Below are 57,671 nucleotides of genomic sequence, written 5' to 3'. Positions count from 1 at the left end.
AATTCCGGGGGGGATACTACTGTGGGTATATCCTCTCTAGCGACCTGCTGAGGCGGTGTGGGGATAGATGGCAATGTTGCTGTTTTCCGCCACTGCCAAAATCGATTAATTTCAATAGCTGCGGCGGCAATGGTATCGGGGTTTAGCCCAAATTGAACAATACCATTAATGCCAATCAGATTACCGCGAGAGTCTAAAACCGGACCGCCACTCATACCACTGCGGACTAGATTGGTATATACTAGGCTGTAACCTTGTTGGCGATTTTGGCGGTGGGTAACTTCTCCTTGGCTACTGAAAAAAAGCCTTTGTCCTAAACTACTACCCGATCGCGGCCATCCTGCTACATGGACGGTATCTCCCACATTGACGCTATCAGGGTTAGCCATAGTTGCGATCTGATAGCGTTGGGAGCTACTGAAGGGGGCGATCGCTAAGTCTAGTCCGGGTATCCGTTGAATTAGGCTATAGTAGACTGAGTGACGACGACCGTCTGGGGTGATGATTTCATAGTCCCCAATTTGGTTGACTACGTGCCAGTTAGTTAGCACATAGTAGGTGTTATCCTGTTTTTCGACAATCACCCCAGAACCGCCTTTGGGACCTTCAATGCGGACGGTGATCTCGGCGGCGATCGCATTAACTTCTGTGGCTGTTAGTTCATTAGTATTAGCACTACTTACGGTGATTGCCTCTGTGGCGATCGCCCACCCTAGCCAGGGAAAAACTACCCCTAGAATACCTAAACTTGAGGCAGTCAGACTAATTAATAATAATTGCCAATTTCTAATCTTAGTCATCTGACACACCTATATATAGCAGAGCAGGTGCGTCAGTTGGTCGGACGCACCTAGTCGCCATTTACATATCTTTTTTAAACTCTTCCAAAACCTTCATTAAATCGGCAATTACCTGGTTAGGAATTAGATCCGCCAGGGAAAGGGTTGTTTTACCACCCCCCAACTTAACAGGGGTATCTTTCAGAATGTTAATGACTATTTCTTCGTCTAAGTCGGCGCCATCTTCTAATATGGGATAGAGTTTTTCGGCAACGGGGGTGTGTAAATTGGCATCACCCAGGTATAAATTCCACTTGGTGATATCCATATAGACGTTTTCGCCAATTTCGGCGGCGAGTTTTTCGATCGCTTGGGTATTGCCAGAATTAGACATTTAGGAAACTCCGGTGATTTGCAAAAGGTGTTGGGTTCCGCTACGCTTCTCCCAACCTACTCTGTTGGGTTCCGCTACGCTTCTCCCAACCTACTTGGGTGTTGGGTTTCGCTACGCTTCTCCCAAACTGCTCTGTTGGGTTTCGCTGCGCTTCTCCCAACCTACTCTCCCAACCTACTTGGGTGTTGGGTTTCGCTGCGCTTCTCCCAACCTACTCTCCCAACCTACTTGGGTGTTGGGTTTCGCTGCGCTTCTCCCAACCTACTCTGTTGGGTTTCGCTGCGCTTCTCCCAACCTACTCTCCCAACCTGCTCTGTTGGGTTTCGCTGCGCTTCTCCCAACCTACTCTCCCAACCTGCTCTGTTGGGTTTCGCTGCGCTTCTCCCAACCTACTCTCCCAAACTGCTCTGTTGGGTTTCGCTGCGCTTCTCCCAACCTACTCTCCCAACCTACTTGCTACTCTGTTAGTTTTTGGTGGCGCTGGTGGAGGTGTAGTTAGCAATGGCAAAAATATAGATCATGTGCGCTAATAATATTGACAGCCAACCACCTGTTACCCAAACAGCCCAAGACCATGAGGCTTGGGATAGGTTGTTGAAAAACCACAGTCCTGAGTTGCAGGCGGCGAAAATAGCTACATGGACGGCGAAATTCATGCGATCGTCTAGGCGACGGTAGTCGGGATCTTGGCGATCGGGTTCACGGGGCCAACGGGGAGGCATGGAGTTTACATCCTTAGCATTTGCATTTACCTATTGTAGAGGAAAATGGCTGTTTTGACATTTAATCATGGTACGCTCCCCCCCCCTCTGACTCTCGGAGAGGTCTGGGGAAAGGGGAAGAGGCGGTTTAATGGTTTTTGGGGACTGCTAGGGGCGGTAATTTTTGGTGATAACGGCGTTAGAACTGGGGCGAATTTGGTTCCCATATCTCCTTGACCATATTTTAGTAAGTTCTGCCCCTAATAGAAAAATTTGACAGGAATAGAATATCCACAACAGAAGGACGACGAAGGAACTGGCGGCACCGTAAGCGGAAGCCACAGTAGCGCGTCCTAAATAAAAGCTAATGAAGGTGCGACCGATAATAAATAAAATAGCGGTAATACCTGAACCTACGGCTACGTCTGACCAGGCAATTTTGACATCTGGTAAAATCCGATAAATTTGACCAAATAAGATGGTGATTAAAATAAAAGAAACGCCGTTATCAATGAGCGATCGCAATAGGCGAGGAATGGATACTACCTTATCTAACCAATCACTCATCCCCGCCAAAAAAGAGCTAATTGCCAGGGAACTTAACAGCAATAAGCCGACAATTAAAACCATGATGATGGATAAAATTCGACTGCGGATAAATTCCCATATTCCTTGCCCGGGTCTGACTTCAACGTGCCAAATGATGTTGAGGGATTCTTTTAATTGAGCAAATATTGTGGTAGCGGCAAATAGGAGAGTCACCACACCAATGATGGTGGTGATTATGCTAGAACTAGGCTGAAATTGAGATTGGATAGCATTAGCAATAACTGAGGCTCCTTGTTCACCCATCAAAGTTTCTAGTTGGTCAATAACTTCTTTTTGGGCTACGGCTTCCCCGACAATGGAACCAGCTACAGCAATGACAATCATTAACAAAGGGGCTAGGGAAAATACCATATAATAGGCTAGGGCGGCGGCGAGAATGGGAACTTTGTCTTTTTGCCATTCGGTGATGGTTTCTTTAAACAGACTTTTGGCAGTAGCTAGATTCACGGCGCTAATATCCTATTATATGAATAAACAGAAACTACAATCCTATAGCATTAATTATCTGTCAATGGTAGCATAGGTGTTTGGTTGGCTTTGGTGAAAGTTGTTGAGATACTGTCAAACTTTGGAAAAGCATTGGCTTTCCCGCTTACAGAATGATTATCCTCAAGCTAATCCTGATACTTGGTCCAGTGTCGTGGTTTGGCTGTTGGGAGAAAATCCCGATCGCTGGGATAGTTTAGAACCCGATCGCCGTCAAGCCTTGGAAGCTGGGTTAAATTTTCGTTATCGGATTCTGAAAGAACGTTATTGGGGGGTTTCCTCAAATCAAGCCTATCGGAATTTGATGCAACGTCTGGGGGGTTTGGTTATCCTGCGCCAGAAAATTCAAACCTGGGTGGCTACGAGTCGCGATCGCCAACGTCAGGTGGTGGATGTCCTACAAGAGGTGATCCAAAATATGTTGGATCGCGATCACTATCTTAAACAGCAAATTCAGTGGATCGCTCAATGTACCGATGATCCGCGACTGCGTAATAGTTTGTTATTGACCACAGTTGAGGAATATTGTCTGCGTCCCATTCGCAATCAACCCCTACTGGTCTATCGGTTTGTTAACTATCTTTATCGGTCCCAACGAGGGGGACTGACTCAGGTCCCGACAGGAGAGTGGGTTAAACAGATCTCTGAGGAAATTGTGTTGGGAGATAAGGATGAACCGATCAGCCTATTGGATGATTCGGCGATCGCTCAATATCAGGAATCTCAGTATTTGGAGGAACAAAAAGCCCAGCGGGTATTCATCCAAAAACAGTTTCAAGCCTATCTGCAGGAAAATGTCGATCCGATCGCCGCCCAATGGCTAGAATTATACCTGCGCGGCTACAGTCAAGAGGCGATCGCCCAAAAGTTGCAGCTACCCATCAAACAGGTATATCGAATGCGGGAAAAGGTCGGTTATCATGCGACGCGCAACTTTGCTGTGAAAATCGCCCCAGAATTGGTTATGGACTGGCTGGGAATTTCCCTGGTTAACCATCGCCTCGGTCTGACTCCCTCTCAGTGGGAAAAGTTCTATCAGGATTTGACCCCCACTCAACGTCGGCTTATTGATCTCCTCAAAGCTAACAATTCTATTGATGCGATCGCCAAAACCCTCAATACCAAGGTTTCCCGGGTACACAGTGAATGGTCAAAAATTTACCTCGCCTCCCAGGTTATTCGCAATAATGACAACCCGCCATCAGCCTAAGTGTATCCTAATCCCCTTTGGGTTAATAAATAAACCGCAAAACTCCCCAACCAATGACTTCCGGCGTAATCACACAGAGAAACGGGTTCTAACCCTACTCGACGATGTACCGCCGCCACGGCTTGTAAACTGCTAATGCGTGGATCATCAGGGGGAAGTCCCGCGATAATTCCCTCTAACATCCAAGCGCGACTTAGGTTGAGACCATCAAAATGGGATTGTTGATAGTCGGTGGGGTTGCTGGGAATTACTGGAGATAACCAGTCTATTTCAGGGGTTTCTGGGATGTTTGGGAGAAATTCCCCCAGCCAATTAGCGAAGTTTTCGGCATCTAAAAAACGCCTCATTAAATCGGCTTCGGCTAAGGTCGGAGAGAGGAAATCACAGCCTAGGGGCTCTATATGTAAGGGATAGTTGCGATCGCCATGATAAAACATCTTAGCTCGTTCTTTGACTAAACCAGCCAGATCTTGATTATCGGTAGCTTTCGCCCAATCCCAAATTAAACCCATAGCAAAGGCGGTTTGAATATGGGTCCCACTGCGGTTAGGACAGGCTAAATCTAACAGCCATTGTCGCAGGTTATTAACTGCTACTTCTTCTAAGGGTTGCAGTATTTCCCCCCACTGTTTTCCTTGGCTATCATTCCAGCCCCGCAATTCGGCGGTTAATTGTAATAACCACCCTAAACCATAGGGACACTCAAACTCTGGTCTATCTTTCAGATAATCGGCTTCTTGGGCGATCGCTTCTGTGGTCAAGTTTTGGCTGACTTTTTCCCTGGCTTCTTCGCTCAATTCCACTTCCGGAAAACACCGCATCACCCGCACTAACAGCCAATGATTGTGAACCGCAGAATGCCAGTCTAAACAACCATAAAAGGCTGGGTTGAGTTGACGATGAGGTACTAAATCATTTTCCTCAGATAAACCATAGAAATGCACATGGGGATATTCCCTATGTATACATCCTAAAGCACATCTAACAAAAGGCAAGACTACTGTGGGATTTACCTGGTCAGTTTTCACAAATATTTATCGGGTTTTAGCAGTGAACATTCCGGGGTTTTAACCAGTGGGGATATATTCCCTACACCAGATAGTTAAATTGGGGTGTCCTCTGGCTAAGGCGAATAAGCGATCGCCCCTCAATCTACACCTTATATAATCCCGTAACTTAGCCGTTTTGTTGACATTCAACACCTGCCAAATTCTGGATTTTTTTCTTATCCATAAACCCGCAAAAATAGCGGCATTTTTTACATAAATATAATCGGATTTTCGGCTGAATTTTAGCCGTCTATTGCCGGTGGGACAGGTTGAATATTGATTAATAATAATTGTCTCAGTGGCTGCTAGGTCGCGTTCCTGTTGTAGAGTTAATTGATAGGTAGTGTTTCCATAGAGTGCCGCTATTTCTAGGACATAAACACCTGCGGGTAAATTAAAGGCGATCGCTGACCCCTCATTAGGCTGCACTAATTGGCGACTTACTAGGCGACCCCTAGCCGTTTTTAGTCGCAATTCTACCCCAGCACTAAAGCCTTCCACAGAACAGTTTAACCATCCCTTAACCGGATGATTAAAGGTGTAGATGTCTATGGCATCTCTCCCCATAAACCCTACATAAACGCCATGATTAGCTAAATTTCCCAGTGCAAAAGTGATGGCAGCAGCCATAATTACAGCCCCAAGTTTTTCGTCAAACTTCCTATGGAATTATACCACAGTTTACACATTATATAGCATTCCACAGCAAATTAATTATTTTTCTCTAGCTACAGCAGGTTAATCGTCCCCCAGACCCTAGGCTGAGATTTTTAATCATTTTTCAACTATTGTCGCGCTAACTTGGTGCTAAAATTCTCTACAATGATAATCATTCTCACCCACGGAGTCCCACACCCAAATCAAAAGCCATTATTCCCGTGGAGTGAAAAGCATGATCAGCAGTTAGTAGGAGGTTTTGATGATTTCCGGATCTCGATTATTTGGACGTTTAACAGTATTGGTCGCTTCCACAGTCGCCCTAGGTTTAGGGGGTTGTGGCCCTACAGCTACCACTAGCGAGACAGAAACACCAGAGACTCAAGCTACAACTGTAGCCACAGAAGCACAGTTACATGTGGTGACCACATTCACACCCATGACACAGTTTACCAGGGCTGTGGTAGGCGATCGCGCCACAGTAGTGCAACTAATGCCGACTAATGTCGGACCCCATGATTTTCAGGCGAGACCAGGAGATATACAGGCGATCGTCAACGCTGATGTCTTGGTGAAAAACGGCCTCGAAATGGAGTTTTTCCTAGATAGTTTGATTGAGAATGCCCGCAATGATAACCTAGTAATTATTGACTCTAGTAAAGGCATCCCTACCGTTGCTAATGAAGATCACGGTCACGGTCACGGTCACGGTCACGGACATGATCACGGTCACGGWCAYGAWCAYGRTCACGGACATGATCATCACCATCATGGAGAATTTAACCCCCATATTTGGCTAGACCCTAAACGCGCAATTCAACAAGTCCAAAATATTCGAGATGGCTTAATAGCCGCTGACCCAGAAGGGGCCGAAAAATACACAGCCAATGCGGCTGCATTTATCGAAAAACTGCAACAACTTGATGCTGAGATTACCCAAAAACTAGCACCTTTTTCTGGACAAACTTTTGTAGTATTCCATGATTTTGCCCCCTACTTTGCCGAAAGCTACAACCTTCAAGTTGAATCTTTTGTGGGTATCCCCGAACAAAATCCATCCCCCCAAGATGTGCAAAGAGTTATGAATACCGTTGCCGAATCAGGACTACAAACTATCCTCACTGAACCCCAAGTAGATCAGGATATGTTTTCTACGATCGCCCGAGATATGGGAATTAGTGTCGGTGTATTTAACCCTATGGAAACCGGAGGACCTGAATCCATTGAACCCGAATATTACCTGCGTGTTATGCGGGAAAATGCTCAAAATTTATTAGATGCTTTCGGCGGACAAACACAGTCATGGCTACCTTTATCAACCCCTAAATCTGTCGCAGTTATCCCCCAACCTGTCGGCTTACGCTTCTAGGTTATCCCCTCTGATATTTCCGGGGTATTTACCCTGGAAAATCATCATTAAATTGCACCCTCTTAAAGGAGAATAAAATTGAAAAATCCCGTGTTAATGGTGGATAGATTAACAGTTTATCATGATACCTATTTGGCTGTTGACAATGTTTCTTTTAGCTTAGAAGAAGGAACCGATATGGCGATTATTGGACCTAATGGGGCTGGGAAAAGTACATTAATTCAGTCAATTTTAGGTATTTTACCGCGCCAAAATGGTGATGTATTTATCCTAGGACAGTCTTTGAGTCGCTCAGGATATTTGCCTAATTATGTCCGCCAAGAAATTGCCTATTTACCCCAAAATTTTATGTTCGATCGCCGCATTCCTATTACCGTTGAGGAATTAGTCGGTTTGGGATGGGATAAATTAGGTCTAAAACTGCCTTGGGTGGGTTCCAGAAGCCGTTATCAGGCTATTAGACAAGCCTTAATTAAGGTGGATGCTTGGAAGCTGCGCCATAACTTGATTGGCGGTCTTTCTGGTGGTGAAATGAAGCGAGTTTTATTAGCTTATTGTGTGGTGCGCCCCCGCCGATTGTTAATACTTGATGAGGCTTTGGCTGGCTTAGATTTTCAGGGAGAGTTGGATTTTTACCAATTATTATATCAACTCAAAAAAGAAGAAGGTTGGGCAATTTTGCAGATTTCCCACGACCTCGATCAGGTGAGAAAACACTGCGATCGTGTACTCTGTTTAAATCGCATGGTCTTATCAGAAGGAACCCCAGAAACTATCCTCTCCCCCGAAAATATATCCGTCGCTTATAGTTCTCAATTACGATTAATCAGTAATAACAATACGCCCTATAAAATTACTGGTTAACCACCCACAATTCATGGCTTTATTAATGTTCTAAATAGACCAAATAGAAGGAGATTAACCCTTGACAATTCCAGCCGAATTAACTCGTATTATTCAACTTTTTCAACTTCCTTTTATGCAGCGAGCCCTCATGGGTGGCATTCTCACCGGGTTGATGGGGGGAATGTTAGGCAGTTTCACCATTTTAAGGCAGCTTTCATTTTTCAGTGATGCTCTCGGACATTCGGCATTATTAGGCATTAGTATTAGCCTATTATTAAGGCTTGATCCGTCTTGGGCTATACTACCTTTTGCCGTAGTATTTGCCCTTGGTGTCACCTATTTTATGGAACGTACTCAACTCTGGACTGATGCTTTATTAAATATAATTTACTCTTCATCTCTGGCTATTGGCATTATTATCCTGAGTTTTAGAGACAATTACCGAGGGGGAATTAATAATATTTTATTTGGTGATATTTTGGGGATTCGGGAATCAGATTTAATCTTGTCTGGTTTGTTACTATTAATCTGCATTGCATTTATTACCCTCACTTTGCGATCGCAGATGTTACTAACCTTAAACGAACCTTTAGCCATTGCGCGCGGCGTGGCTGTCACACCCCATCGCACTTTCTTTATAGTCTTATTATCCCTACTGGTGGGAATATCCATAAAGGCGATCGGTGTATTACTAATTAGTGCTTTTGTGGTAATTCCCGCCTGTGCCGCTAGGTTACTAACCCGCAATTTTATCAGTTACATAATAGTATCATCCGCTTTAGGTGGATTTAGTGCGGTTTTAGGCATGATATTATCAGCATTATTAAATTTGCCCTCCGGTCCCAGTATTGTCACCATGCAGTTAGCCATTTTTCTGCTGGCTATTCTCATTCCCAATCTGAAACTGTTAGTATCCTAATATCTGCCATAGATACCATTAAAGGTCTGTTAATGTAGCGATCGCCGCCAGTTAAAAAACTTATTTAATAAACTTTGCTGCCATTTACTTTCAGCAAATTTCCGCTTTTTCAATAATAAAGCCGCCTTACTATTCACCTCCGAAAGAGTCGGGTAAACGTGAATACCTGTTAACGCCGAAACCTTCAAATTGTTAGCCATTGCCAAAACCACCTCATGGATTAATTCCCCCGCCGCCGGTCCGACAATATGAGCCCCAAGAATCTCCCCATTTCCGCGCACAATAATCTTCCCAAACCCCGCAGTTTCTCCCTCGGCTTGGGCGCGATCCACATCAGAAAACTGTTGTTTAAGAATATAAACATCATCCCCATAATGACCCCTCGCCTGTGCTTCTGTCAACCCCACCCGCGCCAATTCTGGGTCAGTAAATGTCGCCCAAGGAATTACCCGATAATTGACCTTACTTACTGGGAAAAATAGGGCATTAGTCAACACCACGACGGCTTCATAACCCGCCACATGGGTAAACTGATAACCCCCAATGACATCCCCACAGGCATAAATTCGAGAATTGGTAGTTTGCAGCTTTTCATTTACCTTAATTCCCCCTTTATCTACCAGTACCCCCGCCGCCTCTAAATTCAGGGATTCCACATTAGGCGATCGCCCTGAAGATACCAAAATCTCATCAACAATAACCGTATTATCCCCCGATTTAATCAGTTTTTTATCCTGTGCAATTTCCACAGCTTCCGCGCGGGATTTCGGCAAAATTCGGATACCTTCCGCCTCAAATTGCTGTTCAACTACCCTAGCTGCTTCCGGGTCTTCTTTCGGTAAAATATGATCGCGACTGGAAATAATTGTCACCTCCGAACCCAACCGAGAAAAAGCCTGTCCTAACTCACAACCAATAGGACCCGCCCCAATGATAGCCAGAGATTTAGGGCATTTTTCCAAGGAAAATACCTGCTCATTAGTGAGAAAACCAGCCTCTGTTAAACCTGGTATATTGGGAATAGCCGCACGGGAACCCGTAGCAATCACAAACGCCCTAGCTTTTAACTGTTTCCCATTGACTGCAAAGGTTTGATAATCAATAAATTGACCATCCCCAAAAATCACCTCAACCCCTAATCCCTCAAAACGTTCTGGGGAGTCATGGGGTTCTATATTTTTAATGACTTGTTGAACATGAGCGATCGCTTCCGCAAAATTAATCGTTGGTGAGGTTGTATGTACACCAAATCTAGCCGCATTTTTGACTTGATAAGCCATGCGAGAAGCATGGATGAAAGACTTGCTAGGAACACAACCAAACCAGAGACAATCACCCCCTAAGCGATCGCGTTCCACTAGGGCCACTTTAGCCTTTAATTGGGCGGCGGCACTAGCCACAACCAAACCCCCGGAACCCCCACCAATTACGATAATATCATAATCCACAGCCATAATTTTTTACCTAATTCAATCACATCAATTTGCTACCCTCAGAATATGATAAACTCATCAATCTGAAGGTAGCCTGAACCTTAACCGAGTAATAACTAAAAATTACCCCAACTTCTGATTAACTCACAGATGGATCTGTGGTAGTTTCTGACCCGCCACCCGCGAAAAATTGGCGAGTTACAGCAGCAGTAATAATGTGGGAAAGTAAACCCATGGGACCCGCAAATAAACATAAAATCAGAGAATGAATTGTCCAAACCCCGGTTTTTTGTCCTTCCCAATATATCCAACGTCCCACAAACAGATCTAAGATTAAAAAGTGAACCCACCCCGCCGCTGCGATCGTTTCATCTCCGAAAAACTTAGCGATATCTGCTAATTGGGGGTTAGATAAAGCCGCTGCACTTTCCGGGTTTATGCTACCCGCAAACAGATACAGATATGTTAACGCCAACAGGATAAAGGGAATATATGATTCCATCACTTTTCTGGTAACTCCCCAATTGGGAAGAAACACCATTAGACTCCAAAAAGGAAGTACAAATATGTTGGCGACATTAAAAATTTGGTCAACTGGTAAATTCAACATGGCTGACTTGTGAACAGTATTAAGTAACTATAACAAATTTTGGGGAGTTTGTTAATCATCAGGCTGTCTATAATGTGCCTAGATTAATTCCGGTGAGTTAATTAAATAAACTCTGATGCTCAATAGTTAAAATTGTGACGGGATTTACCGGCGCAAATTTGGTCAAATTACCGATGGAAAATGAACGGGAAATCTGCACTTGTAAAAGATGATAATTCCAGCTTTTTTCAGATTGGATCTTGTATTTGACCCACTCTAAGGCTAAATTTAGATGTTCTAAGGTTCTCAGGACTACCACTATCCTACCTCCCGGAGAAAGTCTAATGCTACAGGTTCCTAAAATCTCCGGTAAATTGTTGTCACTATTTCCCATAAAAATGCGATCGGGGGTTCTTAAATGATGCAATATGGCGGGGACTTCCCCATTGATTGATATGACATTTTTTATCTGAAATCGGCGACAATTCTGCTCTATTAAAGACGTTCCATATGCCGTTTTTTCGATGGCGTAAATTGTGGAGTTGGGAAATAATCTCGCCATTTCTACTGATACTGAACCCGGACTGGCTTGCATATCCCAAATGACTTGATTTGGCTGTAACCCTAGTTCGCCTAATGCTAATATACGCAGTTCCCGTGGGGTGCTTAATTCGGGTTCGTTGGTATTACCAAAAAATAGGTTATCTGGGATTCCTAAGCTGGGAATATTCGCTAAATTGACCTCATTTATAACCTCTGGTAAATCGGGTAATAATATTACCAGGTTTAAGGGTGAAAATTGATGACGATTGATACTCTGGATAGAGTAGGGTTGGACTCGTTCATTTTCGCCCCCTAAATTTTCGGCAACCCAGAATTGATAAACTCTGGGTAAATCTAGGGATAAGATTAATTGGGCGATCGCTTGAGGGGGATAATCTACACTTGTGAAAATGCCTATCTTTGTCACCCCGTCTTTTAAAGCCTGAGTTAAACTATCTACTGACCGATTATTAAGGGTAATTAATCTCGCATCTTCCCAAGGAATTTGCAGGCGATTAAAAGCCAACTGCATTGAACTAATATGGGGATGAAAAATTAACTGATCTGGCGGAAATTGAGCTGCTAATACTCCCCCGATATCAAATAATAACGGGTCGCCAGATACTAAAAATATCACTTCTGGGTTGGTCTGATAATTTCTTTCCCAATTGGTTAGCCATTGTTTGAGTTCCGACAGGGTTTCCACCAGGTCATTTAGCAGCAATTTCGGAATAGTCTCATGGCTAAAATAACCCAAATTACGAGAGTTACCGACTAACAGATTACCCCGTTTAACTACCTGGCGCACAGACTCCGACAGTCCCGCCAATCCATCTAAGCCAATGCCAATAATATTTATTGTCAATTATCTATTTTCGGTAAAATTTGCCAGTTCCCAGTTGAGGAATTGTTAACTGTTTAGGAATAAGGTTTATGGGTAGATAACCCACTAAATATGGTTCTCTTAAATGGGATAATTGGTTAGTGCGTCATTAGCCAATTTTGCTCTAATTGAGATTCAAAAAGTAACTGGATATGACGCACTCCGAAAATCTTAAAAAATAAACCTTGGCCAGTGAGGTTCTCGTTGATAAGCCATCATGTCTTCAAACTTCCTAAAATCGGCTTTTTTGATGAAGATTTCTTGGGAATTATCCAGCCATTGATGGTTAAATTCAAAAAGTTGTTGACTCAAAGTTTCTCGGTCTAAATCATTAGGGATAGAGCCAAAATAACCCAAAGTTACATGAGCCACCAAGTGATATTGCTGCTCAATTCCCAAAGCCATTAAATTAGGGTTCTGATAAATAGACCTGCGGAATTGAATCAACAAATTATAAGCCTCCTCATCCCTAGGAACCAGACAAACAACGATCGCTCTAGTCATTACCATCAAACCCAAAACCTGCCAAGCAAAAGGCTTGGAGATTTTCTGAGATTCAAAAATGGTAAAAGATTCGGCGATCGCCTCTTGAACTTTACTTTCAAAATCTGGTATTTCCCGAGAAGCCTCTCGATATAAATCATCCCAAATCAAATCAGCCAAAGTAAAATGAAGGCTATCTGGGGGAATCTTCACAAAAAAATCAGGGTCTAAAATTTGTGCCAGTTGCTGTTGACAATCCGTCAAATTTTGATAAAAATCGGCATTATCAACATCTTCCCCCGCCGGAGGCGTAATCACACTGTAACCAGGAAAAGGAACCGGCTTCCTCTGACCTTGAGCATCGAGGGTAAACTTAGGGGATTCCTGAATGTGTTCCAGTTGTGATAGATAAGCCGGCCCTAAAGTCATCCTGGCCACACGATTGACATAGGTTTGATAGTTATCGTCCAACTCTGTTTTCCTCGTTATTAAAAGACAATTTGTTATGCCAATTTACCTGTACTGGGGGGACGACGACTTCTCCCTGAGCAAAGCAGTAGACACCTTGCGGGAATCTGTCGTTGATCCCAATTGGTCTAGTTTCAATTTTGACAAAATTCTGCCCGATACACCAGATTCGGTCATTTCTGGACTAAATCAAGCTATGACTCCACCATTCGGCTTGGGACATCGTTTGGTATGGCTAGTTAATACACCCCTGACTCAGCATTGTTCTCCAGAAATTCTACAGGAGTTAGACCGAACCTTACCCGCTATTCCCGAAACCACCACCTTATTATTTAGCAGCCCCAATAAACCCGATGGCCGCCTCAAATCCACCAAACTCCTACAAAAATATGCCCAAGTTAAGGATTTTTCGGCAATACCACCCTGGAAAACTGACCAATTGGAACAGCGGGTCCGAGAAGTAGCCCAACAATTGGGAGTCAAACTTAAACCAGAATCAGTGGAATTTTTAGCCGAAGCGGTCGGAAATGATACCCGCCAACTCTATGGCGAAATGGAAAAACTCAAACTATATGCTGATACCATAGACCGTCCCCTAGACATCAAAACTATTACTCCCCTAATCCACAGCAATACTCAGAATAGTCTAAAACTGGCGATCGCCATTAGAGAAGGCAAAACTAGCCAAGCCCTAGGGTTAATTGCCGATTTAATCGCCCACAATGAACCCGCCCTCAAAATCCTAGCTACCCTAGTCGGACAATTCCGCACCTGGCTATGGGTCAAATTGATGATCGAAACCGGAACCAGAGATGATCAAGAAATCGCCCGCCTAGCCGAAGTCGGGAACCCCAAGCGCATATACTTCCTTAAAAAAGAAGTGCAACCCCTTTCCTTACAGCAACTTCAACAAACCTTACCCAAACTGCTGCAATTGGAAATTAGCCTTAAACGTGGCGCAGATGAACAGTCAACACTACAAACACAGATAATCGAACTTTGTCGCTTATTTCAACGTTAGTGTATGATACATTATCATGGAGTGGCACAGTTCGCCGTTTCAGTCTGGGTCTGGTATCTTTACACCCGGGTAATATCCGGTGTAAGGGMAGGTTAAAAGMCCCAATCCCGACCCCCCCCCGTTTTTGATCTGTGTCATGTCGCAAATATCACCGAAAATTTTCCCCCAAGGTTCTCGTGAGGGTTAGCCATGCCAAACCAAAGCCAAATGGAACTAGCCAAGCAGGGCGATCCCCAGGCGATTGCCAATGTGATTAACAATTCCCTAAAAGCTAAAAACATTAATGCCGATGTCTGTGGGGAAGATAACTCCCTACACATCATGCTAGAAGGGGATGCGGTTCCTAACAATCAACAATCATTGGTGAATTTTGTTCGCAATGGGATGACTAAGTTAGATGTCCCCTCTATCTATACTGTCAAAATCTATGGACGACAATTGGGGGATGATCTGGCTTGGGAAGAAGAGATCGTTTTGAAGGAGCCACCGCAAACGGCGATCGACCCGGAAGATGATATGATTCCCCCTGATGTGGTTGATATCGAGGACGATTTCAGCGAACAAGATACCCTCCTCGATCAGGATGATCATATTGATGATTATGTTGTCGATGATGATGACATCGACCCTGACGACATCGACCCTGACCAAGAAATTGACGATGATGACGAGTATCGCTACATTCCCGAAGAAGATGATGATCCTGATGAGGATGATGAGGACAAAACCCAAGAAGTACAACCTTCTCAGCCGAAAAGCAATAAATTCCTGTTACTGATTCCGATTATATTATTGGTGGCGATCGCTGCTGTGGCAGGATTGCATTTTGCTGGTATCTTCCCTCTACCCTTCCTCCCCGGTGGTAGTTCAGAAATCACCGCCGACCCAGCCGACCCAGCMRAMYSMRCCGACCCAGCCGACCCAGAAACTCCCCAAGCGGCCGACCCAGCCGACCCAGAAACTCCCCAAACGGCCGAACCCGCAGCTACCCCCACGGTGGCGACTGACCCTTGGCGTGAAGGCATTAATGCGGCCATGAATGCGGCGACCCTAGCCCAGAGCGCCCAATCTCAAGCTGAATGGAATGCGGTAGCCAGTGAGTGGCAAAAAGCCAGTGAACTCATGAGCCAGGTTCCACAGGACAGCGAAAACTATCAGGCTGCTCAAGAGAGGGTTAGCCAGTATGCTGAGAATCAGCGGATAGCCGAACAACGTGCAGCCACTGCGCCCTAGGGAAGATAGGAGGGTATACCCGTGACTAATAAACAAGCCAGATCACAGAGATATCATCGCAGCGGCCCCAAACCATGGCCGGGCAGTATCCAACCGACTCATTATACCCTGTTGGGCTTGCATCCCTCGGCATCGTCTATGGAAATTCGGCGGGCTTACCGAGAACTGAGTAAACGCTATCATCCAGATACAACAGATTTATCAGAAGATGATGCTAAAGCTAAATTCCAAAAGTTGAATGAAGCATATAGCATTCTGAGTAATCCCGATCGCCGTCAAATGTATGATCAAACCATTAGTACAAACAGGGTGATCACTCCCCCCACGGAGATTAATTATCGGAACCATTCGAGACCCCCAAAATCGAGGCATTCCAGCGCCACAGAAGCGATCGCCGCTGAAAATCGGCCTTTATCTCCCGGAGAACTATTTGCTCTGTTAATGATGGCAGTCAGTTTGATAAGCTGTTTAGGATTAGCAATAGCGATCGCCCTGTTTCGTTCAGATATAACCCTTTAAGCGAGTCCCTAGAAAAMTTTTCAACAGCAATCAATTATGACCTTACCAAGTCCCAATACCCCCCTATATAACCATCCCCTACCAGAAATAGAAGACTGGTTACGCTCCCTGGGCGGTGAACAAGACCTCCAGGAACTCCATTKTTGGCAAGTAGAAAAGCCCACATGGAAAGCCGACCTATGGTTGGATATTGACCAAATAACAGTACGTTACATTGGCGCAGGTACAGACGGCCAAGATATTCAACGCTCCTTTAAATACTCCCTCAGTCGTCAAGATATCGAACAAGCGGTTTTTTCCGGTCCCTAATTCAATCACGAGTACCCACCTTACCAAATCGACGCTCTCGCTGCTGATAAGAACACAGGGCCTGGTGAAACTCATGGCTGTTAAAATCCGGCCAGAGAGTGTCAGTCACATAAATCTCAGCATAGGCAATTTGCCAGAGCAAAAAATTACTAATCCGTAATTCCCCACTGGTGCGAATCAATAAATCCGGGTCACAAGTTCCGGCTGTATACAAATACTTTTCAAATAAAGCCCCATCAATGGCTTCCGGTTCGAGAGTACCCTGTTTAACCTGATTGGCGATCGCCTGACAAGCCCTAACAATCTCCTCCCGTCCCCCGTAATTAGTAGCCACAGTAAACAAAATCCCCTCATTATTGCGGGTAGTCTCCATTGACTTCTCAATGCACTCCCTCAGAGAAGCAGGAAGCCGATGCAAATTACCCACAAACCTAATCCTAACCTCCTCCTCCATCATCTCCTCAAGTTCCCGCATGAGAACCCGCTCAAACAAAGCCATCAAAAAATCTACTTCTTCTAGGGGTCGCCCCCAATTTTCGGTGGAAAACGCATAAACCGTTAAAGCATTAATTCCCCAATCACGACAGTAACGGAGTAAATTCTTGAGAGCATCAATCCCTCGCCGATGCCCCATAGTGCGTGGTAGTCCCCGACGTTTCGCCCAGCGACCATTACCATCCATGATCACCGCGACATGGTTTGGGAGGCGATTTCGGTCAAGGTCAGCAGGTAACTCATGTATAACCCTTGGCTTTCGATTCATTTTTTCTCCCGAGAAGCTGACGAACGAAAACGGAACACCTTGGAAATGAACGACAACCTCTTTAATCCTATCCGCCGTTTAAGGGTATCTATGGAAATAGGAGGCTTAGTTTTATCATCCCCCGCTAGAAAAGACCGAGCTTCTAATAACTCCTTGAGTTTACTACTGGTTAGGGGTCGGTTCAGTACACCCTTATCAGCCAGAGAAATTGACCCAGTTTCCTCGGAAACCACAATACATACACACTTAGCAACCCTTTCTGTAATGCCCATAGCTGCTCGATGGCGGGTTCCCAACTGTCGCGAGGCTATCCGTTCAGACAGGGGCAAAATCACCCCTGCAGCAGCCACCCTAGAGGCTCTAATCAGCACCGCACCATCATGGAGTAGAGTTTTAGGCTGAAAAATCGTCTGTAGCAGTTCCCTGGAAACTTCCGCATTTAAACGCACACCCGGAACGGAAAAATCACGCTCATCAATGGGACTGCCTATTTCAATTATAATCAAAGCCCCAGTACGGTTTTGAGAAAGTTCTTTGACCGCCTCGACAATTTGATCAATGACTCCATCGGATTCAGGGATACCTTTTCGGCTGGCAGCAAACAGTTGCAGCACCTCCCCTCGCCCTAATTTTTCCAGAAATTGTCTAAACTCTGACTGCAAAATTACAGCCATAGCCACTGCGGAACCAGTTACCAAACTATTTAGGGCAATATAAAGCAGTCTCAGATTAGCCCAATTACTGATGGCCGTTGCCAACATTAACACAATGAAACCTCGAACCATCCACAAGGTTCGACGCTCTCCAATAATCACAAGGACGATATAGGCGACGGCAAAAACCAGTCCAATATCGATGCTGTTAACCAACCAGGACTCAAGCCAGGCAGGGTCTTGACTTTGACCCGAACTCATTGAACGCGATATGAGGTTAAAACTATTGACATCTTCCCGAACTCCCAACTTATCGATAATGAATTAATTATCTATATTGCTGGGGACTCGATTCCTCATCCTCAAATGGGGACAGGCATGATGCGGGGCGATGTCTAACCCCGCGTTAGTTACTTAAATTAAGGCATCAAGGGCGATCGCCAAGCCTTTCGGGTAAACGATCCTGACGAATCAGATCTGAATAGGTCTCCCGTTGAATAATGATCGTACTTATTCCCTCATTCACCAGAACCGCTGCCGGACGAGGCAGACGATTATAGTTAGAAGCCATACTATAATTGTAGGCTCCCGTTGCCATTACCACCAAGATATCACCAGTTTGACAATCTCCGGGGAGATGGGCTTGTTGGATTAAGATGTCCCCAGATTCGCAATGTTTGCCAGCTACTGTTATGGTTTCGGTTAATGGTGCCGACATCCGATTAGCAATTACCACTCTGTAGACAGATTGATAAGTAATCGGACGGGGATTATCTGACATTCCCCCATCCACTGCTATATAAGTTCGCATATCTGGAATCTCTTTGCGCGAACCAATCGTGTAAGCAGTGATCGCCGCCGGACCAATAATCGATCGCCCTGGCTCACACAACAGCTTAGGTAAAGGGATCTGGCGTTGTTCACAGGCGGCGACGACCGATGAGGCGATCGCACTCACCCAACTTTCAATACTGGGGGGGTCATCATCTTCTGTATACCGAATCCCTAAACCTCCCCCCACATTAWCTTCCGTAATATTTAAACCATACTGACTGCCTTTAGTGACCGCATCCATTAGCACCCCAGCCAAGTCTTGATGGGGTTGCAGTTCAAAAATCTGAGAGCCAATATGAGCGTGAATTCCCTCGCAGCATAGGGATGGATTGCTACTGACAAATTTAAACACCTCATCGAGTTGATTAGGATCAAACCCGAATTTACTATCAAGATGTCCCGTCCGAATATACTCATGGGTGTGGCACTCAATACCCGGCGTAAATCTGATCATCACCCGCACGGGAGATGTTACCGACATTTGATCTGCCAACTCCACCAGGTTGGTCAGGTCTAGCCAGTTGTCAGCCACCACAGTACAGCCAGTGCTAATGGCTAACTCCAGTTCTGATCGCGATTTGTTGTTACCATGTAGGTAAATCTTATCGGGACTCACCCCCGCCATGTTTGCCGTGTATAGTTCCCCACCGGAAACCACATCAGTCCCCAAACCTTCCGAGGCAACTATTGCACAAACCGCTAAACAATTCCATGCCTTAGAAGCATAAAGAATCAGCGATTCTCCCGGGTAGTATTTTTCCCAAGCCTCCCGATATTGACGGCAAGCAGTACGGACCGTCACTTCGTCTAATATATACAGAGGGGAACCAAACTGACTGACCATTTCCGCCACATCACAACCGCCAATTTCTAGGTGATCTTGGTGGTTGACCGTAGCCGTGAGGGGTAACAGTTGTTGGTTAGGCGATATCGAGGTTGTGCCTTTTTCCGAGTTGAGTAGGTACTGAAGTCCAGAATTTTCCACAGTTTTAGTATCAATAGTTAGTTTATTTATCGGCGCGTGTATCTGCGATCGTACCAAATTTCTGTCACCATTGTTAATCTTAATCTATCTATTAGCTTTCACCCCAGCCTCTGTGACCATCCTACAACTCAAACTTCTCACCCCCGACTTATTACCCGCAGTAGTAGAACTCGATCGCCTCTGCTTAGGTGGATTATGGAATCAATCTGGATATCAAAGGGAATTAAATAGCGCCAATAGCGATCTGGTCATCTGGACACATCCAACCTACGGACAACCCTTGTCCGGTTTACAGACAATTTCCGTAGAAGTCCCCCAAACGCCACCCCCACCCGTCATAGGCATCGGTTGTCTCTGGGCTATTGTAGACGAAGCCCATATCACTTTACTAGCCATTCATCCCGATTATCGGCGCTTAGGTCTAGGGTCAAATTTACTGCGGGCTTTACTGCAACTCGCCCAACAGCGAGGATTATCCCATGCGACCTTAGAAGTTAAGGCTTCCAATGATATCGCCCTATCTCTATATCAAAAATTCGGCTTCCAAATCGCGGGAAGGCGCAACAAATACTATGCCGACACCGGAGAAGATGCCCTAATACTTTGGCTTTCTGGTCTCCCAAGTCTTATTTGAGATTGTGCTAGAATCCGGGATCAGAGACAGACAACCACGATACAGAATCACTGATTCGATTTCGGGTACCTTGTCCCTATTCGGCAGATTCTGTAGCCATTGGGGACTACTCAATAGCCAAAGATGAGCCGATCGCCAACCCAAATACCTGATCCCCTAGATACAATTAAAAATGAGTCAATCCCATAAGTGAAACTTGTTGAGCAACTTTCAGCATAGTTTTACCCGATCATTGAAAATATCACGCTAAAATTAGCATACGAGCCAGCAGCAGGTGATAAAAACTAGCCATGTTTGAACGCTTCACAGAAAAAGCCATTAAGGTGATCATGTTAGCCCAGGAGGAAGCACGCCGCCTGGGACATAACTTCGTAGGAACAGAACAGATCCTCCTGGGTCTGATTGGCGAAGGGACTGGCGTAGCAGCCAAAGTCCTGAAATCGATGGGGGTCAACCTCAAAGATGCTCGGATCGAGGTCGAAAAAATCATCGGCCGCGGCTCCGGGTTTGTCGCCGTTGAAATTCCTTTCACTCCGCGCGCCAAAAGGGTTTTAGAACTCTCCTTAGAAGAGGCTCGTCAACTCGGACATAATTATATCGGGACAGAACATTTGCTTCTGGGTCTGATCCGAGAAGGAGAAGGAGTAGCCGCTCGTGTCCTGGAAAATTTGGGGGTTGACCTGTCGAAGGTTCGCACCCAGGTAATTCGGATGTTGGGTGAAACCGCCGAAGTCGCCGCCGGGGGCAGTAGTGGTCGCACTAAGACCCCAACCCTCGATGAGTTTGGCTCGAATTTGACCCAAATGGCCTCCGAGGGCAAACTTGACCCGGTAGTGGGACGACAAAAGGAAATTGAGCGGGTGATCCAAATTTTGGGTCGTCGTACTAAAAATAATCCGGTGCTAATTGGAGAACCCGGTGTCGGTAAAACCGCGATCGCCGAAGGTCTCGCCCAGCGCATTGCTCAAAATGACATTCCCGATATCCTGGAAGATAAACGAGTTGTTACCCTCGATATCGGCCTCTTGGTGGCTGGTACTAAGTATCGGGGTGAGTTTGAGGAACGACTCAAAAAGATTATGGATGAAATCCGCTCTTGCGGTAATGTCATCCTGGTAATTGATGAGGTTCACACCCTCATTGGTGCAGGTGCTGCGGAAGGGGCTATCGATGCAGCTAATATCCTCAAGCCAGCTTTGGCGCGGGGTGAGTTGCAGTGTATCGGTGCTACTACCCTCGATGAGTACCGCAAGCATATTGAACGGGATGCCGCCCTGGAACGTCGGTTCCAACCAGTGATGGTGGGTGAGCCTTCGGTACCCGAAACCATTGAGATTCTTTATGGACTGCGGGAACGCTATGAGCAGCACCACAAGCTGAAAATCATTGATGAAGCTATCGAAGCGGCAGCGAAATTGTCCGATCGCTATATTAGCGATCGCTATCTCCCCGATAAGGCGATCGATTTGATTGATGAAGCCGGATCGCGGGTGCGCCTGATTAACTCCCAACTTCCCCCAGCCGCCAAAGAACTCGACAAGGAATTGCGACAAGTCCTCAAAGAGAAAGATGACGCGGTGCGCTCCCAGGACTTTGACCGAGCCGGAGAATTGCGCGATCGCGAAATGGAAATTAAGTCCCAAATTCGGGCGATCGCTCAAAACAAAAAATCCGAAACTCGCACCGACGAGGACGATTCCCCCATGGTAACAGAAGAGGATATCGCCCAAATCGTCGCCAGTTGGACCGGGATTCCCGTTAACAAACTCACCGAGTCCGAGTCCGAGAAACTCCTGCACATGGAAGACACCCTCCACCAGCGTCTTATTGGTCAGGAAGAGGCTGTCAAAGCCGTTTCTCGCGCTATCCGTCGCGCCCGTGTCGGACTCAAGAACCCCAACCGACCCATCGCTAGTTTCATCTTCTCTGGACCCACAGGGGTAGGTAAAACCGAGTTGACTAAATCCCTCGCCGCCTACTTCTTCGGCTCAGAAGAAGCCATGATCCGCCTGGATATGTCGGAATTTATGGAGCGGCACACCGTTTCTAAACTCATCGGTTCCCCTCCCGGCTATGTGGGTTACAACGAAGGTGGACAACTCACCGAAGCGGTGCGCCGTCGTCCTTATACCGTGGTGCTGTTCGACGAAATCGAAAAAGCTCACCCCGATGTCTTCAATATGTTATTGCAGATTTTGGAAGATGGGCGCTTGACCGATGCTAAAGGTCGCACCGTGGACTTTAAAAACACCCTGATCATCATGACGAGCAACATTGGATCTAAGGTGATCGAAAAAGGTGGCGGCGGTCTTGGGTTCGAGTTTGAAGAAAATCAAGCTGATGCTCAATATAACCGCATTCGCAACCTGGTTAATGAAGAACTCAAGCAATACTTCCGTCCGGAGTTCCTCAACCGTCTGGATGAGATTATCGTCTTCCGTCAACTCAATAAAGATGAGGTCAAGGAAATCGCGGTAATTATGCTTAACGAGGTGTTCGGTCGCCTGACGGAAAAAGGCATTCGCCTGGAAATTACCGATCGCTTTAAAGAAAGACTGGTAGAAGAAGGTTATAACCCCAGCTACGGTGCGCGTCCCCTGCGTCGCGCCATTATGCGTTTGCTGGAAGATAGCCTCGCTGAGGAAATCCTCTCTGGTCGCGTCAAAGAAGGCGATACGGCGATCGTTGATGTCAATGAAGACGGTCAAGTTCAAGTCTTACAAGGCGAGAAACGGGAACTGCTTCCCCAAGCCGCTGACTAATTGCTAGGCGTAGGTTTTTAAGCCTATTGTTATTGCATCGATAATATATGTAGGGATAATTGGTGAATTGTCCCTACTTTTTTTTTAGAATGATGTAGTAGCGTTTTCACAAAAATCATGAATAATAAAAACTCAGGGCGGTTGGTTTGGAACCACTCTACCCACCTTCAGGGCTTGATCCCTGTTTTAGATAGATTAACCAAGTATCAGGGAATTCATACGATTACCCCAGGAGTAATCACTAGGGCTAAGGCTCATTGTCCGCACATGAAGTTAAGAGTATCTGTTCCTATTCGTGGCGGCTTTAAGGTGTTGGCTAGGGCGGGAAAAACCGTTCAGGAAGTCTTTTTTGTGACTAGCCTCTCCCAAAGCGAATTAGAAGGGGCGATCGCTAATGCTTTAAGAAAATGAGTTAATATCCTAAATTTTTATCAAAAATCATGGGTCTAAAACCCCGCCCTTCTAGGGCGGCTTTCACTTAGCCAAGCATTTTGTGCTATCGTAAACACCATAACAGTCTGTTCGAGCCATGCTTGTTCTCGAGTTCAAAGTTAAAGGGAAGTCCCACCAATACGCAGCGATTGACGAAGCGATCCGAACCGCACAATTCGTTCGTAACAAAGCACTACGCTATTGGATGGACAACCGAGGTGTTAACAAATACGACCTTAACAAATACTGTCGAGTCCTCGCTCGAGAGTATGACTGGGCTCGAGAACTCAACAGCACGGCTCGTCAAGCTTCGATGGTGGCCTACGAAGATTTGAGGATTAAGAATATTGTGAGAAACCACTGTCTTGCCAAGTCCATTCACGATGCTCTTTGGTATCAGTTCAGGAAATGGTTGGAGTATTTTGGGGTAAAATTTGGCAAGATTACCGTAGCGGTAAACCCTGCTTATACCTCTCAAAAATGCTCGAGCTGCGGCACGATTGTCAAGAAAAGTCTCTCAACTCGAACCCATATTTGTCAGTGTGGGTGTGAGTTAGACCGAGACTATAACGCAGCCATCAACATTCTGAAGGCTGCCTTAAGTACCGTAGGGCATACGGAAACTTAACGCTTCTGGAGATTTGACCGCTACTTTGGTTGGTGCAAACCTGTCAGAGCAAGTCGAGTCGTTGAAGGAAGAATCCCCACGCCTTTAGGCTGGGGAGTGTCAATGGTAAGGGTTCCTATCCCAAAAGGAGTTACGGAACCCGTTACACCAGTTACACCAGGTAACAGTTTCAGAAACCCGGTTTCTCAGTCCTCCCTCTAGCCTCCAGCTACAGCCGGAACAATACTGACTTCATCACCATCAGCTAAGGCGGTATTCGTACCATCTAGGAAGCGAATATCCTCACTGTTGACGTAGAAATTCAAAAAGCGCCTCGGTTTTCCTTCATCATCACAGAGACTTTTCTTGATACCTGGACAATTAGCTTCCAGGGAATCAATTAATTCCATAATGTTCGTCCCCTCACACTCAAGGGTAGCTTGGTTGTCAGTGAACTTTTGCAGGGGAGTGGGAATTAAAACTTTAACAGCCATTGTTGATTAATTGAATAGAAAATTGCCGTCAAAAGGAGAAGGCTTGCACCTTCCCCAAGATTTCAGATCTTACCGGATTTTGGCTAATCTTAAACCAAAACCTGTTGCCATTCTAGGCGATCGAGAGTCCGTGCGCGTTCGATCGCCACTTCAAAGCTATCTAGTTTCGGGTCAATGGTCAGAGGTTCGCCAACGTAGCCCTGAACCGCCTCCTGAGTTTTTAACCCATTTCCAGTAATGTAAACAACAGTAGTTTCATCCGGGTCAATTTTACCCGCTTCCACCAGTTTTTTCAACACCGCAATGGTAGTTCCGCCAGCGGTCTCGGTAAAGATACCTTCAGTTTCCGCCAGTAATTTGATACCCTCGATAATTTCAGCATCATTAACTGACTCCACATGACCGCCAGACTTTTTGGCTAATTCTACTGCATACACTCCATCAGCCGGGTTACCAATAGCGATAGATTTAGCGATCGTATTAGGTTTAACGGGGGTAATAAAGTCGCGATCTTCTTTGAAAGCATGGGCTACAGGAGAGCAACCTTCCGCTTGTGCGCCACTAAAACGCACGGGTTTATCTTCCACTAAACCCACCTTAACAAACTCTTGGAAACCTTTATGAATCTTGGTGTATAAAGAACCAGAAGCGATCGGCGCTACTACATGATCTGGCAGTCGCCAACCCAACTGTTCTGCCACTTCAAAGCCCAGAGTTTTAGAACCTTCGGAATAATAGGGACGCAGGTTGATATTAACAAAACCCCAGCCGTAGGTATTAGCTACTTCTGAACAGAGGCGATTAACTTGGTCATAATTGCCTCTAACTGCCATCAGAATCGGATTATAAATTAATGTTCCTAACACCTTCCCCGCTTCTAAATCGGAGGGAATAAATACACAACAATCTAATCCAGCCTTAGCAGCGATCGCCGCCGTAGAATTCGCTAAATTTCCCGTACTCGCACAGGAAACCGTCGAAAAACCTAACTCTCTAGCGCGGCTGAGAGCCACAGATACCACCCTATCCTTAAAGCTAAGGGTAGGCATATTAACAGCATCATTTTTAATATAAAGATTTTTAAGACCTAGGCGGCGGGCTAACCGTTCCGACTTAACCAAGGGAGTCATCCCAGTTCCCACATCAATAACATTATCTGTAGCTACAGGTAAAAAGTGACGATAACGCCAGATAGAATTTGGGCCAGCTTCAATAGTTTCGCGAGTTACCAGCTTACGCAGGTTGTCATAGTTATAGTGAACTTCCAGGGGACCAAAACACACCTCGCAAACGTGCTTGGCTTCCAGAGCATATTCCGCACCGCACTCTTTACATTTGAGTTTATCAAAAGTAGCTCCGGTGGTGGGGGTGGTGGTGTGGTTATGGGTGGCCTGGGTCATGACACTTACCTCTGCTTTTTTCTGCTGTTCTAACTGTTGGATGAAGACTATCACAGTTGTCAAATTCTCGTCAACAATACCCGACTTTTTTAGTCGGGATTAACAAAAATCCCTGTAAATCATGGGTTTTTGCCCATACTGTCCGGGGAGAAGGGTCAGAAAAATTTGGGGGAAATAATTTCCGCCCTCACGATAGGATTAAGGAAGATTGCCCAAGTCGTACTTTAAAGGCATTGAGATATAAGACATGGAATTTAGAGCCACAGATACTAACCTCCTAGACTGGAGTGGAGATGTATTAGCTATAGGTCTGTTTAAAGGACAAGTCGAACTGACTGGGGATTTMGCAGAACTTAATCAAAAACTGGGTGGGACCCTACAAGAACTTATCGAAGAATCAGACTTTCAGGGAAAAGCTGATAGTAGTGCTTCTGGTCGTGTGGGTGGCAATAGTCCCATTCGTAAGGTGGTTTTAGTGGGGTTGGGGTCTGCTGAGGACTACACCCTAGAAGCTATCCGACGTGGGGCGGCTGCGTCGGGACAGGCGGCGAAAGCACTCAAAGGTAAAACCCTGGCTATCAGTTTCCCGGTGGGGAATGCCTCGGAGACGGTGGGGGCTATTGTAGAAGGATTAGAGTTAGTTCTGTATCAGGATAATCGCTTTAAGTCGGAAACTAAGGACAAAGAAATTCAAGTCGAGTCTGTAGAACTACTAGGGTTTCCGGGTACAGAAGCAGCGATTGCTCTGGCTCAACAGATCTGTTCTGGGGTATTCTTGGCGCGGGAGTTGGTGGCGGCTCCGGCTAATGAAGTTAACCCCATAACTATGGCAGAATTGGCTCAATCTCTGGCTGCTGAGTATGGGTTGCAACTGGAAATTTTGGAACGGGAAGATTGCGAAAAGTTGGGGATGGGAGCATTTTTAGGGGTGGCTCAAGCCTCGGATTTGCCTCCTAAGTTTATCCATCTCACCTATAAACCCCAGGGAACACCTACCCGGAAACTAGCTATTGTGGGTAAGGGTTTGACTTTTGATTCGGGTGGTTTGAACCTGAAACCCACGGGTAGCGGCATCGAAATGATGAAAATGGATATGGCTGGGGCGGCGGCGACTTTTGGGGCGGCTAAGGCGATCGCCACCTTAAAACCCACAGTTGAGGTACATTTTATCAGTGCGGTAACTGAAAACATGATTAGCGGCCGTGCTATGCGCCCTGGAGACTTCCTACGCGCTTCTAATGGCAAAACTATTGAAGTCAATAATACGGACGCTGAAGGGCGTTTAACTTTGGCTGATGCTTTGGTTTTTGCTGACCGCCTAGGGGTTGATGCTATTGTGGATTTAGCAACTCTTACCGGAGCGTGTATCGTGGCTTTGGGAGATGATATAGCTGGGTTATGGAGTTCTGATGATCAACTGGTGCAACAGTTACAATCTGCTTCCGAAAAAGCGGGGGAGAAATTCTGGCGGATGCCAATTGAGGAAAAATACTTTGAGGGACTCAAGGCGATTCATGCTGACATGAAAAATACCGGACCCCGCGCTGGGGGGTCGATTACCGCTACTCTGTTCCTGAAACAGTTTGTTAAGGATACCCCTTGGGCTCATTTGGATATTGCTGGCCCGGTGTGGACAGATAAAGATAAGGGATATAATAAAACTGGCGCGACCGGATTTCCTGTGCGAACCCTTGTCAATTGGGTTCTGGCTAATTCCTAATTAGGATGCCAATTCCCCTGGGGGGTTCGGAGGCGATCGCCTGGGGGATTGCTCCCATTTTTTCCCTTTTCTGGTTATGGCAATCAATACTGCATTTCCCCGCTTACCGCCAACCCCTTGGTTGGTGACTAGATGCCTCCCATTCGGGTATCTTCTCGAATGCAGTTGTATTAACTTTCGCCTATTATCACCTAATTTATAGACATCTCAATATTGGGCAACTAATTTGCTAGGTTAATTATGCTTTTCCATGGGGATAACCACCGAATTATGGGTGCTTATAGATAGGTTTTCCCCTAGTGGACAAATATATGATCTCTCTGTTGAGGGGAGGCGAACCCAAAACAATAATCTAACAAATGCTAGAATTGCTGGTATATGTTTTGATCAACTTATTAAGTTATGAGCCTCATCGATTAATGGTCAGGGGCCATGGATTTTTGCCAAAAGCACTATCAAACTGGCTACATTTGTGGTTAACTGCTGCGATCGCATTGGTTAGTTACTGTGGGGCGACTATGCTCAACAATAGCTTATCAATCTATGGCGATCGCTGTCAATTTTCAACCCCAAATCAACCCTTTTGGCGCGGCGGTGGTAATTTCATCGGTAACTCTGGGTTACTCAGCTTGGGGTTAGTCATGGCGGGAAATTTTCAGATCCTGGACACAGAAATTCCCTGGTATCCCGTCGGGGGAATATTTGTAGTGGCTATCTTAGCCATTTTAGGATTACTCGCCACTAGCTTAATATTATTTTGGCTGTGGTGGTTTCAGATACCTATGTTAGGGTTTATTCGCCGCCATAATTTGGCATCTAGCCTAGATAATTCAGCTACCAATAACTCCCCCAACTCCATTAATAACAATCCATTAACTATCAAAGTAAATGCCAATATCAATAACTGGTCTGCGGAAGATACCCTATCCCTCACCCAATTTTCTATTGATAAAGCCGCCGATGCGATTTTTTGGATTGGGATAGAAGGACAAATTATTTATGTGAATGAGTCAGCTTCTCGCCTGTTGGGTTATTCCCCCAAGGAGTTATTGTTATTGACGATTCATGATATTAACCCGGATTTTCCGCGAGATTCTTGGCATTTGCATTGGCAAATCCTGCGGCGCTGTGGGTCTTTAAAAATTGAGGCTCGTTATCGGACTAAACATAGTCGCCTAATTCCCGTGGAAATGATGATTAATCATCTCAACTTTAAAGGTGAAGAATATCAATGTGTGTTTATCCGAGATATTAGCGATCGCAAACAAGTTGAGAGAATGCTGCGGGAACGTCAGGGAGAATTTCGCACCCTGGTTTCTAATATTCCTGGTGCAGTTTATCGGTCTAATTTAGACATCGATCGCACCATGACTTTTATGAGTCCGGGGGTGGAATCTATCACTGGTTATAGCCCTAATGATTTGATTTTAAACCGGCAGATTAGCTTTGCAAGTCTGATTCATCCTGATGATAAACAAAGGGTTATAGACGCGATTCACACATCTGTAGAAAAACGAAATCCCTATATTTTAGAGTATCGGTTACTGCGAGCCGATGGTTCCCAAAGATGGGTTTATGATAAGGGTCAAGGTATCTTTGATGATGACCAACAAGTTTTATGTTTGGCGGGGGCAATTTTTGATATTACCAAACAAAAACAAGCCTCGGAGGCTCTGCGGATTAATGAGGAAAGGTTACAATTAGCATTAACCGGAACTAATCAGGGTTTATGGGATTGGAATTTAGCCACTGATGAGGTCTATTTTAGCCCTCAATGGGGTCAAATGCTCGGTTATGACATGGAGCATATAAACACCCATGCTCGCTCTTGGTTGAAGTTGGTGCATCCTCAAGACCGCCATCAGGTAATTTATTGTTTAAAACAACACTGGCACAATCTCACGACTTTTTGTGAGGTTGAACACCGAATGTTTACCCACAATGGGGGTTGGAAATGGGTGCTTAATCATGGTCAAGTGGTGAGTCGAGATGAGCAAGGTAAACCCCTACGCATGACCGGGACAGTTAGAGATATTAGCGATCGCAAACAGGCTGAAGATGCTTTGCGACAGTCGGAAGCTAGGGAACGCGCCAGAGCCTTACAGTTGGAACTAACCCTCAAAAAACTCCGACAAGCTCAATCACAATTAATTCAAAATGAAAAGCTGTCCAGTTTGGGTCAAATGGTGGCAGGAATTGCCCATGAAATTAATAACCCAGTTACCTTTATTTATGGTAATATTAGTTATGCGTCTCAATATGTGCAAGACTTGTTAGCACTGATTCGATTATATCAGCGATATTATCCACAGCCAGCTGCGGAAATTAGCGATCGCATTGAAGAAGTAGAACTGGGTTTTATTATAGAGGATTTACCCAGAATTTTAGAGTCTATGGAGGTCGGCGCAAATCGGATTAGGCAGATTGTTCTGTCTCTCCGTAATTTTGCCAGACTTGATGAGGCGGAAATGAAACCCGTCAATATTCATGAGGGAATTGAGAGTACATTATTAATCCTACAACATCGGCTAAAAGGACGACTTCCCACCTTAGAAAAACATGAGTTTCCCGAAATTAAAGTAGTTCGCAATTATGGGGATTTGCCGAAAGTAGAATGTTATGCGGGTCAACTTAATCAGGTTTTTTTGAGCATTTTAAGTAATGCAATTGATGCGATTTTAGAGGTGGAAAAACTAGAAAATGGCTTGGTTGACTTCGAGCCTACTATTGAGATTAGCACCGCATTAATTAGCTCCGATTGGGTGTCAATTAAAATTTCTGATAATGGTTTGGGTATGGAAGAAGAAGTCCGACAGCGGTTATTTGAACCATTTTTTACTACTAAACCCGTGGGTCGTGGGACTGGATTAGGATTAGCCATGAGTTATCAAATTGTGGCTAAACATGGGGGAAATTTAACCTGTCGGTCTGTACGAAATAAGGGCTCAGAATTTGCGATCGAAATTCCCCGGCGACCTTCTGGGTTAAGTAAAACCGGACGATATTATCTCCCAAGTGAACATTATTCTAAGACAGAATATGAACGGGACTCTCTTCAGAGTTGAGGAGAGCCAAATTAACTATAGCATCCCCTTGATTAACTAAGGGATTTTGCTGATTTCCGATAACTAATCCATCAGCAGGAGACCTGACTTTGACGCTAGTATCACCAAAAGCATCAGATATAACACCTAGTAGTTGGCGCTTATATACCCGTTCCCCCAACTCAATAGATAGTTGTAATATCCCACTACGAGAAGCACGCACCCATTGAGTATTTTGCACTTCTATAGGTTCGAGGGGAAAGTTATCAAATTTGAACTCATACATATCTAAGGTTTCCATCACCCGTAGGATACCTTGAACGCCAATATAAATAGCATGGGAATTAAATCGTAGTGCTTCGCCTCCTTCATAAAGAAGAACCGGAATCCCTTTTTGAGTGGCGGCTTGACGTAGGGAACCATCCCTAAGTTGGGAGTGAATAATCACAGAGGTTCCAAAAGCGCGCGCACATTGGTAGGTGACAGGATCATCTAAGTTGGCTCGAATTTGTGGTAAATTATTACGGTGAGCTGAGGCTGTATGTAGGTCAATCCCATGGGTGGAGTGATTGACGATTTCTTGGACGAATAAATTAGCTAGACGGGAGGCGAGGCTTCCTCTTTTGGAACCGGGAAATGAGCGGTTTAAGTCTCGGCGGTCTGGTAAATATCGAGATTGTTCGATAAATCCAAAGACATTGACAATGGGAACAGCAATTACAGTCCCACGCAACCGCTTAGGGGAAATTTTTTGCATAACTTGATGAATGATTTCAACGCCGTTAATTTCGTCCCCGTGAATAGCCGCACTGAGCCAGAGTATTGGTCCGTCTGTATAGCCATTGATGACGATAACGGGTAGGGAGAGCATGGTTTGAGTGGGAAGACGAGCCACGGGAATTTCAATGCGCTTAGTGCGTGCGGGGGGAATTGGGGTGCGGCAAATTTCAATCATTAACGGACGATCGCTGGTGAGAAATCGGAACTATAAGAATAAACTTAATACCATAATTATAGCAGATAATAGCTCACTCATTACTGAGTTTTTTGCCTCTGGAGATATTCCCAGGCTAAAAAGATGGCGGCAATGGTTCCGGCTACTTGAATCTTGTGGCTGGCGATCGCATCTATAACTTCAGCCACTGGTATCAGAACCACTTGGATATCTTCGGTGGGGTCCAGTTGCTTCTCGTGTTGTAACTGGACATTTTCCGCCAAAAATAGATGAATAGAATTAGTGTCCTTGACGGGATTATCGTATAKGGTAGCTAGGGGAATTAAAGACGAGGCGACATAACCTGTTTCTTCCCTAAGTTCCCGTAAGGCGGCGACGGTAGGGGTTTCGGTAGCGGGGTCAAAACCGCCAGCGGGGAGTTCTAATAAAATCTGCTCGACTCCATGTCGGTATTGGCGAACAAAAATCACCTGCTGGTCTTCGGTGACAGCAAAAACTAAGGCGACATCAGGCCGAATATTGATAAAAAAATCATCTATAATGTTTCCATCGGGAAGGGCGATCGCATCTTGGCGCACCCGACACCAGGGATGGTCTATGATCATTTGCGATCGCAWTCTTTGCCACTTTTGCATGAGTTTCAGAATCTAGGAGTTAGGCTTGCATTCTCACCCAAAACATGATAGTAACTCCAGAGATGAGCTATAGTAACGATCAGCTTTTCTCAGAACACTTTTTTTGATGTGGCGATCATGCAAAACAAGTATAGACCGTTTCCAGTGTCACTTGGTTTTTCCAGTGCCGCGCCAACCCAACCACTCCCCACCGGGAAATTGACACGGCGGCGGTTCCCTAGTCTTTTTAAATTAGGTCTAACTACAGCGATCGCCACTTTCATAGTAGCTACAGAGGCGATCGTCAACACAGTTGTAGCCGTTACCGTTCCCCAGTGGACCCTCAACCCCAATAACGGAACTGTTCAAGTCCAACTACCAGAAGGAGTTAGACCCCGACTAGCCGTCATCCAACAACCCAGCCGCATTATTATCGACCTACCAGATACAGATTTAGGCGTTAATGTCACCGAACTCTACGAGTCCGGCTTAGTGCGTCGGGTCAGCGTTAGCCAACTGGAACCCACCGTAGCGCGAATGACAGTTGATTTCGCCCCCGGCTTCATTCTTGATGACAGAGAAATTGACCTGAGACGAGTTGGCGTAGAAAATCAGTGGGTATTGCGTCCCGTGTTGTTAGCCCGTCGTCAACCCCCCGCAGAAAATAACTTAACCACAACCACAGCAGCCCCGACAACTCCCATAAGCCAGTCTCCCACCTCCGCCAATATTTCCCCCCAATTCACCTCCCAACCACGCCCCATCAGCGCCTTACCCAATCCTCAACCCGAAACTTTCCCAGATGTTGAGTTTCTGCGAGTTCCCCTAAATCGCCCCACCCAAACCAACTTGGTGAGACCAGATACATTCAGTCAACCAGTCGGAACTCAAATTCTCCCCATGTCCACCACCACTGCGGCTATCCCCTATGGTCAACCTCTACCCACAGAATTACCACCACCTAGCCAAAGTTTTCGACCCCTACCCCTACCAGAAACCCAACGCCCCGACCGTCGTATCCTATTACCCGTCGGCACAACTATCACCCTCCAATATCCTGGAATTGACGATGTGCGCCTGAAATCCCAATTTAACCGCCAAGATGTTTTACTGCTCCAAGGGGGAATTGTAGACGCAGCAGGTAATTTTGTCGTACCTCCAGATACCCCCGTAGTGGGAAGGTTTGAAACCACTAATCAGGGAACCCGTTTTGTCGCCCAAGCCATTAACTTAGAAGGTCGTAGCATTCCCTTTGTGGCTGAATCAACTTGGATTCCAGGTGCCAGACCAATTAAGCCGGAAAATGTGGCTATTGGGTCAGGAATTGGCGGTTTGGGAGGATTCCTCATTAGTGGTTTTGATGGATTAGGATTCCTAGCTGGGGCTGCTGTTGGGGGTGCTGTTGGGGCTATTAGCTCCCCTCAACAGCATATTCTTGAACCGGGTCAGGTTGTCCAAGTCCGATTGGTTCAGGAATTAGCCCAAAATGACTTTTTGCTGGGAATTACCCCAGCTTTGCCCACTGGCCCACGATTTTAAAGGATTTTAAAAGCGATCGGACTCCGGTCTAGGACGGTTCGGGATTAGACCTGATTGATTTAGAAAATCGTTCTGGGCGCTATTGTTTTGGTAGATACAGCTTACCTCTGCATCATCGTTCAGGTCTCCCGTATAGCCAAAGGTGTTCATTCGGTGTTTACAGTCTCTTTCCTCTTCCACGGTGATCAGGTTCCGCTGTCTCAGTAGAGCCCAGTTACTGGTCCGCAAAACGCATCCCGGTTGCATCCGAGGTTGAGCGACGAAAACACTAAACGGGTTCAGGGTCACAAATACCCGTAAATCTGTCACCATGGCACTGGCTCCGAATTTAACACAGATTTCTGGGTTGGGAGCGCTGCGATCAATGAATTCGCTGGATGCTACATTCTGGGGGGTTAGGGTGGCGGTGGAACTTATCGCCATACCTATACCAATTCCCAACACCAGAACGCCTGCTATCACGGCCATAGCGGTATAGTTAAAGGCGGAAGCTATGGGAGATGTGGGCTTAGTTCTACGTTTCATGAGCTTTTGGAATACCGTGATCAATTTTTATTCTCTACCGAGAGCTGCATTTTAACGCTCTGCCTCCTATTGTAGACATGACGATCGCTCTTTGGTATTTGGCGGCGATAATTTCAGCGGTTAGGGTTTTTCAGCGCTAAACTTTTCTACACACCGCACAAACATTTCTACCCCCATACTTAGGGCGGTTTCGTCAAAGTCAAACCGAGGATGATGGTGCGGATAAGCTAAATTGCGATCGCTATTAGCAGACCCCATGAAAAAATAACACCCCGGTACTTCTTGCAGGAAAAATGACATATCCTCACCTCCCATAGTCTGACATTTTGGCACTATCCCCGCTGGTGTTTCTACCACACATTCTGCTACACTTCTGACCAAATTGGCTACAGATGGATCGTTAATTACTGGGGGATAAGTTCGTTGATAATTTAACTCATATCTCGCCCCATGACTTTGACAAATTCCCGCCACAATTGACTCGATTCGGTTGCTAAAATAGTCATGTAATTGACGATTAAAATAGCGGACTGTCCCCTTTATTGTCGCTTGGTCAGCAATCACATTATGAGCATCTCCAGCATGGAAATAACCCACAGTAACCACAGCAGACTCTAAGGGGTCAACATTCCTGGCTACAATAGTTTGCAGGGTATTAACAATTTGGGAACCTAACAAGATTGCATCTATGGTTTGATGCGGCATCCCTCCATGTCCCCCCTTCCCAAATATGCGACATTCAAAAATATCTACTGCCGCCATTAACGCACCAGCGCGCACCCCCACCGTCCCCAATGGCAAATTATTCCACAAATGCAACCCCACAATTGCCTCAACATCAGGATTTTTTAACACCCCGGCTTTAATCATGGGTAATGCGCCGCCAGGCCCTTCTTCAGCAGGTTGGAATATGACTTTTATTGTACCACAAAAATCCTGTTTGTGTTGGGATAAATAATAGGCGGTTCCTAGGGCGATCGCTGTATGTCCGTCATGACCGCAAGCGTGCATAATTCCATCATGACAAGATTTATAACTTACCTCATTTTGTTCTTGAATAGGTAAAGCATCAAAATCCGCCCTAATTGCTAAAACTGGCCCCGGTTGACGACCTTCAATAATGGCTACAATTCCGGTTTCGGCAATTTGAGTTTGATGATTAATTCCCCACTCCCCTAGTTTTTCGGCAATAAACTTAGCCGTTAATTTTTCTTGAAATGCTAACTCTGGGTATTGGTGAATATGTCGCCGCCAGCTAACTAACTGAGGCTGTAGTGCTTGAATTTCCGGGCGAATTTTCTCGGTGATCACCCGGTGGGGAGTGGAGACAGTTGCAGTCATAGATGATTGATAATGGCAGTGGGTGTACTAATTTAATGATAATTTTAGCAGATGATCAGCCCTAGGGGAATTTTGCCTGTTTTTGGCTTCGGGCGATCAAAACCGACAGCGATCGCGATAAAATTGGAGTGGTGCTATCCTGGGCAATTATTAGCCAGGCTAACCACCATCACCATTATATGTCAGATTAGACCTATGTTAAATTATTCGCGGATTTTCTTAATCTCAGCATTAGGACTGGGAGCCTTCTTCCCCAACCCAGCTATATCAGTTCCCCATATAGTTACTGGATCTCCATTGCTATTAGCCCAAAATCAGCCATTCCAAATTAGTGGCATCCAAATAGTTAAAAATGAAACCCTAACAGCGGGAAGTTATACCGTAGAAGGGCGACTGATTAATTATAGTTCTGACGTAATGCGATCGCTACAAGTAGTTTATCGTTTATACCGCCAGGAAGGTGATATTTTAGTAGAAGTCGAAAGCCACGAAGCTACCGTTATTCCCGGGGAGTTACAACCCGGAGAAACTGGGAAATTTGGCTGGGCTTTTTCCGAGGTTCCCCAAGTGTTTTTCATAGAAGCGATCGTCTCCGAAAACGGAACCACAGAAGTTAATCAGTGCTATGCTGACGGTTTAGCTAGGCGAGAAATGTGCAGACTTCAGCTTAATTCTCAAGCCGTTTATCCCCTCACCATCAAACACTAATTGCCAACCTTCTGATAACTCGAAAATGAACCAACTTTACCCTCCTATAGAACCCTACGCCGAAGGAAAACTACAAGTTAGTTCCTTGCATACCATTTATTTTGAACAGTCCGGGAACCCAAAAGGTAAACCCGTTGTCATCCTTCATGGCGGACCCGGCGGCGGATGCTTACCAGAATATCGTCAATATTTTGACCCGGAAAAGTGGCGAATTATCATGTTTGACCAACGGGGATGCGGTCAAAGTATCCCCCATGCAGAATTAGAAGAAAATACCACTTGGCATTTAGTAGAAGATATCGATCGCCTGCGAAATCACCTAAATATTAACAGTTGGGTGGTGTTTGGTGGTAGTTGGGGAAGCACCCTATCCCTAGCCTATAGTCAGACTTACCCCCAGCATTGTCGGGGGTTAATTTTGCGGGGTATTTTCATGTTAAGAAAAGCCGAACTACAATGGTTTTATCAGGAGGGCGCAAGCTATATTTTTCCAGATGCTTGGGAGGAATATATTAAACCTATTCCCCCAGAAGAACGTCACGATTTAATCTCGGCTTATTATCGTCGTTTAACCAGTGATGACCCCCAGATACAATTGGCGGCGGCTAAGGCTTGGTCAATTTGGGAAGCGGGCACCAGTAAATTATTACCAGATCAGCATTTAATCGAAAGATTTGGTGATGGCAATTTTGCCACGGCTTTCGCTAGAATTGAATGCCACTATTTTGTCAATCAAGGTTTTTTTGAATCGGAAGACCAACTATTAGTTAATGTTGAGAGTATCCGTCATATTCCAGGGGCGATAGTTCAGGGTCGTTATGATGTAGTTTGTCCCATGAAAACCGCCTGGGAATTGCATCAGGCTTGGCCAGAAGCGGAGTTAATTATTATTCCTGATGCTGGACATTCCATGAGTGAACCAGGCATTCAAAAAGCCCTAATTGACATATCAGATAAATTTGCCACTTTATAGGTTAACTGCCCTCTCCCAGTGTAGGAGAGGGGTTAGGATGGATATAACGGGGGTATGATGCACCGGAGGGGGGATTAATTCAGGTTTTCGAGTTTGATGCGAGGGTCTACTGATTTTAACAATAAATCCGCCAAAAGATTACCCAGAATCAGCATAACAGCACCCATCATTAAACTAGCCATAACTAGATAAAGGTCCTGTTGTCTAACTGCTTCTAAAGTTAACCTTCCTAGTCCCGGCCAGTTAAAAAAGGTTTCGGCAATAAAAGCGCCACCTAACAAACTAGCGAATTCAAATCCTAATAAGGTAATTAAAGGATTGATGGCATTTCGGAGAGCGTGAACATAAATAACTCGGTTTTCTGGGAGACCTTTAGCGCGCGCAGTTTGGATATAGTCTTGACGTAAAACATCGAGTAATTGACCGCGCATGAGTCGCTGTAGACCGGCGAAACTGGTGATACTTAAAGCCAAAGTTGGTAAAATCATGTGCCAAGCAATATCACCGATTTTCCCCAGGAGAGACAAATCAGGATAGTCTATGCTGGTCATACCTCCAACGGGAAAGAGGGGGGAGGTTTTTTGTGCTAAAAACAGTAACAGTAAGGCGGTGATGAAACTGGGGAATCCTTGGCCAGTGTAGCTGATCACTTGTAAGGTGCGATCGACTCGGCGGTTTTGATTAACTGCGGCTAAAATTCCTAGGGGAAGTGCGATCGCCCAAGTTATAATTAGGGAAGAAATAGCTAACAACAAGGTAGCGGGGACTCTTTCCCAGAGTAAATCAGTGACCGATCGCTGATTTTCAAAACTATAGCCAAAGTTCCCCCTAGTGACAATTTGGGTAAGCCAATTCCAATATTGGATAATAGGAGGTTGGTCTAATCCGAATTGTTCTCTAAACTGATTGAGAGTTTCCTGGGAAATTTGGGGATTATTGATATATTTATCAAGATAATCACCCGGAGCCAGTTGGACGATGACAAAACACAGTACAGAAGCCAATAGCAGAGTAATCAGCGCCTGAAAAAGTCGTTTCGCCACATACAAGAAGTTATCATAGTCAATGCTCATATTTCAGTCATAATCAATTAAAGTGACAATAGGGACATCAGGTAATTGATTTCGTCCCCCCAAAGCCTTTAACTCGATGATAAAAGCAAAACCCACCAAATGACACTGAGCCTCTTGTACCAATTGAGCCGTCGCCGCTGCCGTCCCCCCGGTAGCTATCAGATCATCAACAATCAGAACCCTGCTACCTGGTGGCATGGCATCAATGTGCATTTCCAGGCGATCGCTCCCATATTCTAACTGGTATTGTGCAGCGATGACCTGTCCTGGTAACTTGCCAGGTTTTCGCACGGGGATAAACCCACAACCCAACTGATAAGCCAGGGGAACCCCAAACAGAAACCCACGAGACTCCATACCCACGACATAATCCGGGGAGAGGCGATCGCACTTATCCTTCAAAGTATCAATGGTATAGCGCAAGCCCTGAGAGTCCCTTAACAGGGTAGTAATATCTCTAAAGACAATACCGGGCTTAGGAAAATCTGGGATATCGCGAATAAAAGATTTAAGATCCATCAGGGTAATGTAAATATTAGGAGATTTGCTAACCAGTCTTTAACTATATATTGTCTTGGAATCGATGTTGCTGTGAGCATAATGCAAGTACAACCCTACCAAACTAATTTAAACCCAGTCATATTAGACAGTTTGCCGGATATACCCATCTCCGACAAAGGATGTCCCCGTCGGGCGCGATTACAAATCGACCTGATGTTACTAGCCATTGAAGCCCTGGCCCTAGGGAGTTCGGAACGAATGCTGGTCAAGATATCGGAGTTAGAATTGCAAGGAATTATCCCCAATCGAGTCGTTTTATGGCGACTGCGTAGCACCAACCCCCTGCGACGCTACAGCCAACGACAACCCCTGACTCTGAAAGAAGCTAAAGCCTTAGTGGTGATTATTGCTATGATGAGTCGAGAGTTAACAGTGAGAATCCGCCAGTTGCTGATTGACTTTGAGCAAATGCAGCGCAAGCAAATCCCCATAGAACAGCATTTGCAATTGTATAGCTATCTGGAAAGGTTCCAGGCTCACTTCCGTAGTCGGATGAATCCGAGGCGCGCGGGTGTAATTGCTTACAACTCCCCAGAGAAAGTAAATGATTTGGCGATCGCTTTGCTGGGAAAATTGCTATTCTGTACAGGCACTGCAGGGATGCAACGGTTTTGGATCAGTCTGTTTGATGGAGAGATAGCATGACGATTATACGTCAGTACAGTTTGCCTAACTGCAAGCTGATTTTGCATGGGTTGAGTAGTCCCACAGATAATACCTCAGAAACTCGGCCCCGTTTATCGCTATTGATGAATGCGGAGTGCCATTTTGTCGGTTATCCTCAGCCTATTGTGGGGGGGAAAGAGTTTTTCGAGTGCTTACTGCAACAGGTGAATCAATACGCCCAAGAGTTTCTCAGCGGCGTATCACATCCCCCCTCTGCTAACACTGCTGCTGAGGTTCCCATGGTGGAGTTACGCAGACTAGACAGCAATTTACACCGCCTGATTGTCCGTAATACCCCCGTTGATGGGGATTCCCAGATGAAAACCGATCCTACATCCCCTGTGGAATTAGATTTAACCACGGTGCAGTTATTTGATTTGGTGGAAGCAGTGGATCAGTTTTTAGCTGATTCTGGGACTTTACCTGAGCTTTCGTTACAGTTAAAAGCTATTCCTAAGCGTTATACTAAACCAGAGCAATCTGTTGCCCAAAGAGCTATACCAGCAGCGGTAGGTGTGTCAGGATTGGCTATTGCGGCGATCGCATTATTTGCTCTGCCAGTTCCAGAGTTGAGGCGACCCCTAGAACCTAATCCTCAAGAGTCCACAGAAACCCAATCACTATCAGAAACTGAAAGACGACCATCAGCCGGACAATCTCCACCACAGGGAGTTAATACAGACCCAGACGGGGAAAATCTCACTGTCGGTGAACCCGGTGCTACCATTCCCTTACAACCCAATTTAGTCTCACCCCCATCTATTGATGACCCCCAGGAAATTGAGAGATTACAGCAACAATTATTTGCTCAGGTAAACCAAGCATGGGTTACTCCCATTAGTCGGACTCTCACTTATCGGGTTACAGTAGCCAGTGATGGCACAATTATAGACTATGAAGCAGTTGACGATGTTACCCCAGAGGAAGAGGCTCCTATTCCCTTATCAGAGTTACGCTTTCAGCAGGTAGGCTCTGACCCCGCAGAACCCCAAGCAGATATGATGGTGGTATTTAATCATCCCGGAGGTCCGTTAGAAGTGCGTCCTTGGCAAGACTGATAACCATTCGCAAGGCAATTGAGGGTAAATTCATGGCAGATCCAAAACCAAGTAAATCTTCCCCTAAATCCAATTCCGGGGTTTTGGTGGGGCTGTTGTCCTTCATTTTTCGTCTGTTATTGTTGGGGGTAGGCGGTGCTGTGGCTTGGCTACTGGGAATGGCTGTGGCTCAAGTTTACCCAAACACCAGTTCGGAAATGCCCCTAACTGAACAGTTACTGAGGCGATCGCCAGAATATCAACCCTCTTTCCCACCCCCAGAAACTCCGTTGACCCCGACTCCGACCCCGCCACCTACGGGATTAACTCCAGAAGTCCAACAAACCTTACAACCCCAACTCCAACAATTACAGCAAGATCTCAATGCCTTGATCGGTCGCACCGCCGCCCTAGAAATTCAAATCGGTAATAGTCGGCCCGCAGAAACCTTGGAGAGGCGCTTACAAATTATAGAACAGCAATTAACAGCCCCTAGTTCCCCGGAGGCGGAAAATATACCGCCACCAACTCCCCGCACTGCTAGGTCTAGATCTGGAAATGGTTTGATCATGACTTTACCCAGTGATATTTTATTTAACCCAGGTAGTAGCACATTGCGCCCTGGGGCTAATGTTATCCTTGATAACTTGATTCCAGATCTGCAAAACTATCGGGGGGCAGTAGTGCGGGTGGCAGGTCATACTGATGATAGTGGCAGCCGTCAGCAAAATCTGGTTTTGTCCTCGGCACAGGCTGAAGCAATTGTGCAATACCTATCTAATGCTGTGGACTATCAGGCTTATCATTGGGTGGCGATCGGTTATGGTATGACTCGCCCAGCCTTGGAAAATACCTCGGACATCAATAGACAACTTAACCGCCGCATTGAAGTTGCCATTACCCCCCCCTGAAAAACCTAAATCTAAACACAAAGGAAAGTTGATACATGAGACTGGTTTTTTTTGGTACGCCTGAGTTTGCTGTGCCTAGTTTGCAGCGATTATTGACTGATGAGCAATTTCAGGTGGTTGGGGTGGTTACTCAACCAGATAAACGACGGGGACGTGGTAGCAAAACTAGCCCTTCCCCGGTAAAGGCGATCGCCATGGGTGCAGGTTTACCCGTTTGGCAACCCCGTCGCATTAAAAAAGATCCACAAACTTTAGCTAACTTGCGGGAAGTTGAAGCTGATGTTTTTGTGGTAGTCGCTTATGGACAAATCCTATCCCTGGAACTTTTGCAGATCCCTAAATTAGGATGTGTCAACGCTCACGGCTCGATTTTACCAAAATATCGCGGAGCGGCACCTATTCAGTGGTGCTTATATCATGGGGAGACTGAAACCGGAATTACTACCATGTTGATGGATGAAGGCATGGACACAGGCCCGATGCTATTGAAGAGTTACACCCCCATTAGTTGGGAAGACCAAGCGGCTAATTTGGCCGAACGTCTGGCTCATATGGCGGCGGAACTTTTAACCGAGACTTTGCTACAAATGCGATCGCAAACTATACAAGCTATTCCCCAAGATCATACTCAATCCTCCGCCGCCCCTCTAATTAAGCCACAAGATTATCAACTTGATTGGTCAAAATCTGCACCCGCCCTCCATAACCAAATTAGAGCCTTTTATCCCCATTGTGTCACCAACTTTAGGGGAGAAACTTTGAAAATTAGTGGCTCGGTTCCCTTGGGTTATGTTCCCCAAACAGAATTGCCTCCCCCATTGGCTCGTTTGTCTACCGCCGATATTAACCCCGGTAAAATTGGCGAAATTGTGGCGATCGCCAAACGCTTCGGCCCAATTGTTCAGACCGGGTCAGGATACCTATTGATTTCCCAAGTCAAGTTACCCGGAAAACGGGTTCAGTCCGGTTGGGATTTTGTCAATGGCACTCGTGTAGCGATCGGAGAAATTCTTGATTAAAATTAGAACTATGCAACCCCAATAATTTGTGTAAGTTTAAATACACCTACTAGCATTAAGAGACTAATATGGTCAGTCCTAGCCCAGAAGTTAATTTTCCTGTCCATTTTCACAACAATAAAGCCTGGGTCAAAATTCCCCATCGTCTGAGTATATTGGAGGCTGTTGATTTTAAGTCAACTTGTCATAATCTGGTTTTGGGAGATCAGGTTCCACAGGCTATTATTCTCGATTTTAGCGAGACTACATTTATCGATAGCAGCGGAGTCGGTGCCTTAGTCAGTAACCTCAAAGCCGCCAAAAACAAAAATGTGGAACTTTTGCTAAAAAATGTCAGTCCCCAAGTAATGGCGGTTTTTTCTTTAACATCCCTTGATCAGGTTTTAACCTTTCAACAGGATGAACCCGCACCTCCTGGGGATAATAGCCAATTACCCGTTACTCATCCTTCCGTTCGCTCTGTGGTTAAACGCTCTATTGATATTGTCGGCGCTCTAGTCGGATTAGTAATTACTGCAGTTTTATCTATTCCAATTGTCATTGCTATTCGCTTTGATAGTCCTGGTCCGATTTTGTTTGGTCAAATTCGTTGCGGTTGGATGGGTAAGCGTTTCCGTATGTGGAAGTTTCGCTCTATGGTGATTAATGCTGAAGAACTCAAAAACACAATTCCTAATCAGGCGAAAGGTCAAATCTTTAAAAATGATAATGACCCCAGGATTACTAAAGTAGGTCGGTTTTTGCGGCGCACCAGTCTCGATGAATTGCCTCAATTCTGGAATGTTTTAATGGGAGAAATGAGTCTAGTTGGCACTCGACCACCTACTCCTGATGAAGTGGAGCGTTATGAGGTTCCCCAATGGCAACGCCTAGATGTTAAACCTGGTATGACTGGTGAATGGCAAGTAGGCGGGCGATCGCAGATTAAGGATTTTGAAGATATTATTCGCCTTGATCTCAAATATCAGGAAAACTGGAGCTTGATGTATGATCTCAAAATGATTGTCCGCACGATCGTCATTTTGTTCAAAAAAAATAGTGGTGCAATGTAAGATTAATGGAAGATGAAAATCTACTAATGCGATCGCATCTTAAAGTAGGTACAGATCTACTGTTTTTAGAGGAAGTATTACAATGGTTTGAGCAGATAACTACTCCCTTTTTGCCTCCCGATCTGAGCTACGAATGCAAGATTGCTATTACCGAAGGGTTCACTAATGTGGTTCGTCATGCACACCATGGATTATCTAAAAACACTCCCATTGATATTCAGGTGAAGATTTTATCTAATTCTATCGAAATCAAACTATGGGATTTTGGTCAACCTTTTGATTTCCCCAAAACCCTGCATTTTATTCTTAACGAAAAGATTGCACCTTTGGAAAAAGAACAAGGTAGGGGTTTGATTTTGATGTATAAACTCACTGATGAAGTCACTTATTGTCGCCTGGATGACCATCGTAACTGCCTAACTATGCGACGGCATTTCTCTTAACTTTCAGTCATTATATAGAGTGCATCTACTAACTACACCCACCCTCAACTAATTATCTGAGATCATCTCAGACTGTGACGTTATATAATATAATGGATTTGTGATAAGTACAAAATATTGATTTAGTCAAACACTAAACCAGAGTTATGGTAGCCTCACCTACGACTACACCCAGTCGTTCTAGTCAAACCGTCCGTAAGCCTTACCCTAACTATAAGGTGATTGTCCTTAACGACGATTTTAATACCTTTCAGCACGTCGCTAACTGTCTGATGAAATATCTTCCCGGAATGACTAGCGATCAAGCCTGGGAGTTGACCAACCGCGTCCATTATGAAGGTCAGGCGACTGTGTGGGTTGGCCCCCTAGAACAAGCCGAATTGTATCATACCCAACTCAGTCGCGAAGGTTTGACAATGGCCCCCTTAGAAAAAGCCTAATCATTACCTTCGGCATCTGACATCATAGCCGATCGCATTAATCCCGGCCAGATCAGCAGGAAAAATCCCATCCAGGTCAGGACGGGAACCCCTACAATTACCGATAGCCAAACCTGATGAAATATTAGCCAACTGCCACTAATTAGGCTAACTCCCGTCAGCAGAATTGACCAAGGTTGACACCACCAAGGTTTATAGTCCCAAGGATTATCACTTGAGGGTTGATTTTGATTCATTAACCACCTTTTTGCAATTGATTAACTAGATGAACTAACTCTGGTAAAATCAGCTTTTCCATAGCTAGTTTAACCGCTCCTTGGGAACCGGGAACCGAAAATAATAGAGTTTCCCGATATACTCCCGCCGTGGCGCGAGAGGCGATCGCACGGGAGCCAATCTCATTATAACTCAGAAACCGAAACAGCTCCCCAAAGCCGGACAAAGTTTTTTCTAGTAACCCTTCAATAGCATCATAAGTCGTGTCTCGTGGTGCTATTCCCGTTCCCCCATTCACAATCACCGCCTGAATTTTAGCATCACCACAGCATTGATTAAGCGCCTGAGTAATCAAGTCCGGTTCATCTTTAATTATCACATAATTACCCAGATGATGACCACTATCTTGCAGCATTTGCTTAATCAAATCACCGCTTTTATCCGTTGACTCAGTGCGAGTATCACTGACAGTTAAAACTGCACAATTGACGCTCAAACTACCGCTATCAGGGTGAGGAATTGAGCTACTCATAACCATCCTTAACTCTCATGCTAACATCAAGCCAGTTCCATAACCACATCTAAAGTATGTCCTAAAGATTCATAGACTTTGTGCTGTTCAAATACACTTAAAATATCCCCATTAATCTTATTCGCCGCCGCTTCACTGCGGAGAATTTTTAGAGCCGTAACCGTAGGGACTCCATGCTTATAAGGTCGATCGCCTGCTGTTAGTGCGTCATAAATATCAGCGATCGCCATCATTTGTGATTGTAGGGGAATTTGCTCTTTGGTTAATCCCAAAGGATAACCACTACCATCTAACTTTTCATGATGTCCATAGCTAATCTGCGGCACATTTTCCAGTCCCTTAGTCCAGGGAATTTGCTTTAAGAAATTATAGGTATGGGTCACATGACCTTCAATAATTTCGCGTTCGGAAGCCGTCAAATTACCCTGAGTTATTAACAATTGTTCAACCTCTTCTGGTGTCACCAGGGGCTTAATATTGCCATCTATATCCCGATAGGTAATCTTTGATAAATCATGGAGTTTTTCCAGCGGTTCAGAATGTAAAATCTCCGGTTCGTTGGCTTCCTGCACCATCTCCCAAAACCCTTGCAACTGCTCAATCTCCTGATTCATTTCTAAATCCATACGTTCCAGAGTTTGACAGTGGGGGCATTCTGTGATACTCTGGGAATGGTTGCTGCTGTACTCTAAAAGCAGTTGATATTTCCTTTGCAGGTAGTCTATCTGTAAACTCTGGCGAGCCATAGCGAACCGTTTTTTCATCATTTCCAATTCCCAAGGATAAAGTTTCTTAGCCTTGTTTAAAACTGGTTCAGGAACGCCCACTTTGCCAAAATCATGAAGTAATGCCGCATAACGCAACTCTTGGATTTGGCGATCGCTAAATTGTACCGCCCCCAGGGGACCATCAGAAACCTGATTAATTTCCTCCCCTAAACGCACCGTCAAAACTGCCACCCTTTCCGAATGTCCGAAAGTGCAAGGGTCTCGCGCCTCAATCACCTGCACCGAGGTTTTCACAAACCCCTCAAATAGTAACTCAATACTCTCTTGTAAATTGCTGCGTTCGATAGAAATTGCCGCCTGAGAAGCCAGACTCCGCAAAATCCTCTCTTCCCAATCAGAATAAGGCTGGGTGTACTCCATCGTATTTTCAGGAGTCAGTACCAGATCAGATTTTCGCTTGCGGTTAATCAGTTGTAGAACCCCCAGGGTTTCCCCTTCCCGGTTTTGCATGGGGAGAACTAAAACCGAGCGAGTCCGATAACTGATATTCTCATCAAAACTGCGATCGAGACGATAAGGCTGTTCCTGTGGTAAATTGTACGCATCATCAATATTGAGGCTTTTCCCACTCAAAGCTACATGGCCAGCCAGACTTTTATCAGTCAGAGCGATCGCAAATTCTCGGAAAGACAAATTTGGCAAAGACTGATTTTGAGCCACCTTAAACAGCAGTTTAGGGCGATCATCACTGTAATCTACCAGATAAACACTTCCCGCATCGCTACAGGTAATTTCCCGACTCTTACTAAGTATCAGGTTTAACAGCTTTCCCAAATCCAGAGTCCCCGAGAGCGCCGTACCGATATCTAACAACTTCTCAATCAGCAGCGACTCTTCACTAACCCCTACAGACACATTAAGATTATCAAAAACCATAATCCCACATCAGAACCAACCAACCAACACCTACCCAACTGTGTGGAATTCTAGCCGATTTTGGGGCAGTTTGTATAATCTAGCTCAAACTGGAAATTTTCTCAGCCATAGCAAAATCATTCTTAGTCAACCCCCCAGCATCATGGGTAGTCAGGGTAATTGTCACCTTATTATAGGAAATTTCCAAATCCGGGTGATGACCTGCTGCCTCTGCCGGTTCCACCAGTTGATTAACAAAGGCTACCGCTTCCACAAACCCCTTAAAGGTTTTCACACACTTGATGGTTTTACCCTCAACAGACCATTGGGGAACCTGAGTCGCCATTTGTTGGATCTCAGTTGCACTCAGTAGTTCAGCCATATCAAAACTATACCAAATTCTTTCATTTCAAAAAAACTATCCGCTCTCACGGATAACTAAGCCTTGGATACTACCAGGACATCAGTCAGCGATATGAGAGCGGTCTAGCGGGTCTCTGTTATTGGAACCTGACTGCCGGAAGGATCTCTCCAATCCAGCCAGACCATGTTAGTAGGCTTTTCGGCTCCTAGTCAAAGGAACCTAGGCCGAATTTTAGAGGTCAGCCCCGGCGCACAGCCGGCGTTCTCCAACACAGTGACCCATGCGTTTACTACTGTCACTCATGGGCATCACCTCCTGGATATCCTAAACTTGGAAACTAGGATAACACAAAATTCTGAAAGTGCAAGCTCGCCGTTGTAGAGGTGACTATTTTGTGATTAATAGGCGATCGCCCTTTCCGGACAGAGATGCTGAAATCAGCCACCAGAGAAGACTTTAGTCCAATAATGGTTATAGTCCATCAGATCACCCGTATCATTTTCCAGGAAATAGTGACCCACCCCAAGCTGAGTGAAATCAGGATTAAGAATATTATCACGATGTTCTGGACTATCCATCCATGCTTGAACCACTGACTCCGGCGTAGCATGACCCGCAGCAATATTTTCGCCCAATGGCACTGTCAATGTAAAGCCTGTGGCCCTAATCCGGTCAGTTAAATTAGACCCATCCCTTCCGGTATGACTAAAAAAGTCTTGCAGTGCCATATTAGTGCTATGGGTAGCCGCCGCCTGCGCCAGCAAGGGGTTAATCCTTAGTGGTTGTAAATCTTCCCTAACTCGTTCTTGATTGACCAATTCCAGCACTTGCTGCTCAAAATTACAATCCGAACCACTCTCACCTAACGATAGTTCAATATCGCCATAATTGGCGACTCCCAGTTCCCCGATAAAGTCGCCAGCAGTGATTAATTCAATATCGACATTTTCTAGGGTTGCCAAGGTCTGACCATGGAGTAAAATCAAGGTAGAAGTGCCTGATTGTTTAATCCGTAAATCAGCAATGGTGACTCCATCAGGAACCCACATTTTATCAATACCAGGCTTGAAGTCGGTAATCAGATCTTGATTAACAGTCGATGATGGTAAAATAAACTGATTAATTCCACTGCCTCCGGTGAGAGTGTCTAAACCTCGATCGCCTGATAAAACATTATTACCAGACCCTCCAACAATCCAATCATTACCGACACCGCCATAAATGGTATCATTTCCAGAACCACCAATTAGAGTATCATTGCCCCGATTACCAAATAACATATCATCACCATAACCCCCTTCTAAGTAATCATCATTTTGACCGCCATAAATGGTATCATTGCCGGAATTACCGATAATCGTATCATTCCCCTGATGCCCTAAGAGAATCCGCCCTTGTTCATTGTTGACCAAATAATCATTACCCTGCAAAAGAGCGATCGCTTGTGGTAATCCTGGACTTGACAAACGTGCCATTTGCTCCGGTGGGAGTTCTGAGACCATGATGAAATCTTCAGATGGGCTGGCCATGGCAAAAGTCAACCCGTCTTGCGTGATGATATCGGAAAACATAATTATAGACCCTGTTTATGACTATGATAAATATTTTTTTTACCCATTGTCTATATTTATTCATCAAGAATTATATAGATCCGAATTGAATCGCAGGTTCATAATAGTCGGTAGTGTTCCCGATTGAATAATGCGATCGCATTGATGCCCAAATGTGACGATTTGGGACAGACTTGTGTTAAGATCCGTAAAGTGTGCGGGTCAAACCCCGTTGTGTCGTCCGGTGGGGGTGAGAATATAGAAAATTATTAGGGAGTTCGGGAGAAAAAATTGTTTTTCCTCGTCAGTCTGACTATTATCGTGCCAGGGTAAGAATTGCTGATACAGGAATACTATAACCTCCGTCAACAGACTTGATGGGTGGTGTTGAGCATCCCTCGCTGTCATGTTTGTATGAGCCCATAGGTATAACGCCAATATGGAAGCGTGGGGGAGATATCAAGAAGAACTACTATTACGATCGCAACTTGAGAACATGATTAAATCATTTTTCCATTTGAGCCTGTTACTGGGAGTTATCAGTGGCAACTTGTTAATGAGTCCCACCCTGCCACCCGGAACCGTGGGAGCATCCCTACTGGGAACCCAGGCTGCTGAAGCACTGACATTAGAGGAAATTCAGGCAAAATTACGCCCAGTCCCAGTATTTACAATTACCGACCCTACCGGTTCCCCCCTAGTGGCCACAGTTCCCGCCGGAGAAAATGGCAGCGGTACTGCTGCAGTAGCAGGGATATTTATTAGCCGTCAGGATGCCCTCAGATTTGTAGAAAATCTGAGAAACAATAATCCTGAATTAGCGAACTCCGTAGAGGTAACAGCAGTTTCTCTGGGGGAAGTGTACCAGATGAGCCAACAGAGCCGCAACCGTGCTGATGATATCCAATTTGCTTATGTTCCGGTGCAGCAAGAGGTAGAGTCAGCCCGCGCGGTAATGCAGCAAAGTGGTCGATCGCCCAATGAATTTAATGGCGTGCCTCTGTTTATGGCAAGAGGAGGACCCGACAATGGTTATTTAACCATCCAACGTGGCAATGACCAAGTGATTCCCATGTTCTTCTCTAAACAGGACTTAGAGGGAATGTTATCCCAATTTCGGGAAGATCAACCCGACTTAATATCCTCGGTAACAGTGCAGGTGGTTCCTCTGGAAGCCTTATTAGAAGCCTTCCGAACTGATGATAACCAATTTTTAGACCGGATCATCTTAGTTCCACCACGGGAAACGCTGGAATTTTTGAGAAATAATCAACGTTAGGGCAAGTTTTGGGGGGAATTGATGGTCAACTTCCCCCCATATCATCAGCCTACAGCCTGTTCAGAAATCATCTGATCACCTCTCAAGGTCCCTCTCCCTCTCTGGGATCGAGATTTAGGGTGAGGGCAATGTATTAAGCGACTGGTGAACAAGCTGTAAGCAGGTTTTCAGGTGGTGCTAAATGGTGGAAACAGGGGAAAGTTACTATATATCTGGTGGGGAACTGCGACAGTGGCAAAAACAGGCGAAAATTGATGCGATCGCCGCCGAAATTTCAGCCATAGAATTAGATCAGTTTCTGGAAGCACTCACCGATCTGACTCACCTGGATATTAGATTAGACTCCTTTGGCGATCGCCCTAGTATTCAACTAAATCAGCCCTGGTCAGCAATTGTCAAACTCTGGGAACGTCGCATCACCGAACGAGTCCCCCTACAATACCTATTAGGTGTAGTTCACTGGCGAAATTTTGCCCTAAAGGTCTCTCCTGCAGTTCTCATCCCTCGTCCAGAGACAGAATTAATCATCGATATAGCAGCTTCTTATCACGCCACCTCATCAGAAGCTATTAACTCTATCTGTCAGCCGGGGTCAGGAAATTGGGTAGATCTGGGAACAGGTAGTGGTGCGATCGCCCTAGGGTTAGCATCCGTATTCCCCCAAGCCATGATTCATGCTGTCGATTGCAGTTGGTCAGCTTTAGCGATCGCTCTGGAAAATGCCCAAAGTCTCGGTTATCAAAATCGGGTAAAATTTTACCAGGGGTCTTGGTGGGCTCCCCTCCATAGCCTGAAAGGCAAGGTCAGCGGTATGGTGGCAAATCCGCCCTATATTCCTAGCCAGGAGCTGCCTAACCTGCAACCGGAGGTTGTCTATCACGAACCCCATCAAGCACTCGATGGCGGCGAATCTGGCTTAGATTGCATTCATCATTTAGTACAAACAGCACCCCAATTTTTGCAACCTGGGGGTATTTGGATCGTAGAAATGATGGCCGGACAAGGCCAAGCCGTTACATCTATGTTAGAATCAGCAGGGTGTTATCGGGATATTAAAATCCTCCCAGACCTGGCTGGTATTGATAGATTTGCGATCGCTTATGTACAATGGTAGTTTATTGGCACAGGGTTAAATGATCGGATCAGATTCAGACCGGATTCCTAGCGTATCTGTTAGCGATCGCCATCATGGGGACGCTTCTAATCATAGTCATAGTCATCCCCATCCCCATGTCCATAGTGATGAATCACTCAGACGTATTATCAATCGACTCTCTCGCATTGAAGGACATATTCGCGGTGTCAAAAATATGGTCCAAGAAAGTCGGCCCTGTCCCGATGTACTCGTGCAAATTGCCGCCGTTAGGGGGGCTCTCGATCGCGTCGCTAGAATTATCCTAGATGAACATTTAACCGAATGTATAGCCAGGGCTGCTAAAGAAGGTAATATTGATGTGGAAATTGAGGAACTAAAAGCCGCTTTAGACAGATTTCTACCATGATTGTATCTAGCCAAAAATCTCTCGGAATTTCTCAAATCGCCTTAACCATGGTCTGGTTTACCTTGGTGATTTATGCCTTTTTCTTAGCGCCGCCAGACCAGCCAGAAATTACTTTTAATTTGATTAAAAACCTGACTGTAGGAAATTGGGAGGGGATTAATCCCCTGATTATCTCCCTGTTTAATCTCATGGGAATTTGGCCGTTAATTTACTGCTGTGTGATTTTTGCCGATGGTCAAGGTCAAAAAATCCCCGCGTGGCTTTTTGCGATCGCATCTTTTGCCGTCGGTGCTTTCGCCATCTTACCCTATTTGATTTGGCGAAAACCTAACCCCGAATTTTCTGGGTTTCCCAATCTCTTCATCCGCATTTGGGATAGCAAATTCACAGCTTTAGTCTTAATGTTAGGGGCGATCGTCCTAGTTTTTTATGGTATCACTCAGGGAGATTGGCGTGACTTTATCTATCAATGGCAAAATAGCCGTTTTATTCACGTTATGAGCCTCGATTTCTGTTTATTATCAGTATTATTTCCCGCCTTATTAGGGGATGATATCGCGCGGCGCGGCAACCAGGCTCCGACTTGGTTATGGTTGGTGACACTCATTCCCCTATTCGGACCTTTACTATATCTCTGTGTGCGCTCTCCCCTGTGCGATCGTCTTTGAGTCACCATCCGTAGTTTTCATCAAAGCCTAATTAATTCAGTTAGAAAACTGCAAGAATCCGCAGGCAGTAGTGTAAAATCTCAGTAATCGGTATCAGGGTCAACCCAAGAGTCACGCTCAAATTCACCTCCAAACCTGATACAATCTCCTCATCAAATTGCGGGATCGTCCTATGAACAAAACACTATGGAAAACTAGCGCATCTCTACCGCTGCTATTATTATTTGTACTCATCAATGGTTGTTCAGCAGAACCTCAAGCCATTGGTCGCCCACCCGTCCCCGTCAAGATAGAAAACGTAGATACTACCGATGTTCAATCCAGCAGCGAATATAATGCCAGGGTTGAAGGTATCGAAAACTCTATCATCAGACCCCGAGTTAGTGGATTAGTAAAAGAAGTATATGTGCGCTTAGGTGATCAGGTAACTGTAGGAGATCCGATAATTCAAATTGATGGTTCCCAACAGTTAGCCAACTTTGAAGGTACGATCGCCACAGTACAAGCCAGACAAGCTCAATTAATTGGTGCCGAAGCCCAATTAGAATCCCTCAGAGCCGACTTAACCAGAACCAGAGCCGAACTATCATTTCAATCCCAAGGAGCCAATTTACAGCGTTCCGAACGGGAGTTAGAGGCTCAAATGGAAGAACACGAAAGACTAGAATTTGACCTACAAAATGCCCAAGACAACCTAGAAGGAGCCCGTCGCGAATTAGATAGACGCGAAGCAGTGCGACAACAGCGACAGGCTACCTACGAGCGCTACGAGAGATTATGGCAGGAAGGGGTAGTTTCCAGTGACCTATATGATGAAAAACTGCGGGACAGACAAACCAGCGAGGCTGAGGTAGCCAACCAAGAACAACAAGTTCTCGCCGCCACCGCCAGAGTCCAATCCGCTCGGATGAATTTATCTCGTCAAGGGCGCACCATTGAAGCAGCTAGGGCGAGTGTGGAAAGTTCCCGCCGAGATCTAGAACGCCAAATTGCTACCCTAGAGGCTCAAATAGCCAGCCAGGAGAAAGCTATTGAAGCCCAGCAAGCACAGATAGCCCTCATAGGTAGAGAAATCCAAGGGGCTCGGTCTGGGGCTGTCGCTCAACAAGTACAGTTAGATTATTATAGTGTCGTGGCTCCTATTTCCGGCATTGTTAGTAATGTACCGATTAAAGTGGGAGATTTGGTCGATAGCCAAACTACTGTTACCACTATCCGCCAAAATCAGAACCTAGAGGTTAACATCAATATCCCCATTTCCTTATTACCTCAATTGAGGGTGGGAATACCTGTGCAGCTCATTAGCCAAGAAACTGGGGAAGTCATTGGAAACACCAGCATATCCTATATTGCTCCTGACGCAGGAAGTGGCACTCAGACCATTTTGGCTAAAGCTATTTACCCCAATACTAACAATGAACTCCGCACCGATCAAGTAGTCCGAGCTAGGGTAATTTGGCAACAAGAAGCTGGGGTTACGGTTCCAACTAATGCCGTCACCCGCATTGGTGCCCAGAGTTTTGTGTTTTTGGCACAGCAACAAGCCACCCCCTCTGGGGAAACCATTTTAGTGGCTAGACAAGCTCCTGTGCAACTGGGAAGTATTCAAGGACAGAGTTTTGAGGTGCTTTCTGGCGTGCAAGCAGGCGATCGCGTTATTACCGAAGGTATACTACAATTGCGAGATGGAACCCCGATACTAGATACCACTAGCCAATAATTCAGCCATAATAACCAGAAAATTGCCATAATCGAGTATTATCAACTTTCATGTCAGGGAGAGTTGGCTTGGTTTATGACTGATAACATTGATAATCAGGCTACTTTCCCCCCTCGCTCTAAATTAAGTTCCCTATCTCGATCGCTATCCTTAACCAACACCTAATATATATGATTTTATATGCTGTTATTTGTTAGCAACTTCATCAAACGCCCCGTTCTCACCACAGTTTGCTCAATTCTAATTGTATTGGTAGGCGTTATATCTATTCCGCTGCTACCTATTTCTCAACTACCACAACTGGCTAACACTCAAATTAACGTAACCGCCGTCAATATTGGTGCTGATGCCGAAACCACAGAAACCACTGTGACGAGCATCTTAGAACGGGAAATCAACGGCGTTGATAACATGAGATATATCTCATCAAACACCGCTAATAATGGGGTTGCTAATGTCTCTGTAGCCTTCCCTGTCAACGTTGATCGAGATATAGCCCAGGTTAACGTTAACAATAGAGTATCTCAGGCAGCATCAAGTTTACCTGATGTCGTTCAACAGGTCGGTATCACCGTCGAAGCATCTTCACCCAGTATCCTGTTGGTACTGGGATTTTATTCAGATACTGATCAAAATAACCAGCCGATTTATGACGATGTTTTTATCAGTAACTTCCTAGATTTAAATGTTCTTGATGAAATTACCCGCGCTCCTGGCGTGGGGAGTGTAACCATTTTGGGGGAACGTAGATATGCCATGCGTATTTGGCTAAACCCTCAAAAAATGGCAGCTAGAGGATTAGTTGCTCAAGATGTAGTCGCCGCCTTACGACAGCAAAATATTCAGGTCGGCGCTGGTAAAATTGGTCAGGCTCCCACCCCCCCGGATCAAAGATTTGAGATCCCCTTGCGGGCTCAGGGTCGCCTTCGAGATGTCTCCGAATTTGAGGAATTGGTGGTCGCAGTCGGAAACGATGGCACTCTGATTAGAATTACAGATGTAGGTCGGGTAGAGTTAGGCGCACAGGACTACAACCTCGACGCAACCTATAACAATCAAGCCGCCGTGGGGATGGCTGTTTACCAAAGACCCGGTAGTAATGCCTTGGAAACAGCCGAGGCGGTCAAGTCAAAGATGCAAGAGTTGAGTGCATCTTTCCCCCCAGGGGTTAGATATGCCATTCCCTATGATACAACTCTATTTGTGCAAGCCTCCCTACAGGAAGTGGTGATCACCCTCCTGCAAACTATTACCCTGGTAATTTTGGTAATTTTTGTGTTTTTGCAGGATTGGCGCACAACCCTGATTCCTACTATTGCTATCCCGGTGGCACTCATTGGCTCAATGGCAGGCCTAAAGGCGATGGGGTTTGAACTCAATACCCTAACACTTTTTGGCTGTACATTGGCGGCGGGTTTGGTGGTTGATGATGCGATCGTCATTGTGGAAGCAGTTTCTAGTAAAATTGCTCAGGGCATGAAGCCACGACAAGCAGCCTTAGACGCAATGGAAGAACTCACTGGCGCTACCATATCCACTTCCTTAGTATTGCTGGCCGTATTTATTCCCGTTGCCTTTTTCCCCGGAACTACTGGAATCATCTTTCAGCAGTTCTCCCTAACCATTACTTTTGCGATTATCTGTTCCACATTTAACGCCCTCAGCTTCTCTCCGACTATGGCTGGGGTGCTATTGCGTCCGGCTAAGAAAACTAAGGGACCTTTAGGATGGTTTTTTGAGAAATTTAACCAAGGTTTTGGCTTCATACAAAATCAATATGCCAAGTTGATTCGGTTTCTGGTGCGGATTAATACCCTGGTGATGGGGATTTTTATCGGTGGTTTGGTGCTGACTGTCCTGATGTATGGCTGGGTACCTACTGGATTTGTTCCTCAAGAAGACCAAGGCTTCTTTTTGGTAATTCTACAAGGTCCTGATGGGGTATCTCTTAACTACACCGCTGATGCTGCTGAGGAAATTACCGATCTGATCTTAGAAGAACCAGAAGTTGAATCAGTATTCGCGGCGGCGGGGTTTGGTTTTGATGGTCTTAATCCCTCCCAGGGGGTGATGTTTGTTCAGCTAAAGCCTTGGAGTGAAAGACCTACCCCGGAACAGTCGGTTTATGGGGTTCTCGGTCGCATTAATCGCTCTTTGAGAGGAGTTACAGCAGTACAGGCTTTTGCGGTTAATGCTGCTCCGGTTCCTGGTATGGGTAGCACTGGGGGGGTGGAAATCCAAATTCAAGACCGCAGTGGTAATCTACCCATTTCTGCTTTGGTAGACAATGGTAATCGCTTACTGGCTGAGTTGAACTCTGATAAATATCCGGCTGTGGGTAGGGCTTTTAGCCAGTTTTCTGCTTCTAAGGGTCAGAAAAATATCCAGGTACTACGCGATCGCGCTCTGGCTCTCAATGTCAATATCAGTGATGTTTTTAGCACCCTACAGATTTATTTTGGCTCCCTATATGTCAATGATTTTGTCCTCGGACAACGACAATACCGGGTTGTGGCTCAAGCAGAATCGGAGTTTAGGGCTGATCCTTCTGATATCGGCCGCCTATCAGTGCGATCGCTTGATGGGAACTTAATTACTTTGGAAAACTTGGTTAAGTTTGAAGAAATAGTCGGGCCGGAAATTATCACCCGCTTTAATCTTTATCGATCTATGAGAATTCAGGCTGACCCCGCTCCGGGTTTCAGTTCTGGACAGGTCATTGCAGCTATTGAACAAGCCGCCGCCGAGACCCTTGACCCATCTTTCGGCTATGCTTGGCAAGGAAGCGCTTTAGAGGAAAAAGCTGCTGGCGGTGCGGCGATCGTCATCTTTGGACTCGGATTTGTCATTGCCTTCTTAGTCCTTTCCGCACAGTATGAAAGCTACATTGACCCCCTCATTATTATGTTAGCCGTCCCTCTCGCCGTTTTGGGCGCTTTGGCTGCCATTTGGTTCCGTTCTAATGTCTTGATGGCTGGCGGAATTTGGCCTGTAGTTAACAATGATGTTTATGCTCAGGTCGCTCTCGTCATGTTGATTGGTTTGGCTTCTAAAAACTCCATTCTCATTGTCGAGTTTGCCAACCAACTACGAGACAAGGGACTTAGTATTAATAAAGCAGCAGCATTAGCCGCAGAGCAGCGCTTCCGACCTATTCAAATGACCGCGATCTCCTCCTTGGTCGGATTCTGGCCTCTAGTAATTGCCTCCGGTGCCGGTGCGTCTAGTCGTTGGTCTTTGGGAACTGCTATTTTTGGCGGAATGTTAGTCGGAACTCTATTGAGTCTGTTGATTACTCCTAACCTCTATATCGCTATTAAAAACCTTGAGGCTCGTTTCCTCAAAGCTGAGAAGTCTCAACCTTCTGACGGTTCTGGGTCTAATGGTTCTGGGTCTAATGGTTCTGGGTCTAATGGTTCTGGGTCTAATGGTTCTCAAACCAATGGACATCAACAACCTTCCCAACCAAGTCAACCCTTAGATCATACCCTTACCGAAAATTAGCACCTAGA

56 protein-coding genes and 1 pseudogene (1 of these 57 running past the window's edge) are annotated in these 57,671 nt (G+C 45.5%); 31 read left to right on the top strand and 26 right to left on the bottom strand.

The genetic code is table 11. The annotated features are described in order from the left end of the window. The 4 genes from B9T16_RS01405 to B9T16_RS01390 form a co-directional block, all read right to left on the bottom strand. Positions 1 to 800, bottom strand: partial view of a trypsin-like peptidase domain-containing protein gene (locus tag B9T16_RS01405; protein ID WP_410243952.1) — the start only. Its footprint begins 943 nt before the window's first position; only the first 800 of its 1,743 coding nucleotides appear in the window; the start codon lies at positions 798 to 800; its stop codon lies off the left edge, out of view. Between the two features lie 61 nt (positions 801 to 861). Next, on the bottom strand, positions 862 to 1,173 hold the full coding sequence (locus tag B9T16_RS01400) for a DUF3181 family protein (RefSeq protein WP_006615906.1): 312 nt from the start codon (positions 1,171 to 1,173) through the stop codon (positions 862 to 864). Between the two features lie 464 nt (positions 1,174 to 1,637). After that, positions 1,638 to 1,895: a 2TM domain-containing protein gene (locus B9T16_RS01395; protein ID WP_006615721.1), complete on the bottom strand. Its 258-nt coding sequence runs from the start codon at positions 1,893 to 1,895 to the stop codon at positions 1,638 to 1,640. 147 nt (positions 1,896 to 2,042) lie between these two features. After that, positions 2,043 to 2,930 carry a YihY/virulence factor BrkB family protein gene (locus B9T16_RS01390; protein ID WP_410243951.1) on the bottom strand — a complete coding sequence of 296 codons (888 nt, stop codon included), beginning with the start codon at positions 2,928 to 2,930 and terminating at the stop codon, positions 2,043 to 2,045. A gap of 100 nt (positions 2,931 to 3,030) precedes the next feature. On the opposite strand from B9T16_RS01390, the gene B9T16_RS01385 reads away from it, so the two are divergent. Next, positions 3,031 to 4,179: a HetZ-related protein 2 gene (locus tag B9T16_RS01385; RefSeq protein ID WP_410243950.1), complete on the top strand. Its 1,149-nt coding sequence runs from the start codon at positions 3,031 to 3,033 to the stop codon at positions 4,177 to 4,179. Here the strand turns inward: B9T16_RS01385 and B9T16_RS01380 are convergent. Both B9T16_RS01380 and B9T16_RS01375 read right to left on the bottom strand, forming a co-directional pair. Then, on the bottom strand, positions 4,176 to 5,207 hold the full coding sequence (locus B9T16_RS01380; RefSeq protein ID WP_035735539.1) for a DUF2891 domain-containing protein: 1,032 nt from the start codon (positions 5,205 to 5,207) through the stop codon (positions 4,176 to 4,178). The genes B9T16_RS01385 and B9T16_RS01380 overlap by 4 nt on opposite strands. 39 nt (positions 5,208 to 5,246) lie before the next feature. Further along, positions 5,247 to 5,858: a hypothetical protein gene (locus B9T16_RS01375; RefSeq protein WP_006616461.1), complete on the bottom strand. Its 612-nt coding sequence runs from the start codon at positions 5,856 to 5,858 to the stop codon at positions 5,247 to 5,249. A gap of 289 nt (positions 5,859 to 6,147) precedes the next feature. On the opposite strand from B9T16_RS01375, the gene B9T16_RS01370 reads away from it, so the two are divergent. The 3 genes from B9T16_RS01370 (at position 6,148) to B9T16_RS01360 (ending at position 9,019) form a co-directional block, all read left to right on the top strand. After that, on the top strand, positions 6,148 to 7,254 hold the full coding sequence (locus B9T16_RS01370; RefSeq protein WP_410243949.1) for a metal ABC transporter solute-binding protein, Zn/Mn family: 1,107 nt from the start codon (positions 6,148 to 6,150) through the stop codon (positions 7,252 to 7,254). 96 nt (positions 7,255 to 7,350) lie between these two features. After that, positions 7,351 to 8,118, top strand: coding sequence for a metal ABC transporter ATP-binding protein (locus B9T16_RS01365; protein WP_410243965.1), 768 nt, complete (start codon positions 7,351 to 7,353; stop codon positions 8,116 to 8,118). A gap of 61 nt (positions 8,119 to 8,179) precedes the next feature. Continuing rightward, positions 8,180 to 9,019: a metal ABC transporter permease gene (locus B9T16_RS01360; RefSeq protein WP_006617097.1), complete on the top strand. Its 840-nt coding sequence runs from the start codon at positions 8,180 to 8,182 to the stop codon at positions 9,017 to 9,019. Between the two features lie 29 nt (positions 9,020 to 9,048). On the opposite strand, the gene B9T16_RS01355 is transcribed toward B9T16_RS01360, so the two are convergent. The 4 genes from B9T16_RS01355 to B9T16_RS01340 form a co-directional block, all read right to left on the bottom strand. Beyond that, positions 9,049 to 10,473 (bottom strand): dihydrolipoyl dehydrogenase family protein, encoded by a 1,425-nt coding sequence (locus tag B9T16_RS01355; RefSeq protein ID WP_410243948.1) that lies wholly within the window; start codon positions 10,471 to 10,473, stop codon positions 9,049 to 9,051. Between the two features lie 118 nt (positions 10,474 to 10,591). Then, positions 10,592 to 11,062, bottom strand: coding sequence for an ABA4-like family protein (locus B9T16_RS01350; protein WP_006617099.1), 471 nt, complete (start codon positions 11,060 to 11,062; stop codon positions 10,592 to 10,594). A 97-nt stretch (positions 11,063 to 11,159) separates the two neighbouring features. After that, on the bottom strand, positions 11,160 to 12,449 hold the full coding sequence (cbiE, locus tag B9T16_RS01345) for a precorrin-6y C5,15-methyltransferase (decarboxylating) subunit CbiE (protein WP_410243947.1): 1,290 nt from the start codon (positions 12,447 to 12,449) through the stop codon (positions 11,160 to 11,162). Positions 12,450 to 12,638: 189 nt separating this feature from the next. Continuing rightward, on the bottom strand, positions 12,639 to 13,421 hold the full coding sequence (locus B9T16_RS01340; protein ID WP_006617101.1) for a DUF1868 domain-containing protein: 783 nt from the start codon (positions 13,419 to 13,421) through the stop codon (positions 12,639 to 12,641). A 34-nt stretch (positions 13,422 to 13,455) separates the two neighbouring features. Between B9T16_RS01340 and holA the strand changes: the two genes are divergently transcribed. From holA to B9T16_RS01320, 4 genes are all read left to right on the top strand, one after another. Continuing rightward, the gene (gene holA / locus B9T16_RS01335) at positions 13,456 to 14,439 is read left to right on the top strand and encodes a DNA polymerase III subunit delta (RefSeq protein ID WP_006617102.1); all 984 of its coding nucleotides are present in this window, start codon (positions 13,456 to 13,458) and stop codon (positions 14,437 to 14,439) included. Between the two features lie 189 nt (positions 14,440 to 14,628). Further along, positions 14,629 to 15,672 (top strand): hypothetical protein, encoded by a 1,044-nt coding sequence (locus B9T16_RS01330; RefSeq protein WP_410243946.1) that lies wholly within the window; start codon positions 14,629 to 14,631, stop codon positions 15,670 to 15,672. 21 nt (positions 15,673 to 15,693) lie between these two features. Next, complete coding sequence (locus B9T16_RS01325; protein WP_172973460.1) at positions 15,694 to 16,191, top strand: J domain-containing protein; 498 nt, start codon at positions 15,694 to 15,696, stop codon at positions 16,189 to 16,191. A gap of 36 nt (positions 16,192 to 16,227) precedes the next feature. After that, positions 16,228 to 16,500: a DUF3143 domain-containing protein gene (locus B9T16_RS01320; RefSeq protein WP_410243945.1), complete on the top strand. Its 273-nt coding sequence runs from the start codon at positions 16,228 to 16,230 to the stop codon at positions 16,498 to 16,500. Position 16,501: 1 nt separating this feature from the next. Here the strand turns inward: B9T16_RS01320 and B9T16_RS01315 are convergent, their stop codons facing one another. The 3 genes from B9T16_RS01315 to lysA form a co-directional block, all read right to left on the bottom strand. Further along, positions 16,502 to 17,263, bottom strand: a complete 762-nt coding sequence (locus B9T16_RS01315) for an isoprenyl transferase (protein ID WP_006618424.1) — start codon at positions 17,261 to 17,263, stop codon at positions 16,502 to 16,504. Then, entirely contained in the window at positions 17,260 to 18,177 is a 918-nt protein-coding gene (gene cdaA / locus B9T16_RS01310) for a diadenylate cyclase CdaA (protein WP_006618425.1), read from the bottom strand. The genes B9T16_RS01315 and cdaA overlap by 4 nt, the downstream gene beginning before the upstream one ends. A 166-nt stretch (positions 18,178 to 18,343) precedes the next feature. Then, entirely contained in the window at positions 18,344 to 19,735 is a 1,392-nt protein-coding gene (gene lysA, locus B9T16_RS01305) for a diaminopimelate decarboxylase (RefSeq protein WP_410243944.1), read from the bottom strand. Between the two features lie 112 nt (positions 19,736 to 19,847). Here lysA and rimI point away from each other — a divergent pair, with 112 nt between their 5' ends. The 4 genes and pseudogenes from rimI to B9T16_RS01285 all read left to right on the top strand — a co-directional run bounded on the left by rimI (position 19,848) and on the right by B9T16_RS01285 (position 24,279). Continuing rightward, on the top strand, positions 19,848 to 20,369 hold the full coding sequence (rimI, locus tag B9T16_RS01300) for a ribosomal protein S18-alanine N-acetyltransferase (RefSeq protein WP_014274874.1): 522 nt from the start codon (positions 19,848 to 19,850) through the stop codon (positions 20,367 to 20,369). 290 nt (positions 20,370 to 20,659) lie between these two features. Then, positions 20,660 to 23,131, top strand: a complete 2,472-nt coding sequence (locus tag B9T16_RS01295) for an ATP-dependent Clp protease ATP-binding subunit (protein WP_006618428.1) — start codon at positions 20,660 to 20,662, stop codon at positions 23,129 to 23,131. Between the two features lie 117 nt (positions 23,132 to 23,248). Next, entirely contained in the window at positions 23,249 to 23,542 is a 294-nt protein-coding gene (locus B9T16_RS01290; protein ID WP_006618429.1) for a DUF2103 domain-containing protein, read from the top strand. Positions 23,543 to 23,660: 118 nt separating this feature from the next. Then, positions 23,661 to 24,279: pseudogene (locus B9T16_RS01285) on the top strand (RNA-guided endonuclease InsQ/TnpB family protein). Between the two features lie 109 nt (positions 24,280 to 24,388). Here B9T16_RS01285 and B9T16_RS01280 read toward each other — a convergent pair. Continuing rightward, a complete protein-coding gene (locus B9T16_RS01280) occupies positions 24,389 to 24,664 on the bottom strand; it encodes a MoaD/ThiS family protein (protein WP_014274878.1) in 276 nt (91 codons plus the stop codon). 89 nt (positions 24,665 to 24,753) lie between these two features. After that, positions 24,754 to 26,064, bottom strand: a complete 1,311-nt coding sequence (thrC, locus tag B9T16_RS01275; protein ID WP_043468138.1) for a threonine synthase — start codon at positions 26,062 to 26,064, stop codon at positions 24,754 to 24,756. Positions 26,065 to 26,311: 247 nt separating this feature from the next. Between thrC and B9T16_RS01270 the strand changes: the two genes are divergently transcribed. The 3 genes from B9T16_RS01270 (at position 26,312) to B9T16_RS01260 (ending at position 30,849) form a co-directional block, all read left to right on the top strand. Next, positions 26,312 to 27,784, top strand: coding sequence for a leucyl aminopeptidase (locus B9T16_RS01270; protein ID WP_410243943.1), 1,473 nt, complete (start codon positions 26,312 to 26,314; stop codon positions 27,782 to 27,784). A gap of 5 nt (positions 27,785 to 27,789) precedes the next feature. Further along, positions 27,790 to 27,912 carry a hypothetical protein gene (locus B9T16_RS01265; RefSeq protein ID WP_410243942.1) on the top strand — a complete coding sequence of 41 codons (123 nt, stop codon included), beginning with the start codon at positions 27,790 to 27,792 and terminating at the stop codon, positions 27,910 to 27,912. A 291-nt stretch (positions 27,913 to 28,203) separates the two neighbouring features. Further along, positions 28,204 to 30,849 (top strand): PAS domain-containing protein, encoded by a 2,646-nt coding sequence (locus B9T16_RS01260; RefSeq protein WP_410243941.1) that lies wholly within the window; start codon positions 28,204 to 28,206, stop codon positions 30,847 to 30,849. On the opposite strand, the gene B9T16_RS01255 is transcribed toward B9T16_RS01260, so the two are convergent. After that, positions 30,812 to 31,783 carry a succinylglutamate desuccinylase/aspartoacylase family protein gene (locus B9T16_RS01255; RefSeq protein ID WP_006618434.1) on the bottom strand — a complete coding sequence of 324 codons (972 nt, stop codon included), beginning with the start codon at positions 31,781 to 31,783 and terminating at the stop codon, positions 30,812 to 30,814. The genes B9T16_RS01260 and B9T16_RS01255 overlap by 38 nt on opposite strands. Positions 31,784 to 31,863: 80 nt before the next feature. Then, on the bottom strand, positions 31,864 to 32,418 hold the full coding sequence (locus B9T16_RS01250; RefSeq protein ID WP_410243940.1) for an NUDIX hydrolase: 555 nt from the start codon (positions 32,416 to 32,418) through the stop codon (positions 31,864 to 31,866). Between the two features lie 117 nt (positions 32,419 to 32,535). On the opposite strand from B9T16_RS01250, the gene B9T16_RS01245 reads away from it, so the two are divergent. Continuing rightward, a complete protein-coding gene (locus tag B9T16_RS01245; protein ID WP_410243939.1) occupies positions 32,536 to 33,936 on the top strand; it encodes an AMIN domain-containing protein in 1,401 nt (466 codons plus the stop codon). Between the two features lie 6 nt (positions 33,937 to 33,942). On the opposite strand, the gene B9T16_RS01240 is transcribed toward B9T16_RS01245, so the two are convergent. Together B9T16_RS01240 and B9T16_RS01235 are read right to left on the bottom strand one after the other, a co-directional pair. Beyond that, positions 33,943 to 34,461, bottom strand: a complete 519-nt coding sequence (locus B9T16_RS01240) for a DUF3172 domain-containing protein (RefSeq protein ID WP_006620705.1) — start codon at positions 34,459 to 34,461, stop codon at positions 33,943 to 33,945. 120 nt (positions 34,462 to 34,581) lie between these two features. Next, on the bottom strand, positions 34,582 to 35,802 hold the full coding sequence (locus B9T16_RS01235; RefSeq protein WP_410243938.1) for a M20 family metallopeptidase: 1,221 nt from the start codon (positions 35,800 to 35,802) through the stop codon (positions 34,582 to 34,584). Between the two features lie 51 nt (positions 35,803 to 35,853). Between B9T16_RS01235 and B9T16_RS01230 the strand changes: the two genes are divergently transcribed. After that, the gene (locus B9T16_RS01230; protein ID WP_410243937.1) at positions 35,854 to 36,510 is read left to right on the top strand and encodes a hypothetical protein; all 657 of its coding nucleotides are present in this window, start codon (positions 35,854 to 35,856) and stop codon (positions 36,508 to 36,510) included. A 25-nt stretch (positions 36,511 to 36,535) separates the two neighbouring features. Continuing rightward, on the top strand, positions 36,536 to 37,483 hold the full coding sequence (gene pip / locus B9T16_RS01225) for a prolyl aminopeptidase (RefSeq protein WP_410243936.1): 948 nt from the start codon (positions 36,536 to 36,538) through the stop codon (positions 37,481 to 37,483). A 74-nt stretch (positions 37,484 to 37,557) separates the two neighbouring features. On the opposite strand, the gene B9T16_RS01220 is transcribed toward pip, so the two are convergent. Together B9T16_RS01220 and B9T16_RS01215 are read right to left on the bottom strand one after the other, a co-directional pair. Beyond that, positions 37,558 to 38,556 (bottom strand): ABC transporter permease, encoded by a 999-nt coding sequence (locus B9T16_RS01220; RefSeq protein WP_006619416.1) that lies wholly within the window; start codon positions 38,554 to 38,556, stop codon positions 37,558 to 37,560. A 3-nt stretch (positions 38,557 to 38,559) separates the two neighbouring features. After that, positions 38,560 to 39,075 (bottom strand): adenine phosphoribosyltransferase, encoded by a 516-nt coding sequence (locus B9T16_RS01215; protein WP_006619417.1) that lies wholly within the window; start codon positions 39,073 to 39,075, stop codon positions 38,560 to 38,562. A gap of 81 nt (positions 39,076 to 39,156) precedes the next feature. Between B9T16_RS01215 and B9T16_RS01210 the strand changes: the two genes are divergently transcribed. The 7 genes from B9T16_RS01210 (at position 39,157) to clpS (ending at position 44,685) form a co-directional block, all read left to right on the top strand. Then, positions 39,157 to 39,762 carry a DUF3038 domain-containing protein gene (locus B9T16_RS01210; protein ID WP_006619418.1) on the top strand — a complete coding sequence of 202 codons (606 nt, stop codon included), beginning with the start codon at positions 39,157 to 39,159 and terminating at the stop codon, positions 39,760 to 39,762. Continuing rightward, a complete protein-coding gene (locus B9T16_RS01205; RefSeq protein WP_410243935.1) occupies positions 39,759 to 40,841 on the top strand; it encodes a DUF4335 domain-containing protein in 1,083 nt (360 codons plus the stop codon). The genes B9T16_RS01210 and B9T16_RS01205 overlap by 4 nt, the downstream gene beginning before the upstream one ends. 32 nt (positions 40,842 to 40,873) lie before the next feature. Then, positions 40,874 to 41,731 carry an OmpA family protein gene (locus B9T16_RS01200; protein WP_410243934.1) on the top strand — a complete coding sequence of 286 codons (858 nt, stop codon included), beginning with the start codon at positions 40,874 to 40,876 and terminating at the stop codon, positions 41,729 to 41,731. Positions 41,732 to 41,766: 35 nt separating this feature from the next. Then, the gene (gene fmt, locus B9T16_RS01195) at positions 41,767 to 42,750 is read left to right on the top strand and encodes a methionyl-tRNA formyltransferase (protein WP_006619421.1); all 984 of its coding nucleotides are present in this window, start codon (positions 41,767 to 41,769) and stop codon (positions 42,748 to 42,750) included. Between the two features lie 68 nt (positions 42,751 to 42,818). Continuing rightward, a complete protein-coding gene (locus B9T16_RS01190; RefSeq protein WP_006619422.1) occupies positions 42,819 to 43,802 on the top strand; it encodes a sugar transferase in 984 nt (327 codons plus the stop codon). Between the two features lie 5 nt (positions 43,803 to 43,807). Then, positions 43,808 to 44,245, top strand: a complete 438-nt coding sequence (locus tag B9T16_RS01185; RefSeq protein ID WP_006619423.1) for an ATP-binding protein — start codon at positions 43,808 to 43,810, stop codon at positions 44,243 to 44,245. Between the two features lie 146 nt (positions 44,246 to 44,391). Continuing rightward, on the top strand, positions 44,392 to 44,685 hold the full coding sequence (gene clpS, locus B9T16_RS01180) for an ATP-dependent Clp protease adapter ClpS (protein ID WP_014274892.1): 294 nt from the start codon (positions 44,392 to 44,394) through the stop codon (positions 44,683 to 44,685). On the opposite strand, the gene B9T16_RS01175 is transcribed toward clpS, so the two are convergent. The 5 genes from B9T16_RS01175 to B9T16_RS01155 form a co-directional block, all read right to left on the bottom strand. Continuing rightward, positions 44,682 to 44,921, bottom strand: coding sequence for a DUF6737 family protein (locus B9T16_RS01175; RefSeq protein ID WP_006619425.1), 240 nt, complete (start codon positions 44,919 to 44,921; stop codon positions 44,682 to 44,684). The two genes, clpS and B9T16_RS01175, sit on opposite strands and share 4 nt — an antisense overlap. Beyond that, positions 44,921 to 45,433, bottom strand: coding sequence for a molybdenum cofactor biosynthesis protein B (locus B9T16_RS01170; protein WP_035735979.1), 513 nt, complete (start codon positions 45,431 to 45,433; stop codon positions 44,921 to 44,923). Before B9T16_RS01170 ends, B9T16_RS01175 begins: the two co-directional genes overlap by 1 nt. Positions 45,434 to 45,459: 26 nt before the next feature. Further along, positions 45,460 to 47,097, bottom strand: coding sequence for an HD domain-containing phosphohydrolase (locus tag B9T16_RS01165; RefSeq protein ID WP_006619427.1), 1,638 nt, complete (start codon positions 47,095 to 47,097; stop codon positions 45,460 to 45,462). Between the two features lie 79 nt (positions 47,098 to 47,176). Next, positions 47,177 to 47,458, bottom strand: a complete 282-nt coding sequence (locus tag B9T16_RS01160; RefSeq protein ID WP_006619428.1) for a 4a-hydroxytetrahydrobiopterin dehydratase — start codon at positions 47,456 to 47,458, stop codon at positions 47,177 to 47,179. A gap of 419 nt (positions 47,459 to 47,877) precedes the next feature. Next, positions 47,878 to 49,011, bottom strand: a complete 1,134-nt coding sequence (locus B9T16_RS01155; RefSeq protein ID WP_006619429.1) for a CAP domain-containing protein — start codon at positions 49,009 to 49,011, stop codon at positions 47,878 to 47,880. A 418-nt stretch (positions 49,012 to 49,429) separates the two neighbouring features. Here B9T16_RS01155 and B9T16_RS01150 point away from each other — a divergent pair, with 418 nt between their 5' ends. From B9T16_RS01150 to B9T16_RS01125, 6 genes are all read left to right on the top strand, one after another. After that, the gene (locus tag B9T16_RS01150) at positions 49,430 to 50,269 is read left to right on the top strand and encodes a Tic22 family protein (protein ID WP_051659760.1); all 840 of its coding nucleotides are present in this window, start codon (positions 49,430 to 49,432) and stop codon (positions 50,267 to 50,269) included. 181 nt (positions 50,270 to 50,450) lie between these two features. Continuing rightward, the gene (prmC, locus tag B9T16_RS01145; protein WP_006619431.1) at positions 50,451 to 51,383 is read left to right on the top strand and encodes a peptide chain release factor N(5)-glutamine methyltransferase; all 933 of its coding nucleotides are present in this window, start codon (positions 50,451 to 50,453) and stop codon (positions 51,381 to 51,383) included. Between the two features lie 19 nt (positions 51,384 to 51,402). Continuing rightward, positions 51,403 to 51,771 (top strand): metal-sensing transcriptional repressor, encoded by a 369-nt coding sequence (locus B9T16_RS01140; RefSeq protein WP_006619432.1) that lies wholly within the window; start codon positions 51,403 to 51,405, stop codon positions 51,769 to 51,771. Continuing rightward, positions 51,768 to 52,439, top strand: coding sequence for a hypothetical protein (locus B9T16_RS01135; RefSeq protein ID WP_006619433.1), 672 nt, complete (start codon positions 51,768 to 51,770; stop codon positions 52,437 to 52,439). Before B9T16_RS01140 ends, B9T16_RS01135 begins: the two co-directional genes overlap by 4 nt. Positions 52,440 to 52,611: 172 nt before the next feature. After that, positions 52,612 to 54,159, top strand: coding sequence for an efflux RND transporter periplasmic adaptor subunit (locus B9T16_RS01130; RefSeq protein WP_006619434.1), 1,548 nt, complete (start codon positions 52,612 to 52,614; stop codon positions 54,157 to 54,159). A gap of 180 nt (positions 54,160 to 54,339) precedes the next feature. Continuing rightward, entirely contained in the window at positions 54,340 to 57,663 is a 3,324-nt protein-coding gene (locus B9T16_RS01125; RefSeq protein ID WP_006619435.1) for an efflux RND transporter permease subunit, read from the top strand. The last annotated feature ends 8 nt before the right edge of the window (positions 57,664 to 57,671 follow it).

The sequence above is a fragment of the Arthrospira sp. PCC 8006 genome (genome assembly GCF_046480465.1).
Classification (GTDB): domain Bacteria; phylum Cyanobacteriota; class Cyanobacteriia; order Cyanobacteriales; family Microcoleaceae; genus Limnospira; species Limnospira platensis.
This window is presented reverse-complemented; position numbering and strand designations above follow the sequence as displayed.

Bases quoted from the DNA above. Each gene is read 5' to 3' on its own strand.
- B9T16_RS01400 (WP_006615906.1), bottom strand. From the start codon at position 1,173: ATGTCTAATTCTGGCAATACCCAAGCGATCGAAAAACTCGCCGCCGAA.
- B9T16_RS01395 (WP_006615721.1), bottom strand. From the start codon at position 1,895: ATGCCTCCCCGTTGGCCCCGTGAACCCGATCGCCAAGATCCCGACTAC.
- B9T16_RS01375 (WP_006616461.1), bottom strand. From the start codon at position 5,858: ATGGCTGCTGCCATCACTTTTGCACTGGGAAATTTAGCTAATCATGGC.
- B9T16_RS01365 (WP_410243965.1), top strand. From the start codon at position 7,351: ATGGTGGATAGATTAACAGTTTATCATGATACCTATTTGGCTGTTGAC.
- B9T16_RS01355 (WP_410243948.1), bottom strand. From the start codon at position 10,473: ATGGCTGTGGATTATGATATTATCGTAATTGGTGGGGGTTCCGGGGGT.
- B9T16_RS01350 (WP_006617099.1), bottom strand. From the start codon at position 11,062: ATGTTGAATTTACCAGTTGACCAAATTTTTAATGTCGCCAACATATTT.
- holA (WP_006617102.1), top strand. From the start codon at position 13,456: ATGCCAATTTACCTGTACTGGGGGGACGACGACTTCTCCCTGAGCAAA.
- B9T16_RS01315 (WP_006618424.1), bottom strand. From the start codon at position 17,263: ATGAATCGAAAGCCAAGGGTTATACATGAGTTACCTGCTGACCTTGAC.
- cdaA (WP_006618425.1), bottom strand. From the start codon at position 18,177: ATGAGTTCGGGTCAAAGTCAAGACCCTGCCTGGCTTGAGTCCTGGTTG.
- B9T16_RS01295 (WP_006618428.1), top strand. From the start codon at position 20,660: ATGTTTGAACGCTTCACAGAAAAAGCCATTAAGGTGATCATGTTAGCC.
- B9T16_RS01290 (WP_006618429.1), top strand. From the start codon at position 23,249: ATGAATAATAAAAACTCAGGGCGGTTGGTTTGGAACCACTCTACCCAC.
- B9T16_RS01280 (WP_014274878.1), bottom strand. From the start codon at position 24,664: ATGGCTGTTAAAGTTTTAATTCCCACTCCCCTGCAAAAGTTCACTGAC.
- thrC (WP_043468138.1), bottom strand. From the start codon at position 26,064: ATGACCCAGGCCACCCATAACCACACCACCACCCCCACCACCGGAGCT.
- B9T16_RS01265 (WP_410243942.1), top strand. From the start codon at position 27,790: ATGCCAATTCCCCTGGGGGGTTCGGAGGCGATCGCCTGGGGGATTGCT.
- B9T16_RS01260 (WP_410243941.1), top strand. From the start codon at position 28,204: ATGGTCAGGGGCCATGGATTTTTGCCAAAAGCACTATCAAACTGGCTA.
- B9T16_RS01255 (WP_006618434.1), bottom strand. From the start codon at position 31,783: ATGATTGAAATTTGCCGCACCCCAATTCCCCCCGCACGCACTAAGCGC.
- B9T16_RS01245 (WP_410243939.1), top strand. From the start codon at position 32,536: ATGCAAAACAAGTATAGACCGTTTCCAGTGTCACTTGGTTTTTCCAGT.
- B9T16_RS01240 (WP_006620705.1), bottom strand. From the start codon at position 34,461: ATGAAACGTAGAACTAAGCCCACATCTCCCATAGCTTCCGCCTTTAAC.
- B9T16_RS01235 (WP_410243938.1), bottom strand. From the start codon at position 35,802: ATGACTGCAACTGTCTCCACTCCCCACCGGGTGATCACCGAGAAAATT.
- B9T16_RS01230 (WP_410243937.1), top strand. From the start codon at position 35,854: ATGATCAGCCCTAGGGGAATTTTGCCTGTTTTTGGCTTCGGGCGATCA.
- pip (WP_410243936.1), top strand. From the start codon at position 36,536: ATGAACCAACTTTACCCTCCTATAGAACCCTACGCCGAAGGAAAACTA.
- B9T16_RS01220 (WP_006619416.1), bottom strand. From the start codon at position 38,556: ATGAGCATTGACTATGATAACTTCTTGTATGTGGCGAAACGACTTTTT.
- B9T16_RS01215 (WP_006619417.1), bottom strand. From the start codon at position 39,075: ATGGATCTTAAATCTTTTATTCGCGATATCCCAGATTTTCCTAAGCCC.
- B9T16_RS01210 (WP_006619418.1), top strand. From the start codon at position 39,157: ATGCAAGTACAACCCTACCAAACTAATTTAAACCCAGTCATATTAGAC.
- B9T16_RS01205 (WP_410243935.1), top strand. From the start codon at position 39,759: ATGACGATTATACGTCAGTACAGTTTGCCTAACTGCAAGCTGATTTTG.
- B9T16_RS01200 (WP_410243934.1), top strand. From the start codon at position 40,874: ATGGCAGATCCAAAACCAAGTAAATCTTCCCCTAAATCCAATTCCGGG.
- fmt (WP_006619421.1), top strand. From the start codon at position 41,767: ATGAGACTGGTTTTTTTTGGTACGCCTGAGTTTGCTGTGCCTAGTTTG.
- B9T16_RS01190 (WP_006619422.1), top strand. From the start codon at position 42,819: ATGGTCAGTCCTAGCCCAGAAGTTAATTTTCCTGTCCATTTTCACAAC.
- B9T16_RS01185 (WP_006619423.1), top strand. From the start codon at position 43,808: ATGGAAGATGAAAATCTACTAATGCGATCGCATCTTAAAGTAGGTACA.
- clpS (WP_014274892.1), top strand. From the start codon at position 44,392: ATGGTAGCCTCACCTACGACTACACCCAGTCGTTCTAGTCAAACCGTC.
- B9T16_RS01175 (WP_006619425.1), bottom strand. From the start codon at position 44,921: ATGAATCAAAATCAACCCTCAAGTGATAATCCTTGGGACTATAAACCT.
- B9T16_RS01170 (WP_035735979.1), bottom strand. From the start codon at position 45,433: ATGAGTAGCTCAATTCCTCACCCTGATAGCGGTAGTTTGAGCGTCAAT.
- B9T16_RS01165 (WP_006619427.1), bottom strand. From the start codon at position 47,097: ATGGTTTTTGATAATCTTAATGTGTCTGTAGGGGTTAGTGAAGAGTCG.
- B9T16_RS01160 (WP_006619428.1), bottom strand. From the start codon at position 47,458: ATGGCTGAACTACTGAGTGCAACTGAGATCCAACAAATGGCGACTCAG.
- B9T16_RS01155 (WP_006619429.1), bottom strand. From the start codon at position 49,011: ATGTTTTCCGATATCATCACGCAAGACGGGTTGACTTTTGCCATGGCC.
- B9T16_RS01150 (WP_051659760.1), top strand. From the start codon at position 49,430: ATGGAAGCGTGGGGGAGATATCAAGAAGAACTACTATTACGATCGCAA.
- prmC (WP_006619431.1), top strand. From the start codon at position 50,451: ATGGTGGAAACAGGGGAAAGTTACTATATATCTGGTGGGGAACTGCGA.
- B9T16_RS01140 (WP_006619432.1), top strand. From the start codon at position 51,403: ATGATCGGATCAGATTCAGACCGGATTCCTAGCGTATCTGTTAGCGAT.
- B9T16_RS01135 (WP_006619433.1), top strand. From the start codon at position 51,768: ATGATTGTATCTAGCCAAAAATCTCTCGGAATTTCTCAAATCGCCTTA.
- B9T16_RS01130 (WP_006619434.1), top strand. From the start codon at position 52,612: ATGAACAAAACACTATGGAAAACTAGCGCATCTCTACCGCTGCTATTA.
- B9T16_RS01125 (WP_006619435.1), top strand. From the start codon at position 54,340: ATGCTGTTATTTGTTAGCAACTTCATCAAACGCCCCGTTCTCACCACA.